44 protein-coding genes are annotated in these 51,951 nt (G+C 49.6%); 29 read left to right on the plus strand and 15 right to left on the minus strand.

The window, feature by feature from the left end:
* The first annotated feature begins 55 nt into the window (after positions 1–55).
* Positions 56–322, plus strand: coding sequence for a hypothetical protein (locus tag Q366_RS22400; protein ID WP_035241700.1), 267 nt, complete (start codon positions 56–58; stop codon positions 320–322).
* On the opposite strand, the gene Q366_RS14770 is transcribed toward Q366_RS22400, so the two are convergent.
* A complete protein-coding gene (locus Q366_RS14770) occupies positions 308–691 on the minus strand; it encodes a GFA family protein (RefSeq protein ID WP_035240369.1) in 384 nt (127 codons plus the stop codon). The genes Q366_RS22400 and Q366_RS14770 overlap by 15 nt on opposite strands.
* A gap of 298 nt (positions 692–989) precedes the next feature.
* Here Q366_RS14770 and Q366_RS14775 point away from each other — a divergent pair, with 298 nt between their 5' ends.
* Both Q366_RS14775 and Q366_RS14780 read left to right on the plus strand, forming a co-directional pair.
* Positions 990–1,286 (plus strand): type II toxin-antitoxin system RelE/ParE family toxin, encoded by a 297-nt coding sequence (locus Q366_RS14775; protein WP_035240451.1) that lies wholly within the window; start codon positions 990–992, stop codon positions 1,284–1,286.
* 3 nt (positions 1,287–1,289) lie between these two features.
* Positions 1,290–1,592, plus strand: a complete 303-nt coding sequence (locus Q366_RS14780) for an addiction module antidote protein (protein ID WP_035240370.1) — start codon at positions 1,290–1,292, stop codon at positions 1,590–1,592.
* 235 nt (positions 1,593–1,827) lie between these two features.
* Here Q366_RS14780 and Q366_RS22405 read toward each other — a convergent pair whose 3' ends face one another.
* Positions 1,828–2,031 carry a helix-turn-helix domain-containing protein gene (locus tag Q366_RS22405; protein WP_084691844.1) on the minus strand — a complete coding sequence of 68 codons (204 nt, stop codon included), beginning with the start codon at positions 2,029–2,031 and terminating at the stop codon, positions 1,828–1,830.
* A gap of 441 nt (positions 2,032–2,472) precedes the next feature.
* Here Q366_RS22405 and Q366_RS14785 point away from each other — a divergent pair, with 441 nt between their 5' ends.
* The 7 genes from Q366_RS14785 (at position 2,473) to Q366_RS14815 (ending at position 16,032) form a co-directional block, all read left to right on the plus strand.
* Positions 2,473–4,698, plus strand: a complete 2,226-nt coding sequence (locus Q366_RS14785; RefSeq protein WP_035240453.1) for a cache domain-containing protein — start codon at positions 2,473–2,475, stop codon at positions 4,696–4,698.
* A complete protein-coding gene (locus Q366_RS14790; RefSeq protein ID WP_035240371.1) occupies positions 4,695–5,366 on the plus strand; it encodes a response regulator in 672 nt (223 codons plus the stop codon). The genes Q366_RS14785 and Q366_RS14790 overlap by 4 nt, the downstream gene beginning before the upstream one ends.
* Before the next feature lie 190 nt (positions 5,367–5,556).
* The gene (locus Q366_RS14795) at positions 5,557–7,215 is read left to right on the plus strand and encodes a fatty acid--CoA ligase (RefSeq protein WP_051958079.1); all 1,659 of its coding nucleotides are present in this window, start codon (positions 5,557–5,559) and stop codon (positions 7,213–7,215) included.
* Positions 7,216–7,263: 48 nt separating this feature from the next.
* On the plus strand, positions 7,264–8,121 hold the full coding sequence (locus Q366_RS14800; RefSeq protein ID WP_035240372.1) for a 3-hydroxybutyryl-CoA dehydrogenase: 858 nt from the start codon (positions 7,264–7,266) through the stop codon (positions 8,119–8,121).
* Between the two features lie 16 nt (positions 8,122–8,137).
* Positions 8,138–9,949 carry an acyl-CoA dehydrogenase gene (locus tag Q366_RS14805; RefSeq protein ID WP_035240373.1) on the plus strand — a complete coding sequence of 604 codons (1,812 nt, stop codon included), beginning with the start codon at positions 8,138–8,140 and terminating at the stop codon, positions 9,947–9,949.
* Positions 9,950–9,991: 42 nt separating this feature from the next.
* Positions 9,992–11,242, plus strand: a complete 1,251-nt coding sequence (locus Q366_RS14810) for a thiolase family protein (protein WP_035240374.1) — start codon at positions 9,992–9,994, stop codon at positions 11,240–11,242.
* 572 nt (positions 11,243–11,814) lie between these two features.
* Positions 11,815–16,032, plus strand: coding sequence for a DEAD/DEAH box helicase (locus tag Q366_RS14815; RefSeq protein ID WP_035240375.1), 4,218 nt, complete (start codon positions 11,815–11,817; stop codon positions 16,030–16,032).
* A gap of 223 nt (positions 16,033–16,255) precedes the next feature.
* Here the strand turns inward: Q366_RS14815 and Q366_RS14820 are convergent, their stop codons facing one another.
* From Q366_RS14820 to Q366_RS14830, 3 genes are all read right to left on the minus strand, one after another.
* On the minus strand, positions 16,256–17,929 hold the full coding sequence (locus Q366_RS14820) for an alpha-isopropylmalate synthase regulatory domain-containing protein (protein WP_035240377.1): 1,674 nt from the start codon (positions 17,927–17,929) through the stop codon (positions 16,256–16,258).
* 304 nt (positions 17,930–18,233) lie between these two features.
* Positions 18,234–18,467: a hypothetical protein gene (locus Q366_RS14825; protein WP_035240379.1), complete on the minus strand. Its 234-nt coding sequence runs from the start codon at positions 18,465–18,467 to the stop codon at positions 18,234–18,236.
* A 62-nt stretch (positions 18,468–18,529) separates the two neighbouring features.
* Positions 18,530–19,639 (minus strand): TOBE domain-containing protein, encoded by a 1,110-nt coding sequence (locus tag Q366_RS14830; protein WP_035240381.1) that lies wholly within the window; start codon positions 19,637–19,639, stop codon positions 18,530–18,532.
* A 173-nt stretch (positions 19,640–19,812) separates the two neighbouring features.
* Here Q366_RS14830 and Q366_RS14835 point away from each other — a divergent pair, with 173 nt between their 5' ends.
* On the plus strand, positions 19,813–20,778 hold the full coding sequence (locus Q366_RS14835; protein ID WP_035240382.1) for a sulfite exporter TauE/SafE family protein: 966 nt from the start codon (positions 19,813–19,815) through the stop codon (positions 20,776–20,778).
* A 41-nt stretch (positions 20,779–20,819) separates the two neighbouring features.
* On the opposite strand, the gene Q366_RS14840 is transcribed toward Q366_RS14835, so the two are convergent.
* Positions 20,820–21,596 carry a DUF169 domain-containing protein gene (locus Q366_RS14840; protein ID WP_035240387.1) on the minus strand — a complete coding sequence of 259 codons (777 nt, stop codon included), beginning with the start codon at positions 21,594–21,596 and terminating at the stop codon, positions 20,820–20,822.
* 48 nt (positions 21,597–21,644) lie between these two features.
* A complete protein-coding gene (locus Q366_RS14845) occupies positions 21,645–22,055 on the minus strand; it encodes an EamA family transporter (protein WP_035240389.1) in 411 nt (136 codons plus the stop codon).
* A gap of 139 nt (positions 22,056–22,194) precedes the next feature.
* On the opposite strand from Q366_RS14845, the gene Q366_RS14850 reads away from it, so the two are divergent.
* The 4 genes from Q366_RS14850 to Q366_RS14865 all read left to right on the plus strand — a co-directional run bounded on the left by Q366_RS14850 (position 22,195) and on the right by Q366_RS14865 (position 29,280).
* Positions 22,195–25,305, plus strand: coding sequence for an AfsR/SARP family transcriptional regulator (locus tag Q366_RS14850; RefSeq protein ID WP_035240391.1), 3,111 nt, complete (start codon positions 22,195–22,197; stop codon positions 25,303–25,305).
* A 321-nt stretch (positions 25,306–25,626) separates the two neighbouring features.
* The gene (locus Q366_RS14855) at positions 25,627–27,117 is read left to right on the plus strand and encodes a DUF294 nucleotidyltransferase-like domain-containing protein (protein WP_245619979.1); all 1,491 of its coding nucleotides are present in this window, start codon (positions 25,627–25,629) and stop codon (positions 27,115–27,117) included.
* Between the two features lies 1 nt (position 27,118).
* The gene (locus tag Q366_RS14860; protein WP_035240395.1) at positions 27,119–27,976 is read left to right on the plus strand and encodes a glycosyltransferase family 2 protein; all 858 of its coding nucleotides are present in this window, start codon (positions 27,119–27,121) and stop codon (positions 27,974–27,976) included.
* A 77-nt stretch (positions 27,977–28,053) separates the two neighbouring features.
* Positions 28,054–29,280, plus strand: coding sequence for an FprA family A-type flavoprotein (locus Q366_RS14865; protein WP_035240396.1), 1,227 nt, complete (start codon positions 28,054–28,056; stop codon positions 29,278–29,280).
* Positions 29,281–29,435: 155 nt separating this feature from the next.
* Here Q366_RS14865 and ppsA read toward each other — a convergent pair whose 3' ends face one another.
* The 3 genes from ppsA to Q366_RS14880 all read right to left on the minus strand — a co-directional run bounded on the left by ppsA (position 29,436) and on the right by Q366_RS14880 (position 32,819).
* A complete protein-coding gene (gene ppsA / locus Q366_RS14870; protein ID WP_035240398.1) occupies positions 29,436–31,859 on the minus strand; it encodes a phosphoenolpyruvate synthase in 2,424 nt (807 codons plus the stop codon).
* Between the two features lie 200 nt (positions 31,860–32,059).
* The gene (locus tag Q366_RS14875; RefSeq protein WP_035240405.1) at positions 32,060–32,371 is read right to left on the minus strand and encodes a hypothetical protein; all 312 of its coding nucleotides are present in this window, start codon (positions 32,369–32,371) and stop codon (positions 32,060–32,062) included.
* A 4-nt stretch (positions 32,372–32,375) separates the two neighbouring features.
* Positions 32,376–32,819 (minus strand): iron-sulfur cluster assembly scaffold protein, encoded by a 444-nt coding sequence (locus Q366_RS14880; RefSeq protein WP_035240408.1) that lies wholly within the window; start codon positions 32,817–32,819, stop codon positions 32,376–32,378.
* Between the two features lie 283 nt (positions 32,820–33,102).
* Here Q366_RS14880 and Q366_RS14890 point away from each other — a divergent pair, with 283 nt between their 5' ends.
* Positions 33,103–33,942, plus strand: a complete 840-nt coding sequence (locus tag Q366_RS14890) for a motility protein A (RefSeq protein WP_035240414.1) — start codon at positions 33,103–33,105, stop codon at positions 33,940–33,942.
* Positions 33,943–33,947: 5 nt separating this feature from the next.
* Positions 33,948–34,709, plus strand: a complete 762-nt coding sequence (locus tag Q366_RS14895) for an OmpA/MotB family protein (RefSeq protein ID WP_035240417.1) — start codon at positions 33,948–33,950, stop codon at positions 34,707–34,709.
* A 45-nt stretch (positions 34,710–34,754) separates the two neighbouring features.
* Here Q366_RS14895 and Q366_RS14900 read toward each other — a convergent pair whose 3' ends face one another.
* A complete protein-coding gene (locus Q366_RS14900) occupies positions 34,755–34,967 on the minus strand; it encodes a hypothetical protein (protein WP_035240419.1) in 213 nt (70 codons plus the stop codon).
* 210 nt (positions 34,968–35,177) lie between these two features.
* Here Q366_RS14900 and Q366_RS14905 point away from each other — a divergent pair, with 210 nt between their 5' ends.
* Positions 35,178–36,593: an MFS transporter gene (locus Q366_RS14905; RefSeq protein WP_035240422.1), complete on the plus strand. Its 1,416-nt coding sequence runs from the start codon at positions 35,178–35,180 to the stop codon at positions 36,591–36,593.
* Between the two features lie 17 nt (positions 36,594–36,610).
* On the plus strand, positions 36,611–38,425 hold the full coding sequence (locus tag Q366_RS14910) for a YgiQ family radical SAM protein (RefSeq protein WP_035240425.1): 1,815 nt from the start codon (positions 36,611–36,613) through the stop codon (positions 38,423–38,425).
* Between the two features lie 40 nt (positions 38,426–38,465).
* Here Q366_RS14910 and Q366_RS14915 read toward each other — a convergent pair whose 3' ends face one another.
* Positions 38,466–39,776 carry a CDP-alcohol phosphatidyltransferase family protein gene (locus Q366_RS14915; RefSeq protein WP_035240428.1) on the minus strand — a complete coding sequence of 437 codons (1,311 nt, stop codon included), beginning with the start codon at positions 39,774–39,776 and terminating at the stop codon, positions 38,466–38,468.
* Between the two features lie 165 nt (positions 39,777–39,941).
* Here Q366_RS14915 and Q366_RS14920 point away from each other — a divergent pair, with 165 nt between their 5' ends.
* Entirely contained in the window at positions 39,942–40,472 is a 531-nt protein-coding gene (locus tag Q366_RS14920; protein WP_035240431.1) for a peptidylprolyl isomerase, read from the plus strand.
* 261 nt (positions 40,473–40,733) lie between these two features.
* On the opposite strand, the gene Q366_RS14925 is transcribed toward Q366_RS14920, so the two are convergent.
* Entirely contained in the window at positions 40,734–41,117 is a 384-nt protein-coding gene (locus Q366_RS14925) for a hypothetical protein (RefSeq protein ID WP_035240433.1), read from the minus strand.
* 327 nt (positions 41,118–41,444) lie between these two features.
* Between Q366_RS14925 and Q366_RS14930 the strand changes: the two genes are divergently transcribed.
* The 9 genes from Q366_RS14930 to pyrE all read left to right on the plus strand — a co-directional run bounded on the left by Q366_RS14930 (position 41,445) and on the right by pyrE (position 49,772).
* Complete coding sequence (locus tag Q366_RS14930) at positions 41,445–42,785, plus strand: 4Fe-4S dicluster domain-containing protein (protein ID WP_035240435.1); 1,341 nt, start codon at positions 41,445–41,447, stop codon at positions 42,783–42,785.
* Positions 42,782–43,945, plus strand: a complete 1,164-nt coding sequence (locus Q366_RS14935) for an NADH:ubiquinone reductase (Na(+)-transporting) subunit B (protein ID WP_035240436.1) — start codon at positions 42,782–42,784, stop codon at positions 43,943–43,945. Before Q366_RS14930 ends, Q366_RS14935 begins: the two co-directional genes overlap by 4 nt.
* Positions 43,938–44,711 (plus strand): FMN-binding protein, encoded by a 774-nt coding sequence (locus Q366_RS14940; RefSeq protein ID WP_035240438.1) that lies wholly within the window; start codon positions 43,938–43,940, stop codon positions 44,709–44,711. Before Q366_RS14935 ends, Q366_RS14940 begins: the two co-directional genes overlap by 8 nt.
* An 18-nt stretch (positions 44,712–44,729) precedes the next feature.
* Entirely contained in the window at positions 44,730–45,365 is a 636-nt protein-coding gene (locus Q366_RS14945) for an NADH:ubiquinone reductase (Na(+)-transporting) subunit D (RefSeq protein ID WP_051958080.1), read from the plus strand.
* 9 nt (positions 45,366–45,374) lie between these two features.
* Positions 45,375–45,983: an NADH:ubiquinone reductase (Na(+)-transporting) subunit E gene (gene nqrE, locus Q366_RS14950; protein ID WP_035240440.1), complete on the plus strand. Its 609-nt coding sequence runs from the start codon at positions 45,375–45,377 to the stop codon at positions 45,981–45,983.
* 12 nt (positions 45,984–45,995) lie between these two features.
* The gene (nqrF, locus tag Q366_RS14955; RefSeq protein ID WP_035240442.1) at positions 45,996–47,207 is read left to right on the plus strand and encodes an NADH:ubiquinone reductase (Na(+)-transporting) subunit F; all 1,212 of its coding nucleotides are present in this window, start codon (positions 45,996–45,998) and stop codon (positions 47,205–47,207) included.
* Positions 47,208–47,216: 9 nt separating this feature from the next.
* Positions 47,217–48,125, plus strand: coding sequence for a dihydroorotate dehydrogenase (locus Q366_RS14960; protein WP_035240445.1), 909 nt, complete (start codon positions 47,217–47,219; stop codon positions 48,123–48,125).
* Entirely contained in the window at positions 48,122–48,958 is an 837-nt protein-coding gene (locus tag Q366_RS14965; protein WP_051958081.1) for a dihydroorotate dehydrogenase electron transfer subunit, read from the plus strand. Before Q366_RS14960 ends, Q366_RS14965 begins: the two co-directional genes overlap by 4 nt.
* Before the next feature lie 142 nt (positions 48,959–49,100).
* Complete coding sequence (gene pyrE, locus Q366_RS14970; protein ID WP_035240447.1) at positions 49,101–49,772, plus strand: orotate phosphoribosyltransferase; 672 nt, start codon at positions 49,101–49,103, stop codon at positions 49,770–49,772.
* Between the two features lie 14 nt (positions 49,773–49,786).
* On the opposite strand, the gene Q366_RS14975 is transcribed toward pyrE, so the two are convergent.
* Together Q366_RS14975 and Q366_RS21605 are read right to left on the minus strand one after the other, a co-directional pair.
* Complete coding sequence (locus Q366_RS14975) at positions 49,787–51,409, minus strand: response regulator (RefSeq protein WP_035240449.1); 1,623 nt, start codon at positions 51,407–51,409, stop codon at positions 49,787–49,789.
* 276 nt (positions 51,410–51,685) lie between these two features.
* Positions 51,686–51,951: ADP-ribose pyrophosphatase (locus Q366_RS21605; protein ID WP_035240463.1), on the minus strand; the 266-nt coding region annotated here is incomplete at its 5' end.

Here is a 51,951-nt window from a genome sequence, read left to right on the forward strand (position 1 = left end):
GCTGTTTTCAGGAAGGTAAAATGCATCTTGGAATGGATCACTATGAACATCGATCATGGCCGGCATGGCATCGGCACATGCTTTATGTAATGCTGGCACAGCACTTTCTTTTCCGTGTCAGACGGCAGTTAAAAAAAACTGCTTAAGTTTAGCAATGGCCAAGAAATTGCTTCAAGCTGTTTTGCCGATTCATTCCATTACACGGAAAGGGGTTTTAGATATTGTAAAGTACCATTTGAAACGTAACTACATTGCGTATCAAAGCCATAGAAAAAAGCAGATTGCTGTCGCTAAAAAATTAGGTGTTTTAGTGTCGCTGTAGTGCTAAAGCATCGTCCCAATTGGCTTTGTTTCCCCAATAAATATGGCCTTGAGGCTTTATTTGTACATCGCTGTCGAGACTCCCAGCAGGGACAACCAATAATCCTCCATCCATCTGCATATTTGGAAGAGCTGAGCCACAATTCGAGCAAAAACTTTTTATGTGCCCCTCTGATTTAAAATCAAAGACTTTAGCCTTATCTTTTCCCGACAGCCATATTAACCTTGCCGAGGAGGAAAATAGATTAGCGGCATGGGCGGAACCAGTGTCTTTGCGACAACGTTCGCAATGGCAAAGAAAAAAGCTTTCAAACTCTCCGATTATTTCAAACGTAATTTCGCCACAAAGGCAAGATCCTTCATATTTCATGCGCATTTTCCTAAATTATATTTAATTATAGTGCGTTGCTATAGAATCAGTTTTGAAGACTTCTTAATTTATCCTCTAAACAGCAGGAGAATATCTTGACTGCCACCAGAATGGCAATGGAGAATTTGAATTCCGGAAATCAGATTTTACAAATCGTCACTTTGAGTTGTGGCGAGGACTATTCGTCTGAGAACCTCAGTCTTTCAGACAAATTAAAACTGTAGACTTTCCCTGTTATTCATATCGGGGCTTGTATATTTTATTTGACTTTCTGTATTCGAACGATTACATATTCAATATGTACATAGTTAAAACATTACCCGAATTTGATAAATGGCTTGACAGCTTGAAAGACCGTATTACGCGGCTTCGCCTAAGCCGCCGTCTTGATAAAGCACAGCGTGGCAATCTTGGTGATGTAAAACCTGTTGGCGAATGTGTCTTTGAAATGAGGGAACATTTTGGCCCAGGCTGGAGGATGTACTACACCAAACGGGGAGATACTTTGATCGTCATGCTTGGTGGGGGGGATAAGAACAGCCAGGAAAGCGACATTGCCAAGGCTAAACAACGGGAAACCACTTTGGAGGATTGAACCATGAAAAAACGAATTGCAGACCTGCCGGACTTTGATATGGCACAGCAGCTTAAAAGTGAAGAAGATATTGCTGCTTACATCACTATGGTGATTGAAGACGGAGATGCCGCAGAACTGGCCCACGCTCTGGGGGTTGCTGCCAAAGCTCGCGGTATGAGTGAAGTTGCCAAAGCGACAGGGATAACCCGTGAAGCCTTGTATAAAGCGCTTAAACCAAACGCCAAACCTCGATTTGATACAATTAATAAGGTGTGTGCAGCCCTTGGGGTTCGTCTGATAGCTCAACCTGCCAACACTCATTGAACACAGATCAATTTTTCTAAAATTCCAGCAGATATTTTTGTTATTTGAAACTGATATATACAATTGGGCAGATCAAATACTTGGTGTTAAGGCGAGGACTACTCGTCTGACAGATCCAATTTTTCAAGCAAATGGATACCGCAGACTATCCCTGTGATTCCGATATTTTTAACACTCAGTCAAACTATTTTCTCCCAATTTTGTAAACGCCGGTAAGTTTGCGAATATTTCCCACTTAAATCCTGAATTTGAAGTGTTTTGCTATCGTTGTTCCAAAAGCTATTTTGAAAGCAAGTATAAAAGCGGAAACATCACAGTAGCCAAATTCAAATGCTGCGTCAGTAACATTTTCTCCTGTATCAAAGAGCTCTATCGCACAAAGTAAACGTAGCTGTCGTCGCCAATGTCCAAAGGTCAAACCGGTTTTCTTTACAAACAGACGGACTGCAGTTCACCCTGAAAGTCCGGCCTTAAGAGCTAATTTATCAAGTGGTGTGTTGTCTGCAGACTGTTTTTCCCGATATTGGTAAAGTCAGGCCAAACGAGGGTCAAGGAGGCGGGGCAAGTGCCGATACCGTGGTTAATGTTTTTAACTGGAATTTTTATAACCCCCATGTCCTAGCGGACACAACGAAGCATGAAACTAAGGCGGCAGAGCCGCAGAAACTAGAGACTGGAAACAAGAAGAAAGGAGTCTAACAATTTCTTGTTTTTTGTGACAGAAGCTCAGGAGTAAGGCACTAAAGACACCAACACTGCGGGCTAAAATGGGCGCCCCAGGCGCTTCGCCCTCTTGTTTCCTGTATCTTGTCTCTAGTTTCTTATAAAAAACCATCAATGTTTATTTATTTTCGGTTTATTATATGATTTCATGCCGGGCATGAGCAAAATTATTAAATTTGCCAATAATCTTCGAATCCGGTCAAAATTGCTGGGGGCATATACCATTGCCTTTTTATCGGCACTTCTCATTGGCGGCGTCATCATCATTCTCCAGGTTCAGCACACCATTCAGAACCACATTGAAAGCGAACTGACCAATGCCACCCTTGCCATCGGAAACATGGTGGAAACGGCCGCTCATACCTCCATTAAAAATCATTTGCGTGCAGTGGCTGAAAAAAACAGGGAGATTGTGGCAACCATATATAAACAGGTCATAAACGGGGAATTGACGGAATCAAAGGCCAAGGCCTTATGCAGGAAATTGCTGTTTTCCCAAACCATTGGCCGTACCGGGTATATCTTTTGTGTCAATTCCGACGGCATCGCTGCCGAGCATCCCCAATCCGGTGTTACCGGAAAAAATTTTATGGACAGGGAATTTGTCCGGTTAATGATTCAAAAAAAAAGAGGCTACCTGGTGTATGAGTGGAAAAATCCCGGAGAACAGGAAAAACGGTCCAAAGCCATGTATATGTCTTATTTTGAGCCATGGGACTGGATCATTGCCGTTTCCTCCTACCGGGAGGAATTCAGGGAGCTGATCAATGTGGATGATTTTCGTGACAGTATTCTCAAGCTTAAATTCGGGAAAAGCGGATATGCCTATATTATGGACAGTAAAGGAGATGTGATTGTCCATCCCCACATCAGTGGTAACTACTATGATGCCAAAGACAGGGATGGAAATTTATGGGTGCGTGAGATATGCCGGATGAAGACAGGGCGCATTATTTATTCCTGGAAAAATCCAGGAGATCCGTTTTCCCGGAAAAAATTAGCTATTTTTAACTATATTCCTGAATATGACTGGATCATCGTTTCGGCCAGTAACCTGGATGAAATCTACGCCCCGTTGAACACCGTAAAAACCATTATTATCGCCATTGTGATCCTGATCTCTTTACTGGTTTTTGTCTTTTCTTTATGGATTAATGCCTCGGTGGTCAGGCCCCTGCGTGCGCTTATGAATCAGTTTGACCAGGGTGCATCCGGGGATTTCAGCGTACGAATGCCGGTAACAACCACAGATGAGATCGGCCAGCTTGCCGGTTATTTTAACCGTTTCATGGGCACCCTTGAACGTTCCTCAAGGGAGCTTCAGGAAGAAATCATCCAGAGAAAAAAAAATGAGCAGGCTTTAAAATTGTCCGAGGAGATCTTTTCCAAGGCCTTTCGTTCAAGCCCCTCGGGTATGTTTATTGCCACACTTGATGGCAGCAGGATTATTAATGTCAACGACAGTTTTTTAAAAATTACCGGCCATAACCTGTTGGATCTGGTGGGAAAGTCGCTTTTAACGCTATCTTTTTTCCAGAAACGGGAGGAAGGCAGGGCCTTGTTCAGTGATATCAAAACGAGGCGGCCTGTGGTAAACCGGGAGACAGGATTTTTAACTGCATCAGGGCAATTGCGCCAGGGACTGATTTCAGGGGAAGGTGTCACCTTGTGGGGGGAGGCTTGCATTCTGGGCGCCATGGCGGATATTACGGAATCCCGGCGGCTTGAGCGCGAAATTTTAGATATTTCCCAGAATGAACGGCAAAAAATAGCCATGTCCCTGCACGATGATTTATGCCCCCAGCTTATCGGTATTGAATTTATGATTAAAATGCTGGAAAAACGCCTGTTACAGAGCGAAAAATCGCCCAAACAAGATGCCGAACGAACCCATCAGATCAGAGCGCTGATTCTTGATGCCATCGAAAAAACCAGAAACCTGTCCCGGGGGTTGTCCCCGGTGAACCTTGAAGATAGAAGGTTTGACGACTCCCTTGCGGACCTGGGCCGGTATGTAAAGGATGTTTTCCGGATTGAATGCTGCCTTGACAGCCTGCCGGATCAGGGTATAATTCCACCTTTCCGGGATAATAATATTGCTACCCATGTATACTATATCGCCCATGAGGCAGTTCATAATGCGGCAAAGCATGCCGGTTGCACCCGGATCAGGATCTGTCTCGATAAAAATCAAGACCAAATCCGGTTGACGATAACCGATAACGGGTCAGGATTTGATCCGGTGGGAAGCCATGCCGGGCTTGGTATCAGAATTATGTCCTACAGAGCCGCCCGTATCGGGGGGCGATTAACCATAACCCGGGCCGGGGAAAAGGGGACCCGGGTATACCTGGAACTGCCTGCCTTTGGAGACCAGTTATGAAAACAAAAGCGTCCGGCAAGATTTTGATTGTTGAAGACCATCCCATTTTTAGAATGGGGCTCAAGGATATGATCGACAGCGAATCGGATCTTTGTGTTTGTGCTGAAGCTGAAGATGTGGATACTGCCATAGGGTTTGTTACTTCGTGCTGCCCGGACCTGGCTATTGTGGATCTGTCACTGAAAAACAGTTCCGGCTTTGATCTGGTGTGCCAAATCCATCAAAATTACAATTTTTGCCGTACATTGGTTCTTTCCATGTCTGACGAGGCACTTTATGCCGAGCGGTGTCTGCTGGCCGGAGCCCAAGGGTATCTGATGAAGCAGGAAGCATCGGAATCCGTTGTCACAGCTATTCGCAATATTCTCAATGGCCAAGTCCATGTCAGTTCCAGGATCATGAGCCGTCTGCTCAATGTATTCACCAGGCAGTCGGAACAGGAACAGGCCTCTCCTTTAGCCGCCATTTCAGACCGGGAGCTCGAAATTTTCAAGATGATCGGATGCGGCCTGACATCAAAGGAGATTGCCGTGCGGTTGAATATCAGCATTAAGACAGTGGGGACATACCGGGAGCGGATCAAGGAAAAACTGAATTTAGACAATGCCAGCGAATTGATCCGCCATGCTGTAATCTGGGTGGAGACCGGTGTGTTTAAGGGTCGTTGATTAAAAGCTATGTGCCGAACCTACGCATATTTAAGTCCATAACCTACATGCATTTAGGGAGCTGTCCTATTTTTTGCTTTTTACGCTTTGATTATGAATGAACCAGACATTTCGTAATCAATAACAGCCATGGGGTGATCCGGCCTGTCAACATCCAGGCCCATTCCACAGCGAATAAAAAGGAAACACCATGACCCATATCAATACGACCAGACTCATTGCACCCTGCAAGGATGCCTACAGCTATCCCCTGCTGATTAAAAACCTTCTTGAAACCCCTTTGATCTACTCTCCGGACCAGGAAATCATTTATCGTGATTTGATACGGTATACCTACAGGGATTTTGGTCAGCGAGTGAAAAAACTTGCCAACATGCTGACAACACTTGGGGTAAAACCCGGCGACACCGTGGCGATGATGGACTGGGATTCACATCGGTATCTTGAATGTTTCTTTGCTGTTCCCATGATGGGGGCGGTACTGCATACCATCAACATCCGGCTGACTGCCGAACAGCTGATTTACACCATCAACCATGCCGAAGATGACGTAATTCTGGTGAATGAGGATTTTCTGCCTTTGCTGTCCGCTGTCAAAGACCGGTTTGAAACCGTTAAACATGTGGTTTTGATCACAGACAAGGACCGGGCACCGGAATCGGACATGAATTTTGCCGGTGAATATGAAGCGCTGATGTCCGATGCACAACCTGCGTATGATTTCCCTGACTTTGATGAAAATACCATGGCCACCACCTTCTACACCACCGGCACCACAGGTCTTCCCAAGGGTGTATTCTTCAGCCACCGCCAGCTGGTGCTTCACACCTACGGCGTGATGTCCGGATTGACTGCATACGAATCCCAAGCCGGTTTAAATTCCGGGGATGTGTACATGCCGCTGACCCCCATGTTTCATGTCCATGCCTGGGGCATGCCTTATCTGATGACCATGCTGGGCGCCAAACAAGTGTATCCCGGCCGCTATGAACCCGAGACGCTGCTCAAGCTTATTATTACCGAAAAGGTTACCTTTTCCCATTGTGTCCCCACAATTATCAACATGCTGTTGAGCAGTCCAGGAATCTCAAAAGTAAATCTGGACGGCTGGAAGGTTCTTATCGGCGGATCTGCGCTGTCTCAAGGGTTATGTAAACAAGGCCTGAAGAATAATATCAATCTTTATACCGCTTACGGCATGTCCGAAACCTGTCCGGTGCTCACGATGGCCAATATCAAACCCCATCTCATGGATAAAAGTGAGGATGACCTGGTGGAGATCCGCTGTAAGACCGGGTTGCCTATTACCAATGTCCGGTTGGAAGTGGTGGATACAAACGGCAATCCGGTTGCCCATGACGGACAGACTGCCGGTGAAGTGGTTGTCCGCTCCCCCTGGCTTACCCAGGGGTATATCAAGGATGAGGTAAAATCAGAACAATTGTGGGAAAACGGCTGGCTTCATACCGGCGATATCGGGGTGATTGATCCCGAAGGCTACCTCAAGATTACAGACCGTCTCAAAGATGTCATTAAAACCGGCGGTGAATGGGTCTCCTCCCTGGAAATTGAGGATATTATATCCCGGCATGAAGCGGTATCCGAAGTGGCTGTGGTCGGTATCAGTGATGAGAAATGGGGGGAACGTCCCATGGCCATGGTGGTGCTGCATGACAGTTTCCAAGGCAAAGTCAAGGACAATGATATTCAGGATTTCTGCATGAAGTATGTTGAAAATGGCCATATTCCCAAATATGGGATTCCTTCTAAAATCATCATAGATGAACAGATTCCCAAAACATCGGTGGGCAAAATTTCCAAAAAAGATATCCGAACAAAATATAAATAAAGTCTGTTCAGAACGCCTGCCAATTTTAATTCGAAAAGGAGACACGCTATGGAAATAAAAAAAATTACCGTACTCGGCGCAGGAATCATGGGTGCAGGCATTGCCCAGTGCGCAGCCCAGGCCGGATTTGAGGTCAGTATCAGGGACATGGAAGATCGGTTTGTGGAAAACGGTCTGACCACCATAAAAGCCAATTTAGAAAGGGCCGTATCCAAAGGTAAAATGACGGCTGATGATGCCGACACAATCATGGACAGGGTTACCGGCACCACGGATCTGACCATGGCGGTCCGGGACGCAGACCTGGTGATCGAAGCCGTCATAGAGGTATTGGAGATCAAAAAACAGGTGTTTCAGGAACTGGCCGCCATCTGTAAAAAAGAGACGGTATTTGCCTCAAACACGTCAGGCCTCTCCATCACGGAAATGGCCGTTGCCGCAGGCCGGCCGGACAAATTCATAGGCATGCACTTTTTTAACCCTGTGCCGGTGATGCGCCTTGTGGAGCTGATCAAAGGATTTTCCACATCGGATGAGACCTTGGGATTAGCAAAAGCGTTTGTGGACAAAATCAACAAAACCGCCATTGTGGTCAAGGAAGCCCCGGGGTTTGCCGTAAACCGTATATTATGCCCCATGATCAACGAGGCCATCTTTGCTCTGGCCGAAGACATTGCCAGCCCCGGGGACATTGACAATGCCATGACCCTGGGTGCCAACATGCCCATAGGTCCTTTGGCCCTGGCCGACATGGTGGGACTGGACACCCTGCTGCTGGTCCTTGAAAGTTTCCATGAAGAGTTCGGAGAAGATAAATACCGTCCCGCCCCCCTGCTGCGCAAGATGGTTCGTGCCGGCTACCTGGGCCGCAAATCCGGCAAGGGATTCTACGATTACACTAAATAAAAAGGGAGATAGAGGGATGGCACAACAGGTTGCAGACCGCAGGGATATTGATTTTGTTCTTCATGAACAATTTAATATTCAGGCATTGAGTCAGAATGAATTATTTGCCGACTTTAACAAAAAAACCATTGATATGGTGGTATCCGAAGCCCGAAATCTGGGGCTCAAAGAGCTTTTGCCTACTCTGAAGGAAGCCGACGAACAAGGCTGCATTTTTGACAACGGCAAGGTCACGGTGCCCGAAGTGTTCCACCGGGCGTATAAACTGTTCGTTCAAGGCGAATGGATCGCCATGTGTGATGATCCCCAGTGGGGTGGACAGGGCATGCCTGCCACCGTGGCCCTGGCTGCCAACAACTATTTCAACGGTGCTAACTATCCGTTCATGCTCCACAATATCCTGGCCCACGGCGCAGGCAAGCTGGTGGAAAAATTCGGTACGGCTGAACAGAAAAATCTGTTTTTAAAAAAGATGTACACGGGTGTCTGGGGCGGCTCCATGCTGCTCACCGAGCCCGAAGCAGGGTCTGACGTGGGCGCCTTGACCACCAAGGCGATGCCCAATGGCGACGGCACCTACAGCATCACCGGCAACAAGATTTTTATATCTTCGGGTGAAAATGATCTGGTGGAAAATATCATCCACCCGGTCCTGGCCCGTATTGAAGGTGCGCCTGACGGCACCGCAGGTATCTCGTTATTCCTGGTGCCCAAATTCCGGGTAAACCCGGACGGTTCCATGGGAGAACCCAACGACATTGTGTGCACCGGTATTGAAGAAAAAATGGGCATTCACGCCAGCCCCACCTGCGCCATGGCCCTTGGGTCCAAAGGCCAATGCATCGGTACCCTTTTAGGCCAGGCCAACAAGGGCATGGGCCACATGTTTGTCATGATGAACGAAGCACGGCTCCATGTGGGCATGCAGGGATTTGCCTGTGCATCCGCCTCCTATCTCAATGCCCTGAACTATGCCAGGGAACGGGTCCAGGGCCCGGCGCTCACCGCGCCCAAGGGCTCCCCCGGGGTTCCTATTATTAGGCATCCTGATGTCAGACGGATGCTTTTAAACATGAAAGCCCACACCGAAGGCATGCGCTCCATCCTCTTTTATGTGGGATATCTGGAGGATCAGATCCGCATCGCCGAAACCGACGAGGACAAGGCCGCTTACCAGGGCATGATTGATGTGCTCATCCCCGTGGCAAAAGGGTATATTACGGACCGGGCCTTTGAACTGTGCTCCGACGGCGTTCAGATCTTTGGCGGGTACGGATTCACCCGGGAATATCCCCAGGAACAACTGCTGCGGGACTGCAAAATCACCCAGATCTACGAAGGCACCAACGGAATCCAGGCCATGGATCTTCTGGGCAGAAAACTTATGCTGAGCAAGGGAAAAGCCTTTACCGATCTTCTGAACCTTGTGTCCAAGACCATCAACCAGGCCAAAGAAATTGAGACCCTGGCTACCCAGGCCCGGACCCTTGAAACTGCACTGAACAAGCTTGCGGAAACCGCCAAGGCCCTGGGCGGCATTCTGGGCCAGGGGGGTGTTGAAAGAGCCTTTGCCCAGGCCCATCCATTCCTGGGTGTCACCGGAGACGTGCTCATGGCCTGGATGCTTCTGTGGCGGGGCGCCATTGCCGTTGAAAAACTGGCCGGCAAGCCCAGGAAAAAAGATGTGGCCTTTTACAACGGCATCCTGGCCTCTGTCCGGTTCTTTTGCGCAAGCGTTCTACCGGCTACCCTGGGTAAAATGGATGCCATCACAGCGGCGGACACCACAGCCATAGATATTGCCGAAGATTCTTTTGCAACAAAATAATAATTTTTCAACTTGCGTTTGAACGAAACAAAGGATTTTTTTATGAAAGACGTTGTCATTGTATCAGCCTGCCGCACTGCCATAGGCGCTTTTGGCGGCACATTAAAAGACCTGAACGGTGCCCATCTTGCCAGCATTACCATGAGAGAGGCCGTTAAACGGGCCAATATTGATCCTGCCGTTATTGATGACGTGCGCTACGGCACCTGTGTGGAGCACCATGACACCCTGAACACCACCCGGGTAGCTGCACTGATGGCAGGCATTCCGGATACAGTCCCTGCCGCCACTATCAACCGGGTGTGCATATCCGGCATGGAAGCAGTCCTTTCCGGTATGGCCATGATCCAGGCCGGCATGGCCGATGTAATTCTGGCAGGCGGCACCGAACATATGTCCGGAGTTCCCTATGCCGTACCCAACGCCCGCTGGGGATGTCGTCTCCAGGACACCGGTTTCGTGGACGCCATGATTCATGCCCTGCACTGCGGCTCCTTTCTTCTGCCCTTGGATGAAACCTCTCCTGTGGATACTTCCCAGGCGCCTGCCGCCGATTTTCTGGGTCAACCCTATATCATGGGCCACACGGCAGAGTTCGTTGCCCAGCTTTTGGACATCAGCAGGGCGGAGATGGATGAGGTAGCCCTTCGCTCCCATAACAATGCGGAACGGGCCACCAATGACGGCAGTTTTGCCGAAGAAATTGTGCCGGTTGAAGTGCCCCAGCGCAAAAAAGATCCTATTATATTTGATAAAGATGAACATTTCAGGCCCGGCATGACCCTGGAAAAACTTGCCGCATTGCCCCCGGCATTTGTCCCCAAAACCGGCAAGGTTACTGCAGGCAACGCCTCGGGCATCAATGACGGATCCACCGGCATGGTGATCATGTCCGCAGAAAAGGCCAAAGAACTGGGGCTTACCCCCATTGCAAAAATAAAAGCCACAGGCATGGGAGCCTGCCATCCTTCGGTCATGGGACTCTCTCCGGTCCCGGCGGTCAAGGATCTTATGGCAAAATCCGGTATTACGATTAATGATTTTCACCTGATTGAGGTGAATGAAGCCTTTGCCGCCCAGTACCTGGGATGCGAAAGAGAGCTGGGCCTGAACAGGGAGATCACCAATGTCAACGGGTCCGGCATAGGCTTGGGACATCCTGTGGGTTCCACCGGTGCCCGGGTGATGACCACGTTAATGTATGCCATGAAAAATAAAGGCAAGAGCTTAGGCCTTGCCACGCTTTGCGGCGGCGGGGGCGTATCAATGGCTTGCGCCATTGAAATGCTGTAATATTGTTTAGACGCAAACTCATCCACCTGCACGTTGCTTCAAAAACTTACATCCGGGCAAGTTTGCGTCCAACCCTCCGTCTTTGAACAAAGATTTCTTAATTGATTATCTTATTACACCGGTTTCAAAACAGTAGATGGAATTTAATTATCGCTTACGAATTGGGCAGATCAAACTGAGGGGTTTGGGTGAAGACTACCTCCCCGACAGACACCATTTTTATGGCGAATGGATACCGCAGATTATCCCTGTTAGTCCATACCTCTTCATAAGTTTCCAAAGTTAAGGCAGGCCCGGTGGCCTGCCCCCACAGCGGCCGACGTTAGAACCAATCCGAATAATTCTTATGTTTCGTCTTGACTGGCCCAGGTGAGTACTCATGGTATTGTCAGTCGTCCGGGCCTATTTCAAAACAGTATTCAATAGCAGAAGTATGTGGATAATGACCGATAAATTAAAGATAAGATGAGAAGGCAGGAGCCCTCCATGATATAATTATCACGATAAGGAAAATTGAATCATAAGAAATGTACACACTCGATGTTTAAAAAATTAGAAGGAAAAAAGAGCCTATGTCGTTAGAAAACCATACTTTTATGGAAAAATATCATAACTTGCCTTTTCTCGAAAAAAAGATTCTGCAGATTCTTTCCATCTCCTACGCCAAGTTGAGTCAGACCCAGTTACTTGCCTGTCTTGTCGCCCTGGACATAAAGACGGAAGACGATAAATCCTTTGATTCCGGAACAAGGAACGCCATGTTAAAGCTACTCCGCAGTCCGCTGGATGCCCTTCTCAGCACAGATATATTGCATGGAAAAAGCCGCAGTGTCCTATTTATCAATCGAGATTATATCGAAGTTTTGACCAGACACCTTGTTGCTGAGAAGACGTTCACAACTCTAACCGATGCCCTTCAACATACACTTAATCTTACAGAAGAGGGGTTGGCACAGGAACAGTCTCTGTCCATGATGAAATTGATGGCTGGAATGCGGATTCTTTTTTATCAGGAAAAGACGGCCCAGGCCGCTGAGCTTTATGAAAAATTCAAACACCATGTTGTTTTAGACAAAGAGCCGCTTTTCATGGTGTGGGAACATATCTGCTGTCGTCCCTTTGATCCGGACTGGTTCCGCCGTTTGCCGCCGGATGTCCACACACGCTTTTTGAAAGAGCCTTATCTCAGGAGAGTAGAATGCTGGGACCAGAACGATTCCTATGCCGATTACCTGGAATCTCTTGTAATGCAGGGGTCTGAAAAATGTGAATCAGAACTTGAGGCCGCAGTATTGGAAAAATGGATGCTCACCGGTCAACAGGATTGTCTGGACGCCTGGCTTAAAAACCATGGAAAGAAAAGCGAACACCTTGAGAACAGTTTGTGTCTTCAGGGATGGATAGCTTTTTGTAAAGGCAAGCCGGAAAAATCCATCTCATTGTATGAAAACGCACTGGAGCTTCTGAATAAAAGGATAAAGGGGAAAAAGAAAGTCTTTTTCAACCGGTTTATGGGGCTCTTTTATATCCTGGCCCTGATCAAAGAGGGCAGTGATGAGAGCTTTTCCCGGGCCGGAGCGTGCCTGGTCGCGGGAATAGACTTTGAAAAAATATGCGGCTTGTTGGGTGGGCTTCTGGGTTATCTGCAAGGCAATTCCAGAGGGGCGGATCGTATTCTCCGTCACTACGTCTGGGTTAGCTCATGGGGTCATCCCTCACATCCGGCCATTGATTGTTTCACCTTGTTTGCTTACTACTGGGTGGACAAGGCAAAGGCAAGAAACAGACTTGAAGATATAAAACAACTTCATACGTTTGCAGCAGATAGGCAATATACCTGGTTTGCCGGAGAGCTTGAAGGCCTTATCCAAAGTCTATCCGGGCCGGAGCCCCAAACCGGTAAAAAGCAGAATCCTTCTGTCCTGGTCGGACTGATCAATGAAAGCAAAATCTGGGAGCACACCTTAAATGCCCTGCTCGCCTTGAACCCAGAAACACCCCCTGCAAAACCACGGGGGGAAAAGCAGGAACAAGAGAGCGATCAACGCATGGCCTGGTTCCTTGACTACGTCAATAACGGTGAGTGCACTATCAGCCCCAGGGAGCAAAAGAGAAACGCCAAAGGCCTCTGGACAAAAGGGCGCCCCATTGCCTTGAAACGGCTGTGCAGTGAGAAAAGAGCATTTTCCTATCTGACGGAACAGGATAAAAAGATTTGTGGCCATATCTATGCCAATAGTTACAAAGATGGGTGGTACACCAAGGTGGAATATATTTTTGATGACACTTATATGCCTGATGTCGTTGGCCATCCCTTGCTCTTTTCAAGCGATGGAATCACCCGGATGGAGTTGGTCCATGGAAAGCCTGAACTCACAATTTTAAAAAAGGAAAAAGGCCAAATTACCTTTGTTCTGTCTCCCAGGCCCCGGCGTCATTTTAAGGCAGAACATGTGGTGGTAGAGGAGACCCCGACTCGCATCAAATTAGTATCGCTGGATGCAAAATATCATGCCATTGCCGATATTCTTGGCAAAGAGGCTTCATTTCCGATATCTGCGAAAGATAAAATTGTCCAGGTCATGGATGCACTGGCAGGGGATATCACCATCCATTCGGATATAGAAGGAGGGAGTGACACTGTTTCCGAGGCAAAAGCGGATTCAACCCTCCATGTTCAACTCTCTCCCCTGGGACAGGGCCTGAAACTCTCCATGGTTGTCCGTCCTCTGGGTGAAGAGGGACCTGCTTATTCCCCCGGCAGCAAAGGAAAAAATGTCATTGCCCGGGTGAATGGCATCCAGATGAAAACCACGAGGGATCTGAACATTGAAAAAGAATTGGCAGCCCGGTTGATTGATGGATGTCCAACCCTCGCGACCGCAGAGGAGAATCAAGGGGAGTGGCTTTTTCCAGGTGTGGAAGAGTCCCTGGAGCTTTTGCAGGAATTGGAAAGACAGGAAGAGGCAGACGGAATTGTGCTGGAGTGGCCCGAGGGCAAACCATTTGAGCTGCTGGGAAACGTCTCGTTCACCAATTGCCGGCTCAACATCAAAGGGGGAGAAGATTGGTTTGCCATGACCGGTCAGGTGGTGGTGGATGAACACCTTACCCTGGAGATGGGGATGCTTTTGGAATATCTTGAAAAAAGCAGCACCCGATTCCTGGAGATTAAGCCGGGTCAATTCGTTAAATTAACACGCGCTTTTCAAAAAAGGCTCCAGGCGCTTGACAGATACTCCGTCAGAGATGGGAAAGGCGTAAAGTTTCACCCCTTGGCCGCCCTGGCCCTGGAGGATTTTTTTCAGGAAGTCGGCACCTTACGTTCCAACAAAGCATGGAAAGCTCACATTGCAAAGCTTCAAACCCAGACAGATCCACTCCTGGCGGCGCCTTCCACGCTGGATGCCGAGTTGCGTGATTATCAGCTGGAAGGGATCAATTGGCTGAATTGTCTGTCAGACTGGGGGGTGGGAGCGTGTCTGGCCGATGATATGGGAATTGGTAAAACCATGCAGACTCTGGCCATGCTCATCAAACATGCCCCGCAAGGCCCTTCACTGGTGATTGCCCCCACTTCGGTCTGTGCCAACTGGGTTGCCGAAGCTGGCCGCTTTGCACCTTGTCTGAATCTGATTTTATTTGGCGGGAGCAACCGGGAAAAAAGTCTGGAAGATGCTGGCAACTTTGATGTGTTGATATGCAGTTACGGCCTGATGCAGCAAAAAAAGATGGCCGACTTATTGTCTGCTGTCTCCTGGCAGATGGTAGTTCTGGATGAAGCCCAGGCAATCAAAAATTTCTCCACCCAGAGATCCCGGTCCGTCATGGAGCTGACGGCCGTATTCAAGGTGATTCTCACCGGAACGCCTATTGAAAACCATTTGGGTGAGCTGTGGAATCTTTTTCAGTTTATCAATCCCGGACTTTTAGGAACCCTGGAGCAATTTAACAAAACCTTTGCCGTTCCCATTGAAAAACAAGGAGATGCCCAGGCACGTAAAGATCTCAAGCGACTGCTCCAGCCGTTTATCCTGCGCCGTACCAAAGCCCAGGTCCTGGAAGAACTGCCCTCCCGCACAGAGATTGTGCTGGATATCGATTTGAGCAAAGAAGAGATGGCATTTTACGAAGCACTGCGTCAACAGGCCCTGGAACGACTCGCAAGCGATGATGAGCGCCATGGCGGCCAAAAGCATATCAAAATACTGGCGGAAATCACAAAACTGCGCCAGGCATGCTGCCACAGTGAACTTGTCAACAAGGAAATTTCCATTGACAGCAGTAAACTGTCGGTTTTTTCTGAGATTCTGGATGAACTCATCACCAATGGACATAAAGCTCTTGTCTTCAGTCAGTTTGTGGGACATCTCACCATTGTCCGGAAATATCTGGATGAAACTGGAATCAAATACCAGTACCTGGACGGCAGTACACCGGCCGCCCAGCGGCAGAAGGCCATCCATGGCTTTCAATCCGGGGAGGGAGATGTGTTTTTGATCAGTCTCAAAGCTGGGGGCGTGGGGTTGAACCTTACAGCAGCGGATTATGTGATCCACCTGGACCCATGGTGGAACCCGGCGGTGGAGGATCAGGCATCGGACCGTGCCCATCGTATTGGTCAACGCAGGCCTGTGACCATTTATCGCCTGATTACCAGGGGAACGGTGGAAGAAAAAATTGTGCAGATGCATCGCCGGAAACGAAAACTATCGGACAGTCTGCTCACGGGGAGCGACTTAAGCGGGAAAATGTCTGCCGAACAACTTCTGGCTTTAATCCAAGAGTAGTCGAAACAGATCGTTTGTCCTGTTTAGATTTGCGTTCTATTTTGTCCGCCAGTCATTATACTCTTTACCCTTTAGCTATGAACTAAACACCCACCGGCTTCAAGCCGGTGGGTGATCAAGGCCCACATTCCTGATTCAATAAAAAAAGGCTGCGAAGATATCCTCTTTCTTTCAGATGGATGGATCTTCGCAGCCTTGATTTTTTTTGTGTCCCCCCCAACATCTATGCCTTTTTCATGTCCGTCATAAACCGGCTTAACGCCTGGACATAGGCTTTGGCAGACGCCGTGATGGTGTCGTCATGCGTGGCCCTACCCACCCAGACCGGGGCAGTCAGGTGATAGTTAAGTTCATGGCCGTTGCCGCTGAGTACAACCAATGCTTCTGCCGCTGACGAGTGGGTCCGTCCCCGGTTGCTGGGCTCGTAAACCACGAGTTTGGGTTTTTTATCACCCAGTTCCAGGACATGGTCAATGGCGCTGAATACCGCATTGATGGGACCGTTTTTACCCGTGAAGGGCTCGCTGGTCTTTTTTTTACCGTCAATGATCAAGACCACCTGGGCATGGCGGTCACCGGACTTGGCAAACTTGTTGAACGCGTAATCCTCAAACTCGACATGGTCTTTCCCTGTGTACCTGAAATCATCCCCGATCATACGCAGTTCCTTGTCCCCGTATGTGATGTCCCGGGACTTGATTTCGGGCATGATATGCTCCCGGACAAAGGCCTTTTCAAATTCAAATCCCAGCTCTTCAAGTCTGGCCGTGACGCCGGCGACGCCGGTCAGCTTGGTGATCTGGTGGGTGTTGCCTGTCCAGCCGATATCTTCGGGGGAGCAGGGCAGGTAAATATTCTCCCCAATGGCCTTGCCCTTTTTGTCTCCGTCTGAATGGACTCCTGATCCGTGGCGCAGGGCATTGGGCCCGATTCCCGGCGCGTTGTAGGGAATGGGTATGGAGCTTTCCCTTTCGATGAACCTTGCCACGGCATTGGTTCTTTCAAGCTTAAAGGCGGTAAAGAATTTCCGGTTATAGGAAGGTTTCAATGAAAGGTTCATGATCACCTGCTCCAACGGCGTATTGCCCGCCCTTTCCCCCAGGGAGTACCAGGTGCCTTCCACCTGCCTGATTCCCTGTTCAACGGCTGCAAGGGTATCTGCCACACTGACGCCGAAATCATTGTGGGCGTGGAAACTTAAGATCACGTCATCCGTGCCCTCCACAAGCATCTTAAAATACTGGATGGCTTCCTGGATTTCAATTTCAATTCCCTTGGCCACGGTATGGGGAATGTTGATCACGTCTGCGCCGGCCTTGATCGCACAGCCATAGATGTTAGAAATATATTCCTGCAGAAAACTATATTCCGGGTTCAGGGACTGGGACAAAGCCAGGATGGTGTTCTGGGCCGAGAATTCCACCCGGCCTTTACCGCCTGTCAACTCCTTTGCATAGGCCACTGCCCGGGAGGCTTTTTCAATTTGCTCATTGGGATCTGCCTTGTATGCCCGGATGGATGCCTCGTCAATGTTGAGGGTGAACACGTGGATGGTGGGGTTGGGATTATTTTCCAGGGCCTGCCATGTCCGTTTGATATTTTCAAAATCCATGGTGGTCAGTCCGCAGATATGGGGGCCTTCCACGGTATCGGCAATCTGTTTCACGGTATCGAATTCCAGGGGGGTTGAGCTGGGAAACCCAACCTCTATGGTGCTGACCCCCGTGTCTGCGAGAAACCGGGCAATTCTAAGCTTTGAATCCCCTTTAAAGGTTACCCCGCCCTGCTCACCATCCCGCAGGGTGGTGTCAAAAATTTCGACTTCCTGCCTGGTCTCACCCGGAATCTGAGTCCGGTCCACTACCCATGTTCCGGTTTCATTTTTTTTGATCGCCATGTTCTTCCCCTTTTTTATGTTGGCTAAAATAAAAAAAGCCGTTATCTGCCCGGCAGGGGCTGATAACGGCTTTTGCTTTCACTTATGAATATTATGCCACTAAGAGCCCCGTCGCCCGGAGGTGTTAAGAACCACCTCCCCGATAAGAAGTAGGGTAAGAAGCAGGGATAATAGTAGACTGGTAAAATTCATAATCAATTTATTCACTTTAATTAAAGTTAATTAATTATATATAAATTTAATGAAGTCAAGAAAAAAATGACGGCCTTCCAAATGCATGACAGATTGAAGATCTGCTTTTTTTTTAAAAAGGAACATCTTCATCATCTAAATCTTCATCATCTAAATCATCATCATCATCAGGATCATAAGGCATCATTTCGTTCATAAGATCAAAAAAGACCCCCAGGGATTGGCATAAATTTTTTATAATCCGGCTATGGGCTTCCTTTGCATTAATCTCTTTTGTCTTGGACATTATTTTCAATTCAGCAGACAGTTCTCTTGTCAAACCAACGATAATTTCTTCAGGATCCATGAATTTTTCCTCCAATTTCGGTTATTAAATTTTTTTATCCCGTACGCCTGTTTCTATTTTATTCAATCCACATTCAGCACAACGGAAAAGCAGCTGAACGCGGCCCATACAGAATCGCCCACACCAAGACCCAGCCATTGGGATCCCTGGGTTGACACCAGGGCGCATAATGTTGTTCCGTCCTTGATACGCACGATATATTCCGTATTGATCTGTCCGGCATTGATCTGCTCGATCATACCATAAAACCGGTTCTCGGCAGTGCATTCCGGCTCTTTTTCCCCATTGTACAAAATCACCAGGGGGGCTTTGACCTCTGCCATAATCAGTCTTGATTCTTTTAATGAAAGCCGTTCCACGCTGCTGTTGGTGATCATTGCCTCAATGGTGTCACCCCCGGCGGTTGTCAATGTGACCCGGGTCTGGATGTCTCCTTTTTGAAGGGCCTGGATTTTGCCGAAAAATGAATTCCGGGCACTGGTTTTACGCGACGCTTCCCTTTCGATGAAAAGTTTTGTGACCTGGGCAATGTCATCTTTGGAAAAAGAGACATAGGCACTGGTCAGGTTCATGGTTGAATGGCCCAGCATGGTCTGTACGGCCGGCATGGGCATATTGCGCTGCATCAACTCCACAGCCCTTGCCTTCCGGATCATTTCCGGGCTGCCAAGCTTCTTGGGAAAGCCTAACGCCTGGGCCCGCTCGTAAAATTTGCGCCGGACAAACCCGGGGTCAATATTGAATTGCTTTTCCAGAAACTGCCTGAATGGCGGATCGTTAAGCATCTGTTCAAGTTCAGAAGCAAGGGTGGTGGAAATCCTGACTATTCTCGGTTCTGTCCGGGTATCCGGCTCCCCAATACCCAAATCCACCAACTGCCGGTTAAAATCAATCCGTTTAAGAGGATCAAGGGCCAGAATTTCATTTAACTTTGCACCCGTGTACCGGATCAGCAAAAAGATGACCAGAATACGGCGGCGGGACAATTGGACATCTGCCCGGTGAGATTGCCTTGCCCATGCCCTGAATGCCTGCTCCAGACGGTCAAGCTGGACCGAATCCAGGCAATGGCCTGTCTCCGGGATCGAAACCATGCGTCCCTGGTCCATACTGCCCTGGGAGGATGACCGGGGGGCCGGTAACGGGGCATCAGCGGTTGTTTTATAATCCATTTACGCTCTCTTTTATTCGCAAGTAACCCTTCTGTCCCATTTTTATAGCACAGGTGCGCATAAAGACAGGTGACTTTTCTTGACAAGTGATTATAATTTTCATAAACTAACACGAAAATAGTATTTATCGTGTTACTGATTTGTCAAACCCAAGATCATCAAAAGGAGGCAACATGGTTTTTCATACAGCCGGCATTGAAGTCCAGCCCTGGATTCCGCCATTGGTGGCGTTCGGGATTTCATTTTTTACCTCCATGGGCGGCATATCCGGAGCCTTTCTCTTGCTGCCGTTTCAAATGTCATTTCTGGGATATGTCAATCCGTCGGTCAGTGCAACCAATCAATTGTTCAATATTGTCGCTATTCCCAGCGGTGTATTCCGGTATTGGCGGGAGGGTCGAATGGTATGGCCCCTGACCTGGGTGGTGGTCCTGGGTACCCTTCCGGGTGTATTCCTAGGGGCATTTCTGCGGGTGGTATACCTGCCGGATCCGGCCCGGTTTAAATTGTTTGCATCTGCGGTTCTGTTTTATATCGGGGTTAAAATGATAAAGGACTTACTGAAAAAAAGCCATGCAGATATTCGTCCCCCCGCCACCAATGCACTGCAATTTCAAAACATGGATGGCCGTGGTTTTTCCCGGCCGGTTGATCCGGAGGAACGTTTTTCAACCGGTGTAACACATCCGGAAGTCTCCCGGTTTAATCTGAAACGAATCTGCTACACCGTTGACGGCCAGGCCTTTGACATATCGTTCTGGGGCATCTTCAGCCTCAGTTTCATCGTGGGCATTGTGGGCGGGGTGTATGGTATCGGCGGGGGATCCATCATTGCCCCGTTTTTTGTAACATTTTTCAGGCTCCCGGTTCACACCGTGGCAGGTGCCACACTCATGGGAACCTTTATTACCTCAGTCGCCGGGGTTGTCTTTTACCAGCTGATCGCACCTTTTTTCCCGGGCATGTCCGTGGCCCCGGACTGGGGCCTGGGCCTCTTGTTCGGGCTTGGCGGAATGGTCGGGATGTACCTGGGCGCGTACTGCCAGAAATATGTTTCAGCCACCCTGATCAAATTGATGCTCACAGGTATTATTCTCCTTACTGCAATCCGGTATGCGGCTGCATTTTTAGGTCTTTAAGCCCCGCCGAAATGGGTCAGAGCCTGATTTTATTGTTCAAATCAGGCTTTTTTTCTGAGGCGCTGCCAGGCACGGGTGCCTAACATTGAATCCGGCCAGGCATCCACCATCTGTAAAAAAAGATCATAGGGTACGGCAAAGGTGAATTCTTCTGCTTTTAAATATTTAATACAGTTGATGTCAAAACCGCCGATAACCGCAACCTTGTCGTTGCCTGCCCGGAACCGTCTCGGCCATGAAACAAGGGCGGCACAGCCCACGCCAAAGGGTATTCTGACCGCATCGGGATTTTGGGTGGCAAAAACCGTGAGGGCATTTAAACCGATCAGGCTGTTCCGGCCTGGAAACAAGAAGACAATTTCCGGTGTCTGTCCCGGGCTGAACAAGTCAAGGGGCTGAATGACAAGGACCTTGCCGCCGGCCCTGGGTGGCTTGAACGAATCATAAAAGCGTTTTCCTGTTTGTGTTGAGTCCACATACCGCTCCCCTTCCATCTGGCCCGGGATACCCGTGGAGATCAGGGCCGGTTCAAAGGGTTCGTAATAGGATTTGAATCCCATGAAAAAAGCACCGCCCAGGCATCCGTAATGTTCCTGGTCAAAAAAAGCCGGGCAGTGTTTTCTGCGGGCAAACCGGACCTTTGAAAGCACACAGGAACTCCAGCCCACATCATGGTCTTTGCCAGGGCTTAATTGATTTAAAGGAGTCATGGGTTTTGGCGATATCCCTGACCCGGGCTGCTGATCCGTATAAAAAAGCCCCATCACAGGGCCATCAAGTCCAAGAATATCTGACAATTTTTTTACTTGGCTGTTCATGTGTATTTCTCCTTGTCTTTAAACCGTGTTCATTAAAAAATAAAATCATCAGGCTGAAAAAAGAACAATGGCGATAAAGGCGCTTAAAATACCAAAGCCCTCCTTTAGGGTAATGGCTTCGTTGAGCACAACGTATCCCAAAGCAATGGTGATCAATGGGGATAACGAGGTGAACATCGCAACCACAGACACTTTGCCGGACCGGACTGCAAACAGAAATCCAAGGCCTCCTGCCATGCCAAGCATGCCGGTGACCACGGCCAGAAAAATTCCCCTGGCATTCACATCCGGCCTGAAATGAATCATGGCAAGAACGATGACACCCATGGTCAGTGCACCAACGCTTTCATAAACAACGGCACTCATGGGGCTGATATGCCGGGTGGTTATTTTGGGAATAAAGGCCCATAATCCCCAGCATATCAATGTCATGGATGCCGGCACTATCCAGGTTTTCATAAATTTGCCTCCTTTTTTGAAAATAACAGATTCAGGCGCAGTCTATCATGCTATCGTCCCGAAACCGTCCCAGGCCGTTAGGGCAAATTAAATTTGTAAAATTCCAGCCGTTGATATACTCAAAAAAAGGGGAGAAGAAATGTCAAAACTGGTATGTCAATTTTTTGGAAGCCCCCATTTTTTTGTCAATGGGTGCATGGTGAGACCTGATCGCAGAAAGGCTGTTGCGCTGGCAGCGTTTCTTGCCGTTCACGGGCAACCTGTTTCCAGGGAAAGGCTGGCAGATCTGTTCTGGCCGGACTACGGCAGGCACAGTGGCCTGGCATCCCTGCGCAGGACCCTTTCGGCCATGGGCAAAATTTTGGGGAAATTCTGGTTTAAGGCAGACCGGCAGACAATATGCTTTGTTCCAGGCAAGGAGATCCGCGTTGATGTGCTGACGTTTCAAAGCCTGGTCTCCCGGGGTGGATCTGATGGAAGCCGCGTTAAAAAAAATGGATTCAATCCACAAAACCTGGAGCAGGCCGCCCTGGTTTATAACGGCCCCTTTTTATCCGGTTTCAGCCTGGATGACGCGCCTGGATTTGATGACTGGCAGTTCAGCCGGAAAGAAGAACTCGAGCGCGACTATATACGTGTGCTTAAAACCCTTGCTGAAACATATGAAAAACAAGGCCATGATACCGGGGCCATGAAATACGCATCTGCCTGGGCGGAATATGATGCGTTAAACGAAGCCGCCCACAGATGCCTGATCCGGCTCTACGGCCGGTCCGGACAAAAAAGCCGGGTACAACAGCAATATGAAAAATGCAGATCCCTGCTTGACACTGAATTGGGCATTGAGCCTGATCCCGGAACCTCTGACCTGGCAGATCAGTACCTTGCACCGGATCAGTTTCCCGTTAAAAAAATATCCCCGCCGCCAGGCGCGTTGCCTGCCCAATCCATTGCCTTTATCGGCAGGCACCAGGAACTGGAACGGATTTCAACATGGCTGATCCGGGGAGACGCACGGCTGATGACCCTGACAGGTCCCGGGGGCATGGGAAAGACCCGGCTGGCATTGCAGGCAATGACCAGGCTTTCGCACCCTTTGTCCATGGCGGCTTTTTTTGTTCCCCTGGCCAATGTGTCAACCTTGGATGAGATGCGGACCCTCCTGTTAAAGACTCTGGGCATCGGACTTGATAAGGGTATGGACCCCAAGAAACAAGTGCTGGACTTTTTGCGCACCCGCGAAATACTGCTTGTCATGGACAACCTGGAGCATCTGCCCGGCATTGAAAAGGAAATATCCCATATGCTGGATAAAACCCGGCATGTAAAAATCCTTGCCACCAGCCGATCCCGTCTGGGGCTCACCAGGGAACAGGTCCTTGTTTTATCCGGTCTGGCCTGCCCCAACGCAGATCCCGAAGTGGACACGCAGATGCTGCTGACCCTTTTGCACTCGGATGCGGCCCGGCTGTTTCTTTTTTCCATCCGCAGGGTGCAGCCGGATTTCAAGCCCAATGCCGGGAATGCCCATGACATCATCCGCATTTGCCGGTCAACATCTGCCATGCCCCTGGCATTAATTCTTGCCGGGGGATGGGGTGATGTTTACTGCCTCCGGGATATTGCAGATAAAATAGAGGAAAGCATTGATTTTCTACAGGCCGATGACGCGGATCTTTTACCTGCCCATGGAAATATGCGCGCGGTATTTGATACGTCCTGGAACAGTTTAAGGCAGGAGGAAAAAGACCTTTTCATGCAATTGTCCGTTTTTAGAGGCCTGTTTTCCCGAAAGGCTGCCCAGGTTGTTGCAGGTCCATTTAAAAACCATCCCAGACATTGCGCGTTTTCAGATATTGTCAGAAAATCACTCGTTAAAATTGACCCCGGCACCGGGTTGTTTGAACTGCATGCCCTTGTTCGCCAGTTTGCCAAAGAAAAGCTTTTTGCTTCCGGGCTGCTGGAAAAGACCCTGGATAAACATGAACGCTACTATCTTCACTTGGTTTCCAGAGGTGAACAAGAGCTGATAGGGCCGGATATGCAGGCATACCGCACGGAGATGGACAGGGCTTTCACCAATATTGAGCAGGCCTGGAAAAGGGCTGTGAACCGAGGTGATCTCATTGGGGTGTCACGATGTGCCGTGGGATTATACATCTATTTTGACATGCATACCCAATATCGGACCGCAGAACGGTTCTTCCGGGATGCAAAAAGGCTGCTGGCCGATCCTGACCGGCCTTTTTGTCCCGAAGCAGGCGTGCTGCTGCTGTGCTGGTTTGACATGCAGAACCAAAGTGTCAACAGATTAAAATCCGTTGAAACCATCCGGGCCTTTGCCTGCAAATGGCTGCGGTGGTCGGTTAAATCAGGCAACACCCCGGGCCGGGCCCACGCCCTTGTTTTTCTGGGTGCCATTGCCCAGAAAAACAAGGCGTATGCCCGGGCCGTGCGGCTATACCAATTGAGCCTGGCCCAGGACCCCGGGGTGGAACGCGCCTTCTGGGTCACCATGCGCATGGGGCTTTGTCAACGCGCCCGGGGCATGATGGATCAGGCATTGAACTGCTTTGAAAAAAGCATTGGCATTGGCCGGGATTTCGGGGACGCCACCAAAATCGCCTGGGCCCTTGGCAATGCAGGCACTGCCCACCTGTGCCTTGGCAATTATGAACCTGCACGTCACAAACTTCTGGCGGCAAAGGATATTTTTACACAGATAAAGGCCCTGCGGGGAAAGATCTTCTGCCTGGAAGAGCTGGGCCTTATTGCGCTGTTCCTGGGCCGGTTTGACCAGGCCCTGGAACTGGCAGACCAGGCCGTGGATCTGTCTTATAATGCTGGCGTGGATATTTATTTCCACCAGGGCCCAACAGCCCTTAAAGGCATGGCCCTGCTTATGAAAGAAGATATGGACCAGGCCCTGATCTGCTTCCAGGAGATTGAGAATGCCGGTGTTTTGGAATTTTTCGCCTGTGTGGGCATGGGATTTATTGCGATTTGCCGCGACAATCCTTTGGGTGCGACTTTTTACGAAAAAAAAGCAAGATCCTTAGCAACATCGGTACATAAACCGCAATTCATCCCATTGCTGTATCTGCTGAAGGCCGCAGTCTTCTCTTTGCACAGAGACAATGCCCCAGCCGCTGAAACATTAAACCAGGCCCTTGCACATCCCTTTTGCCCGAAAAACCTTTTTAATGCCTGGCCATTTGCCGGTAAACTGATGCGTCACAGCAGGAGATGATCGTGCATATGCAGCCCTCCTCAGCGTCGTTGAAACATGCGGGTTGCGCAATCAAGATTCGTGGATGTATATTGTTCAGATCATAGCTCTTGTTATAAAAGACGTCGCTCCTTCTTCTATTCCGGCATAAAAATGCCGGGGGAGTGAATGGTTACAACGGTTACGTATTTTAAAGTACAGGAATTTCCATTTCCTAACACCTAAAACTTAACAACCGGCCCAAAGGGCGGTAAGTTAATGCTGAAATAAAATACTTGTTCTACATACAGTTTAAAAAACAGGGGGTTAAGATATTTAAACAAATTTTCTAAAGGATAAAATATGAATCAGAATTATTTTTTATTTTTATCAAATATTGAGCCTTTTTCTTTTTTAAGTGACAAAGAATCGTCTATACAATTTTTTAGTAATTCTATATCAAGCGTGATAAGACAGGACGTACTTTTCTGCAGTGCAAACAATTCTATAAAAGATGCTGCAGTTCTGATGAAACAACACAGATGCGGCTCTATTCTGATAAAACAGGAAGGCAGATTTATCGGTATCACTACGGATCAGGATTTTAGAAATAAAGTTGTGGCTGCTGATTTAAAAACTTCAAATCCTATTTCTGATATAATGTCTTATCCTTTAATAAGCATATCAGAGCATTCAAGTGTATTTGAAGCGTTCATAAAAATAATGAGAACAGGCGTAAAACATTTAGCCGTAATCAACAATGAAAATGATGCAATAGGCGTGATTTCAAACAGCGATCTGATAAATGCCCAAGGCAAACTTCCTTTTTTATTTATCGAAGAAATAAATAAGGCTGTCTCCTATGAAGAGATATCAAAAAAACAAAAACAGCTTCCCCAAAGCATCGCTACGTTAATAAATGAGGGGGCAAAAGCTCAAAATATAAATAATTTTGTTACTGCAATAACAGATGCGATTTTAGAGAAGCTGATAAAGTTCGCCATACAGGAAATAGGACAGCCTCCTGTTAAATTTGCGTTTATGGTTATGGGAAGCGAAGGCAGAAAAGAACAGACCCTGAAAACAGACCAGGATAATGCTATTATTTTTGAGGATGTCCATGAGGGAGAATTGAAATCTGTAAATGCATATTTTTTAAAGTTAGGCGAACACGTATGTAATATGCTCGATAAAACAGGATATGATTTTTGTAAAGGTGACATAATGGCAAAAAATCCAAAATGGTGTCAGCCTGTTTCTGTATGGAAAAAATATTTTAAAGAATGGATTTATAACGCCAGTCCCAAGGCTCTTCTCCAAACAAGCATTTTTTTTGATTTTCGTTTTGGATATGGAGATATCAGTTTAGTCAATGCGCTTAGAGAATCTTTGTTTGATTTTTTGGACAACCGGACAATTTTTTTTAAGAATATGGCTGAAAACACATCTCACTTTAGATTGCCCATAGGCTTTTTTGGTAATTTTATTGTTGAAACTAAAGGTAAATTTAAAAATACTTTTGATATTAAAGGCGCTATGATGCTTGTGGTAGATTTTGCACGAATATATGCGCTTCAAAATAAAATATCTGCTACAAATACGATGGAACGATTAGAGTTGCTATACAAAAAAAACGTCATAAGCGAATCCGATTATAATGATATAAGCCATTCTTATAACTATATGATGAATTTAAGATTTATCAATCAAATACATGGAATCATTAATGAAGGTGGAGAACCTGATAATAATATCAATCCTAAAAAGCTATCAAGAATAGAGCAGAAGACATTAAAAGAAATATTTAAGAAAATAGAAACAAGGGTAAAACTTCAACAGGATTTTTTTGCGTAATATGATTGGGCCAATTCTTCAGGACGATACGGTCAGTGTAATTATTCCCACATACAACCGGGCGTGGACCCTGAAAAGAGCAGTGGATTCAGCCCTTGCCCAGGACTACCGGAGCCGGGAAGTTATTGTGGTGGATGACGGGTCAACCGACCAAACCCGGGACCTGCTGGCAGGGTATGGAGATAAAATCCGGGTCCTGGTTCAGGAAAACAAAGGGGTGAGTGCGGCCCGCAACCGTGGGATTCAAGAAAGCCAAGGCAGCTTCATTGCCCTGCTGGATTCCGATGATGCCTGGGAAAAGAACAAACTTTCATGTCAAATGGCCTTTTTTCAATCCAATCCCGGGGCAATGATCTGTCAGACCGAAGAAATCTGGATCAGAAAGGGCAAACGGGTCAATCCAAGGAAAAAACATAAAAAACCATCGGGCATGATTTTTGAGCCTTCTTTAAATCTCTGCCTGGTCAGCCCTTCGGCTGTGATGATGAGAAAACAACTCTTTGAGCAAAAGGGAACGTTTAATGAGACGTTTCCGGTGTGCGAGGATTATGATCTGTGGCTGCGTATTTCCCATGACACGCCCGTGTATCTGATTGACACCCCCTTAACGGTTAAAACCGGGGGGCATGGAGATCAACTGTCCGCCTCCCACTCCCAGGATAAATACCGGATTCAGTCCATCCTGAATTTGATCAAGTCCAATGTCCTGTCTTCGGATCAGGAACAGGCCGCGTTAACCGTATTTAAAGAAAAGTGCCGGATTTTTGCCAACGGGTGCATGAAACGGGGCAGGGAAAAAGAAGGCGCCCATTACCTGATGCTTGCCGGCGACAAGGATAGCTGTGAACTTCGTGTTTGAAGATTGATTTTAAAAATTGAACATGGCATCTTTAAATACATTTTTTACAACCAAATTGGTGCAAGGAGAATTGCAGGATGAAATTTCAAAAAATAGTAGACGATATTTACCGCCTTGCGGTTAACATCGAAGATGAGAATTACCTTTTTGAGGGGATCTGGCCTATTCCCCACGGCATCTCCATAAACGCGTATCTGATCAAGGGTGAAAAGAACGTACTCATTGATCTGACCCAGGACATCATGGGCTTTCCCAGGGCCATTACCGAACAGATGGAAGGGGTCAGCCTGGCTGTTGAGGACATTGATATCATCGTGGTGAACCACATGGAGCCGGATCACGCCAGCTGGCTGCGGGATTTTTGCAAAAAAAATACCAAGGGCGTGATTTACTGTACCCAAAAGGCGATTCCCCTGCTCGAAGCCTTTGCCGGGGTCCCGGCGGACCGGGCCGTGGCCATCACGGACGGCATGACCCTGGAAGTCGGGGACTATGAACTCCAGTTTTTTGAAACGCCCAACATCCATTGGCCCGAAACCATGATGACCTATGAGACAAAAAGAAAAATTCTGTTTGCTTGCGATGCCTTTGGTTCCTACGGCAAAGTGCCGGACGACACCATTTTTGACGACCAGCTCTCCGAGGAAAAACATGCTTTTTTTGAAAACGAAGCATTGAGATATTACGCCAATATTGTCTCCTCGTTTTCCGGTTTTGTACTCAAGGGGCTTGCCAAACTGTCCGGACTGGATATCAAGATCATCTGTCCCTCCCACGGGATTATCTGGCGGGAGAACCCCGGCGTGATCATCGACCATTACAAACGTTATGCAGCGTACAGCAAAGGTCCGGGCGAAAGGGAGATTACCCTGGTCTGGTCCAGCATGTACGGCAGTACAAAATCCATGCTCAACCTTGTGGTTGAAACCATACGAAAACACAAGATTCCGGTGCATGTTTACCAGGCCCCGGGCGATGACATCGGCTATATACTGGCCAGTGCCTGGAAGTCTGCCGGACTTATTTTCGGCATGCCCACTTACGAATACAAAGTCTTTCCACCCATGTCCCATGTGATTGACGAACTGCTCGTAAAAAAAGTGACCAACAAAAAGGTTTTCAGGTACGGCTCCTATGGATGGGTCGGGGGGGCCCAGCGGGATTTTGAATCCAAAATTGAAAAATCAGGCTGGGATCTGCTCGGTTTTTATGAATGGCAGGGGGCGCCCACCAGCACGGATGAACAGGCCATGATCCGGAAGATAGACGACTTTTGCGGGGAACTGATTAAATTTACCGGGTAAAAACAGTTCGGGAAAGGCTCTTTCCCGGACCCAAAAATTGGAATGACCGTGAACAGAAAGAATCCGATTCCAGCCAGGTTGCCGGAAATCGGATTCTTTACATTCGCTAATGCGAGCCAACACGCATACGCCCTGCCTGCCGGGAGGGATGCCTCCTATATGCCCAATTGCTTTTCAAGTTCAGCCACGGCCAGGGTGGTCTTGATCACCGTGTCCGGATTAAGGGACATGGTCTCAATGCCGCATTCCACCACAAATTGTGCGAACTCCAGGTAATCGCTGGGAGCCTGGCCGCAGATGCCGATGTACTTGCCCTTTTTTACGGCGGTTTCAATCACCTGGCGGACCATTTTTTTCACCGCTGGATTGCGCTCGTCATATACATGGGAGACAAGGGCAGAATCCCGGTCCACGCCGAGCAGCAATTGTGTCAGGTCATTGGTGCCTATGGAAAACCCATCGAAAATCTCCAGATATTCTTCGGCCAGGATGACGTTGGACGGTATCTCGCACATGCAGATCACCTTGAACCCGTTTTCCCCCTGGCGCAGGCCGAATTCGGCCATGGTCTCTATCACCTGCCTGGCCTCGTCCAGAGTACGGCAGAAGGGAATCATGACCTGGACGTTATGAAGCCCCATCTCATTCCTGATTTTGAGCATGGCCTTGCATTCCAGGCCGAAAGCGGCCTTGTATTCCCTGGCGTAATAGCGCGAGGCACCGCGCCAGCCGATCATGGGATTTTCCTCGTCCGGCTCAAACTGGGCCCCGCCGATGAGGTTGGCGTACTCGTTGGTCTTGAAATCCGAAAGCCGGACAATGACCGGTTTGGGATAAAAGGCTGCAGCCAGCATGCCCACGCCCTCGGCCAGCTTGTCCACGAAATAATCGCTCTTGTCGCTGTAGCCGATGGTCATGTCGGCTATGGCCCGTTTCAAAATCTCGTCGCCCAGTTCCTCGTACCTCAACAGGGCCAGGGGATGAATCTTGATATAAGAATTGATGATGAATTCCTCACGGGCCAGGCCCACCCCATGGTTGGGGATGAAGCTCTTTTCAAAGGCCTGCTCCGGGCTGGCCAGATTCAGCATGATCTTGGTTCTGGTCTTGGGCAGGGTTTCCAGGTTCGTCTCCTTGATCTCGTAAGGCAGAAGTCCCTCAAACACGTAACCGGTGCTGCCCTGGGAGCAGTCCACGGTCACTTCCTGGCCGGTTTCCATCCGGGTGGTGGCATTACCGGCGCCCACGATACAGGGGATGCCCAGTTCACGGCTGACAATGGCTGCGTGGCAGGTGCGCCCGCCCCTGTTGGTGACGATGGCACCGGCGATCTTCATCACCGGTTCCCAGTCCGGGTCGGTCATGTCCGTGACCAGCACCTGACCCTTCTGGAACTGGGAAATCATCTGGGCGGACTTGATCACGTTGACCTTGCCCTGGCCTATGAGTTCGCCCACGGACTGGCCGGTGCACACCACCTCGCCCTTCTCCTTGAGGTGAAATTCCCTGAGAACGGCCATGTCCTTCAAGGTATGCACTGTCTCGGGCCTGGCCTGGACGATGAACAGCTTGCCGGTCTCGCCGTCCTTGGCCCATTCGATGTCCATGGGTTTAAGGTATCCGGCCTTTGCCGAATAGTGATCCTCAATGACGCAGGCCATGCGGCCCAGTTCCACCACCTCCTCGTCCCTGAGTACCAGACGGCGGCGGTCCTCGTCCGGCACAGCCACGTTCTTGGTGGGCTGTTTGGCATCCGTGGTATAGATCATCTTTATGGCCTTGCCACCGGTTTTTTTCATGATAATGGGCTTGAAGCCCTGCTTGAGCGTGGGCTTGAACACGTACCATTCATCCGGATTGACCGCGCCCTGGACCACGTTTTCCCCCAGCCCGTAGGCACCGGTGATGAACACCGCGTCCCGGAAGCCGGATTCCGTGTCGATGCTGAACATAACCCCGCTTGAGGCCAGATCGCTTCTGACCATCTTTTGCACGGCAATGGACAGGGCTATGGAAAAATGGTCAAAGCCCTTGTCTTCGCGGTAGGATATGGCCCGGTTGGTGAACAGGGAAGCAAAACAGCGGTGACAGGCGTCCACCAGGTCTTCCACGCCGCGGATGTTCAGATAGGTGTCCTGCTGCCCGGCAAAACTGGCGTCGGGCAGGTCTTCGGCCGTTGCCGAGGAACGCACGGCCACATCCACATTTTTGCCGTATTCCTCTTCCAATCTGGCATAGGCCTTGGCTATTTCCTTATACAACGCACCTGGAAATTCAAGGCTGCGGATCAGATTCCTGACCCTGGCCCCGCGTTCCTGAAGGTTATCCATGTCATGGGTGTCCAGGTCGGACAATATTTCCCGAATCTTGTCCATGGCCTTGGATTTTTCCAAAAGATAGGTATAGGCATGGGCGGTGACCGCGAATCCGTTGGGAATGCTTACCCCCTTGGGGCTCAAATTGCGGTACATCTCGCCCAGGCTGGCGTTCTTGCCGCCCACCAGGGGCACGTCGTCAATGGTCAAGTCCTTGAACCACGCCACTAACGGCTTCTGATCTTTATGCGTATCTTTGCCCATTTTACCTCCGATTTTGTTCAGATTAATGAGATTCCCCAATCTGCCAGGCTGTTAGAAAAGTGCCGGATGTTTTTCACGGCAACGAGGCTGTTAGCGCTTTACCGGCAGCCTGAGTAAGAACTGCTTTATTGTATTCCCCCGGGACTTTTATGGCAAGGAAATGTGTAAATTGAGCGGCGTGTACGCCTTGTTGTTGCCGTTCAGGCACGATATCGGCTGGACAAAAGGCAGAAACCGGGGCCAATCGCCAGACGGGAGAAGGGGGTTGCCATGTTATGGGGCAGGTCAAGGAGTACAAGGGGGCCGGGGCTGCCTTCAAAGGAGTTTCGGGCCTGATCAATATGCCTGCGCAATTCACCGAAATCATTTAAAGACAGGAACTCGGTCAAGGCCTCAATCATCTCTTCTGTTTCCTGATCCGGCGCTTTCAGGCACTGCCGGATCAGATGTTCGAGCTTCAAGCGTGCCGCCGTCTGGATGCAGTGGCGGCTCAAATCAAGGCGGATTTCCATAAAATCACTTTTTTTTCACGATGGTGCCCATATAGTTGTCCAAGGCGGCCTGGATGGTGCGGGCTGCCAGGGTGGTGCAATGAAGGTCGGCTTCCGGCAGCCGGCCAATGGCGGCAAGGACATGGTCTGCGGTGATATCAGTCAATTCTTCCGGGGTTTTGCCCAGGGTCAGTTCTGCGGCAAAGGACCCGCTGACCATGGAAGAGGCGCACCCGTCGGTAAAATAGGACGCATCCGCCACCTGGCTGTCCTTAAACTTAAGATATATTTCCATGGTATCCCCGCACTCTCCGGTTACCCGGCCCCATCCATCGGGATTTTCCATCCGGCCGCTGTATTTGGGGTTTCGCCAGCGGTGAAAGCCCCTTTCTCCCAAGGCCTGTTTTGCTTCATCAAATATCTCCTCCTGGAGCTTGTCCAGAAATGCATCAAGATTACTCACTGTCATCTCCTTTCTGCTTAAGTTCCGGTATGCACCGGGCATCCTGTTTTTTTACCGGGCACAGTTTGTCATAAACCGGCCCGCTTGTCATCTTTTTGGGGTAAAAATAGATGAAAACCTGTCGGCAAAAACCACCTGCATGAGCGGGAAAATCCTTCCGATCTCTTTGCACCAAAAAAGTTAACGCATTGTAAATAAAAAATACTTTTTAAAGGCATGGTTTGTGCTTATATCTTATAAAAGTGTAGCTGTACAGTCTGTTTTTTTACTACTTCACAGGGAGAAGCCCATGCTCCAGAAAATCCTTCCGGCCGCAGGTATTGCAGTGTTTATCCTGCTGTCAGGAACCGTATCCGAACTATCGTCCATTGTTTTGAACATCAAAAGCAACTTGATTGTCCTTACCGGGGCATCTGTCTGCGCTCTGGTGTCGTATCCTTTGGTTCTGTTTTCAGATCTTTTCGTCAACATCCGCCAGGCATTTTCCGGAGAGAAGACCGATCTGAACGCGCTCATAAAACAGATCGAAGTGCTGGCCGCAATCCGGCGGCGGGACGGGAATCTTGTGCTGGATGAAAAATCCGCGGCCATTGACAATTCATTTCTGAAAATGGGCATTGAAATGGTTGCGGACGGGTTTGACAGATATACGATTTTCAAAACCCTTGAACGCAGACACGACAACTTCCTGCAGGCCCGGCGCTCCCAGGCCGACCTGATTAATACCTTTATTAAATTAATGCCGGTATTTGGTTTTGTGGGCACCATCATCGGCCTGATCAATGTATTGAGCAACATGGGGTCTGCGGAACTGATCGGGAAAGGGGTGGCCACAGCCCTTTTGACCACGTTTTACGGACTGCTGTATGCCAATGTCATTTTTCTTCCCATTGCCAAAAAACTGGCGGAAAAAACCAAACATGACGCCATGGAATTGGCATTGATCATTGAAGGGGTTTTGGATATCGCGGACAAAGCCAATGCCAAGGCCATCGGGTACCGCTTAAGATACTGCATCGGCGATTATTTCCAGGATGACCGGACCGTGGACAGAAAATCCCAGGCACGGCCCATGAACCCGCCCCTGCTTCAATCCAACCCTGAAAAACACGAACCCATGGCAGGCTGATATCCATGATACCCCCGGAGAACCTGATATCTGAGCTTGAAATCTCGGAATTAAAGCGGCTTCACCAGAAACGCCAAAGCCTTCTGGAGGGATGTGAACCCGAAGATCCTGGTTTGTGGGCCATGCTGGATATCATGACCCTGATCCTGGCTTTTTTTATCATGCTTTACAGCAACCAGGCCCATATGCCCCAGGCGTTAAAAATCAAGCAGGGTTCCACCGAGGTCCGCCAGGCCGTTGAAACGGTTAAAACACCGGCCAAACCAGTGAAAAAAATTCACGAATCCGAGCTGGATCTGCTCACCATTGAAGACCGGCTCCACCAGGTCATGGAAAATTCAAATATTTCAAATTACTCGGTTAAAGTGGCAAAAAACAGACTCGTCCTGACCCTGGGCGAAGACATCAGTTTTTCTTCCGGCCAGGCCAGCCTGCTGGACTATATCAAACCTGCATTAAAGGATCTGGCCTCATTTTTCATAACAGAACCCGGATACAGGATCATTGTTGCCGGCCATACGGACAATACCCCCATTCATACGGCCCAGTTCCCCTCCAACTGGGAGCTGTCCGCGGCAAGGGCCATGAGTGTTGCCAGATTCTTAATTGATTGCCGGGTGGCTCCGGAACGGATCAATATCGAGGGATTTGGCGAATACCGGCCCATTGGGGACAACACGCATTTTCTGGGCAGGGAAGCCAACCGGCGTGTGGAAATCTCCCTGGTCAGGGAAACGGGGCAATCGGAACCTTATGAGGGGATATAAGCCGATCCCGCCGTTTCTTCCTATCCATTATTCAACGTCTGTGTATTAAACGTCTGTGGTGAAATCAATCTGGCACTGGTCATTAAGCCGGGTGCGGATCAGGACAATGGCCATCGCGGCTACCGGCAGGGCCATGATCAATCCGACCACAGGAAGAATGGTAACGCCCAGGACAACGAATCCAAGGGAAAATACGCCAAATACAGCGCCCAGTAAATATTTTGAGACTCTTTGTGACAGGCAGTTTGTGTTTTCCATGGTGACCTCCTGATATCATTTTAAAACCATGCAATTAGTCTTAACTAACTAATGCTTTAACAGAATATAATCCCCAATAAAAAATATGCAAGTATTTTTTTTAGGATTTATATGTCCTTGACTTCCCGAACCCGTTTCCTATACTGACGGATCAATAATTGATAAATCAATAATGGATCGGATGATTGAAAATCTCAGGCAGGGGGGAATATGAACAGCAGCACTAGCAAGCCCCAGTCCCGAATTTCCACCGGCCACACCATATTTATTGTCAGTGCAGTCCAGTTTCTGGCACCGTTCATGATGTCTGCGGTCGGTGTGGCCCTTCCCACCATTGGCCGGTTTTATGGCGCCAGTGCCGTCTCCCTGGCCCTGGTGGAAATGGTTTATATGCTGGCCGTTACCCTGTTCCTTCTTCCCATGGGCCGGTTGGCCGACATCACCGGAAGAAAAAAAATATTTGTGTCAGGTGTGGCCTTATTTGCCCTTGCCACGATCCTGTTGCCCTTTTCCCCGTCCATCGGCATTTTCATTGCCATCCGGTTTCTGCAGGGTATTGGCGTGTCATGTACGGTCTCTACTTCCGTGGCCATTCTCTCTTCTGTGGTGCCAAAGGAAAAACGCGGCAAAGCCATGGGCATCATTGTGGCCTGTGTCTACCTGGGACTGTCCGCCGGCCCTACCCTGGCCGGACTTATGATCGCCTGGCTGGGCTGGCAGTGGATCTTTTTTGCGACTGTCCCCCTTGCCTTGGCAGCCCTGATTCTCACCCTGACCCAGCTTAAGGGGGAGTGGAAAGGCGCTGAAGGGGAACCCTTTGACCGCATGGGCAGCATCATTTATATGGCAGCGCTCTCCTGTCTGATCGTCGGGGTGTCCCACCTTGAAAGCCATGCCTGGGCACCGGGACTGATGGCGGCAGGCATGATTTTCATGGCTGTTTTTACCGTTTTTGAATACAGGCACCCCTTTCCCATCCTCGATATCCGCCTGCTGTTGGGAAACCGGGTCCTGGCCTTCAGCAACATTGCCACATGGATCAACTATGCCGCCTCATTCGGGCTTACATTTTTTTTCTCTTTATACCTGCAGGTGGTCAAAGGCATGTCTGCCCAGGCCACAGGTTTTGTGCTCATTGTCCAGCCGGTAATTCAGGCGGTGCTTTCTCCTTTGTCTGGTGCGCTTTCAGATAAAATCTCCGCGGCCAAATTATCCACGGCCGGCATGGCCATCTGCGCGGCAGGACTTGGGTTCGCAGCCGTTCTCGGCCAGGATGCCGGAATCTGGCAGGTGCTGGTGGTTCTGGTTATCATGGGCGTTGGATTTGCTGTCTTTTCCACACCTAACATGACCACGGTCATGGGATCTGTGGGGCCAAGACATTACGGCATTGCCTCCAGCCTTGTGGCCACCATGCGCAGCATCGGCATGCTCACGGCCATGACCATCACCACCCTGCTGCTGAGTATGTTCATGGGGGATGCTGGCGTCAGCACTGCCACAGCCCCGGGATTTCTTAAAACCATGCACACGGCCTTCATGATTTTCGCCCTGCTCAGTCTGGTGGGGATTGTCTTTTCCATGGCCCGGGTAGCGCAGAAACCAGGCCCGGCCCCAAAACGCTGATCAGGAAAACGCGGGCCATGTTTTTACCCACCACCCGAAAAGAACTTGACGACCGGGGTATTGACCGGCTTGATGTAATTCTTGTCACCGGCGATACATACATTGACTCCCCGTTCATGGGGGTCAGCCTGATCGGCAGGGTTCTGGAAGACAACGGATTTACCGTGGGCATCATTGCCCAGCCGGACACGGACAGCGACCGGGACATCTCCCGTCTGGGCGAACCCCGGCTCTTCTGGGGCATCACCGGCGGGGCCGTGGATTCCATGGTGGCCAATTACACAGCCACAAAAAAACGGCGCAAACAGGATGATTACACGCCTGGCGGAGAAAACACCCGGCGGCCTGACCGGGCCGTCATTGTATACACCAACCTTGTGCGGCGCTTTTTTAAATCAACCGTACCCATTGTGCTGGGCGGCATTGAAGCAAGTCTTCGGCGCATTGCCCACTATGATTTCTGGTCCAATAAAGTTCGACGATCCATCCTGTTTGATGCCAAGGCTGACTACCTTTTGTTCGGCATGGCCCATGCCGGTATCGTGGAACTGGCCCGGGCCCTGAATAACCCGCTGAAAACGGATAACCGGCTGGAAACAATGCCGGAAGACACACAAGATCCTGTCACACAGATTGCCGGCCTGGGATATATCGCTAAAACCCCCAAGGGCATAGAGCTGCCTGCCTATGAAGCGGTCACCAGGGACAAGGCCCTTTATATCCAAAGTTTTAAAACCTTTTACGACAATACAGATCCCATGCATGCCCGCCCTTTAAGCCAGGCCCATGGGGACCGGTTTCTTGTCCTGAATCCGCCGGCACCTTTCAGCACCACCCAAGAGATGGACCAAATCCACGATCTGGATTTTCAGCGGGATGTCCACCCTTATTATAGGGCCCAGGGCCATGTCCGGGCCATGGACACCATCCGGTTTTCCATTCCCACCCATTACGGCTGCTACGGGGAGTGTAATTTCTGCGCCATCACCGTTCACCAGGGCCGGACAGTCAGATGGCGGAGCATTGATTCCATTATTGCCGAAGCAAAAAAAATGACCCGGGACAAGGATTTTAAAGGATATATATTTGACCTGGGCGGTCCCACCGCCAACATGTACGGGTTTGAGTGTGAAAAAAAACTGAAAAAAGGGGCCTGTTCCCACCGGCGCTGCCTGTTCCCAACCCCCTGCCCCGCCCTTTCTCCGGATCACGGCCCCCAGATGGCTCTGCTCGATGAAATCAGCCGTCTTGCCGGTGTTAAAAAGATATTTCTCAACTCAGGCATCCGCCATGACCTGATCCTCATGGACAAACAAAAGGGCCAGGCGTACTTAAAACAGGTAATATCCGACCATGTCTCCGGCCAGATGAAACTGGCACCGGAACATTGTGCGCCCGGTGTGCTGGCGCTCATGGGCAAGCCGGACACGGACAGTCTTGTTGCGTTCAAGCACCGGTTTGACCGCATCTGCAACACGCTGAATAAAAAACAATACCTGACCTATTACCTGATCGCGGCCCACCCCGGCTGTACCATGCGGGAGATGAATGAACTGAAGGCATTTACCAGAAACGAACTTCACATCACCCCGGAACAGGTCCAGATATTTACGCCCACACCATCCACCTTTTCCACCCTGATGTATTATACCGGTATTGACCCCTTTGCCATGGTGCCCGTGTTTGTGGAAAAAGATCCCCGGGCAAAGGAAAAGCAAAAACAGATCGTCACCCGGAACGCCGAAGGCCGGACCCGGGAAACACCCCGGCAGAGGCAAAATCAGAGCAAATTTTCCGGACCGGGAAAAAAGGGACGTTACCGGAAAAAATAACGCACCACTTAATGATTTAACACAACAAAGCCAAGGCAAGTTACCCGGGCGTACCCGGAACACTGATCTTTTGCACCCAGAGCCTGCCGGCAGCCAGATAAAACCCCACGGACGCCAGGATAAGATACCCGAACATCTGGATATTTTTGGTTTTCAGGATATAAGCAAAAACCACAATGGTGGCCGCGGAGATCAGGAAAAAAATGGGTTTGGGGATCTGTTTGAGAATCACCCGGCCAAAATGGGCAAACCGGATATGGCTGACCATCAGGGCTGTGGAAATAGCGGTGAAAGCCCAGAGCAGCATGGGACCGGACACAAGGGACGCCCCGAGGACAATCAGGGCACCGGCAGGACTTGGAAATCCGTTGAAAATACCGGCAGGCAGGTCTGTACGGCCCTTGTCCTTGGTGACAAACCGCACTAGACGGTAAGCCACACCCACCACATAAATCAGGGCAAAAACCAGGGCAAAGGTTCCGCCTCTAATGATCACCATATAGGCCGGTGCCAGGCCAAAGGAAACAAAATCAGCAATATCGTCCAGCCAGGGACCGTATTTGGTTCCCCCGTGTTTGAGCGCCATGCGCCCGTCAAACAGGTCAAACAACTGGCCCATGATGATCACGCAGATGGCCCAGGCATAACAGTGATGATAGGTCAGAATCAGGCTGGTGACACCGCACATGAAATTGAGCATGGACAGAATATCGGCATAAAGCCGGTTGGGGACAAATTTGAAAATCATGGATGCCGCAGAAAGGACGATACAGGCCCCAAGCACCCCGTCAGCAATATTCAGCATCCCGGGATTGGCATCCATCAGGGCGCACAGAATCACCAGGGCAAAGCAGATAATGGACTTGATTTTCCCGAAATTGTTCGCCGCCCCGGACACCTTGAGCCAGGCCAGTATCCTGCGGGCAAAAAACTGGCCCACAAGTTCTATGACCACAAGAATCCAGACAAGCCTGGGCGACAAAATACCGATATAGGCAAACCCGATCATGGTGGGCAGATAGGTCAGCTTGTCGCACAAGGGGTCCAGCCACTCCCCCCACCGGGAGACCAGATTGCAGCCCCGGGCCACCACCCCGTCCACCCCGTCAAGAATTGCAGCAAATGTAAAAATAAAAATGGACAAAGATTGATAGGACGAAAAGAAATAGAGAAAAAAACCCAGAAAGGCAAGGGCCGTACGCCAGTAGCAGATGGCGTTGGGGTGCATCAGCCACAGATGGGATTCAACAAACCGCCTGACAGAGGCCTTTTTCTTCACGCTGTGGGAAAACCAGAAAAAAAACAGGGTGCCCAGGGCACTGGATGCCATGATTACCAGAATTCGTTCCATAATTGGGCCTCAATATCAGTTAAACGTTTGTCGACAACTTTTTCGTGGTGATATATCATTGTGGTGCTATTTATCATCTTCACACTATCCTGGAAATAAAATTATGTTTGACATCCGGCGATTTTATATTATTTTCAAAGAAATTTTAACCTTCAGGAGAAAAGCATGGCAGATCTGACAGCAATTATGGAAACCTCAAAAGGCACCATTAATATTACGCTTTTTGCAGACAAGACCCCGTATACTGTGGGCAATTTTGTAAACCTTGCCAAACGGGAATACTATAACGGGTTAACCTTTCACCGTGTGATTTCAGATTTTATGATCCAGGGCGGATGCCCTCATGGCAATGGCATGGGCGGCCCGGGCTACGAATTTGAAGATGAATTCAAAAAAGAGCTCAAACATGACAAGCCCGGCATCCTGTCAATGGCCAATGCCGGCCCAGGGACAAACGGGAGCCAGTTTTTTATCACCCATGTGCCCACGCCCCATCTCGACGGTATGCACACGGTATTCGGAGCAGTTGTCAGCCAAGCAGATCAGGACGTGGTCAACAGCATTACCCAGGGAGATACCATTGAAAGCATCACCATCAAAGGCAATGTAGGTTCGGTATTCAAGAAGATTAAACCCAGACTGGATGGGTGGAACAAAACCCTGAACAAGTCCTTCCCAAAGCTTCCCAAAGCCTGATTATCTATTGTTTGGACGCAAAGTCACCCATCTGCGGCGTTGCAGAAAAATTTGCAATCCTCACAACCAAAAGGTTGCTCCGGTTACAAATTTTTCTGCGCCTTGCATCTGGGCAACTTTGCGTCCAAACACGGGGGTTGCGTCCAGATTCTCATAATTCCTGAACGAAAACCCCGTGTAAACAAAAAGACCTTTTGCCGCGTATCATGGGGCAAAAGGTCTTTTCTTTTTGGATTCAGCAGGGTTGTCCGGGGTGTCGGATCAATCCAGGTCAATGTACAAAGGAATAACATGAAGCGACGCAGAATTTTCCTCGGTATCCCCTAACCGCCAGTTTTTTACCGGAATTCCGGCTTCTTTGATTTTTTCAATCATCCCTTTGATATTAATCAGGGGGTGCCGGGTAAATACATTGGGCAGTCCGTAAGTCAGGCTGCACACCAGGCATTTGTCCGGCCGGCGCAGCAGGTTAAAGGCAAGGACAATCCGGCTGCCGGAAATACTGACAGGCTCCAGCCTGATGTCATAAGCACCTTCCGAGGCATCTCCGTACAGCGCATCAAAAAACTGATCACTTCTTTCAGGCGGCAACAGCTCATCTAAAAATTCCTGGGTGAGTATGCTGTCAAAATCTCTTTGAGCCATGTTTTATCATCCTTTTTTTATTACCTGTATCTTCATTTAAATTAGATTTCTCTTCTATTCTTTCTATGCCGGAAAATCAAGGGACAAACCAGGGTAATTGCGGTAATTTGTTTGCAGTTTGATGTTAATTTAAAATGGATCATACGAATTATAAACCACCATGTATTAAATTTAAAATAGTGTAGCTTTTGCCCGTTTGATCTTACTCAAATATCTGGTACAATTAAAATTTAAAAAAAGAGAGAAAGGAGGACCCATAACCGGTGTCCATCCGGAAATAACTTTCTATATTCTGTTCACTGCCAGTAATAAAAATGGAATAACTAAATGAAAACCTTGAAAATTACCCGGGGATTTGACCTGAATGTGGCCGAACAGCCCGATCTGAGCTGTGTTCACCTGGCCCTGCCGTCCAGTCTGGCCTGCTGTGCCGGGGACATCCCCCATATCCGGCCCAAATTGCTGGTTAAAGAGGGTCAGCGGGTTAAAACCGGCCAGGCCCTGTTCACAGATAAGCGGGATACGACCATACAGTATGTATCCCCGGGAACCGGTCAGGTGGAAAAGGTTATTTACGGGCCCCGGCGACGTCTTATGGAGGTGGTGATCGCAACAGAGTCCGAAGATGGGTATATTGAATGTAATCCGGTTGCTTTGGACGACATCACCGGCATGCCCGGGGATGAACTTGTGGCGCACCTGAAAAAAGGCGGTCTGTGGCAGGGCCTTCGCCAGTTTCCGGCCCTGGATTTCGCTGATCCCGATCATTCCCCTGCCATGATTATCGTGGCCATGGACGGCAATGACCTCTTTTCGCCGCATCCGGCCATCATCCTTAAAGACAGCATTGATGCCTTTGACGCGGGTATGGCGGTTTTACGCCGGTTTTCACACCGGCTTGTCGTGGTATGCCGGGAAAGCAGCCTGGCAGGCATCCGGGAGCTGGACTGTTCAGTGGCGGACCAGATAACCCACACAGCCCCGGACATATATCCTGCCTGGCACCCCGGTGCCGTACTCTATCAGATCAGGCAAGTGGCCACGGAGAACAGTTCCTGGTGCATCCGCCTGGATCACCTGGTCATGATGGGCCGGTTTTTACTTTCCGGCCGGTATCCGGTTGAAAAAATCGTAACCATTACCCGGCCCGGGGAACGGCTGCCCCATATGCGGGGCCGCCAGGGCATGCCCTTGTCTGCCCTGGCCGGGGAAATACCTGGAAACAGTATGGTCACCACAGGCCGGTTCAACGGCCGGCTCCTGGAAAAGGATGCCCATATCGGTTTTTTTGAAAACACGGTCAATATCATTGAAGCCGGGGCAGAGGAGCAGATGTTCGGTTTTGCCCGGCCCGGCCTTGACAAGCCATCGGTCTCCGCCACATTTCTGTCTTCCCTGTTCAGGGGTCCGGCAAAAATGGACTGCACCCTTCACGGGGAAGCGCGGGCCTGCATCAACTGCTCCTATTGCGAACGCATCTGCCCCAATGACCTTATGCCCGCCTTTATCATGAAGGCCCTTCACGGGGGCGAACTTGAAGAAGCATTGGCCCTTGGGCTCATGGACTGCTGCAAATGCGGACTTTGCTCATTTGCCTGCCCGTCCAAGATTGAACTGACCCGGATCCTTTCGGACGCCATGGACGCCTATTACAAGGACAAACAATGAAGAATCCCTTAAGAAAGTTTTTTGATGATACACGGCCCTTGTTTACCGGGGACGGGAAGTATAAAAAGTATGAGCCTGTCTGGGACGCCACAAAAACATTTTTCTTTCTGCCTTCGGCCAAAACCCGTGTCATGCCCTTTGTCCGGGATCACCTGGATCTGAAACGCTACATGAGCATCGTGATCCTGGCGCTTTTGCCGGTGACCTTTTTCGGGATATACAACACCGGATACCAGGCCGGCATCGGGGCCGGGGAATCCTGGTCCGTGACCCGATGCTTTCTTTTGGGCGCCTGGTATGTGCTGCCCATGATCATTGTTTCCTATGTGGTGGGGTTTGCCTGGGAGTTTCTTTTTGCGGTGATGCGGGGCCATAAGATCTCCGAAGGACTTCTTGTCACAGGGCTGCTTTTTCCCTTGACCCTGCCCCCCACCATCCCTTTGTGGCAGGTGGCGCTTGGCATCTCCTTCGGGGTGGTCATCGGCAAGGAGGTATTTGGTGGTACAGGCCGCAATATCCTTAACCCGGCACTGACCGGACGGGCCTTTCTGTTCTTCTCCTACCCGGTCACCATGTCCGGGGATGTCTGGGTGGCAGGCAAACATCTGGTGGACGGCGTGACCGGAGCCACGGCGCTTTCCGTGACAGGGGCCGGGGGGCAGTCGATCACCGCAGCCATCCGGGACGCCGGTTTTCCCCTGGGGCAGCTTTTCACAGGATTTGTGCCGGGCAGCGTGGGAGAGACCTCGGCGCTCTGCTGCCTGATCGGTGCGGCCATTCTCATGGTGACCCGCATTGCCAATTACAGGATCATTATCGGCGGTATTGCAGGGCTTGTCATCACCAGCATCATCGTATACCTGATCCCCGGGGGGCAGGACGCCTGGTCCAATGCCGGTCCCTTTTACCATTTGTGTGCCGGCGGATTTCTGTTCGGCATCACCTTTATGGCCACAGATCCGGTCTCCGCGCCCGGCACCAACCCGGGCCGCTGGATTTTCGGGGCTGCCATTGGTTTTTTAACCGTGATTATCCGGGTGGGCAACCCTGCGTTCATGGAAGGGGTGATGCTGGCCATCCTGTTCATGAACGTGTTTGCGCCGTTGCTGGACCACCTGGTACTCAAGTACAAATCGTCAAAAAGGATTCCCAATGTTTGATAAAAACTCAAAACCCCATGTGATCTTTTTTGCCCTTGTCCTGTCCGTGGTGTGCAGCCTTTTGATTACGGCGGCGGCAACGGGTCTTAAGGACCGGCAGCAGGAGAACATGGCCCTGGACAAAAAAATGAACCTGCTCCAGGCCGCAGGCCTTGTGGATGCCGGGCAAAAACCCGGGAAAGACGCCATTAACGCCCTTTATGACGAACGTATTGAAGAGGTTGTGGTGGACCGCCAGGGCAAAGTGATGGAAACCGAAGACCCAGACGGCATGCATCTGTATTTTATCCATGCACCGGGCAGCCGGGACGACCATGATTTTAATGACATTGCAGGCTATATCGTGCCCATCAATACCCGGGGGCTGTGGGGAAAAATCCAGGGGTACCTGGCCTTTGAAAATGACGGGCAGACCGTATCCGGTTTTTCCGTGTTCAGCCACTCTGAAACCCCGGGACTTGGCGGCGAGATCGAAAGTGCCTGGTTCCGGAAGAATTTCAAGGGCAAAAAGATCCTCAATTCCCAGAATAAATTTGTCTCCATAGGGATTGCCAAGGGAAAGGCCGAAGATCTGCCCAAAGATGAACAACCCAATTATGTGGACGGTATCTCCGGGGCCACCCTGACAGGCAGATATCTGTCCGAAGGTATTAAAAACACCCTGATGAAGTACGAGGGCGTATCTGTTGCCTTCAGGCAGAAACAATTGAAGGCCGAAGATAAACATGCGGGCAGTATCCATAGCTCAAACCCATCGGGCGATTAAACTTTCAAAAGGTGAACCATGAAGCTTAAATCCAGAAGTGAATACTACGACATCCTGATCAAGGGCCTGTGGACCCAGAACCCGGTGGCCTACCAGGTGCTCGGGATCTGTTCGGCCCTGGCCGTGACCGTGAAGATGTCCACGGCCATTGTCATGGCCCTGGCCCTGACCGTGGTAACGGCCTGCTCGTCCATGATCATCTCTTCCATGAGGAAGATTATTCCCTCCAATATCCGGATCATTGTGGAACTGGCCATTATCTCCACGTTGGTCATTGTTACCGACCAGGTGCTTAAAGCCTATTTCTATGACATCTCCAAACAGCTCTCCATTTTTGTGGGGCTGATCATCACCAACTGCATTGTTTTAGGCCGTGCCGAAGCCTTTGCCCTGGCCAATGACCCCATTGACTCATTTGTGGACGGCATCGCCAACGGCCTGGGCTATGGTCTGATCCTTGTGCTGGTGGCCTTTATCCGGGAACTTCTGGGTTCCGGAACGTTTTTAGGATTCCAGGTGGTGCCCCAGTTTGCATATGACCTTGGTTTTCAAAATATGGGGCTCATGGTGCTGGCCCCGGGTGCCTTTTTTGTCATCGGCCTGCTGGTGTGGCTGAAAAATTCTTTGCCCGGCATATCAAGCCAAAAAAAATAAGGAGCATTCATGGGCGATCTGTTCAGTCTGTTTATTAATTCCGTTTTTATCGGCAACATCCTTCTGGCCTATTTCCTTGGGATGTGTTCCTTTATTGCCGTGTCCAAAAATGTGGATACTGCGGCAGGATTGGGGTTTGCCGTTATTTTTGTGCTGTCAGTCACAAGTCCGGTAAACTGGGTTATCTATCATGGGCTTCTGGCCCCGGGGGCTTTGTCCTGGCTGGGATATCCCGGTCTTGACTTGAGCTTTTTAAAATTCATTACCTTTATTGCCGTGATTGCCGCCATCACCCAGGCCGTGGAGATGGTCATTGACCGGTATTCGCCCGGGCTTTACGCCACGTTGGGCGTGTTTTTGCCCCTGATCGCCGTAAACTGCGCCATTCTGGGCACCAGTCTTTTCATGGTGGAGCGCAATTACACCTTTATAGAGTCCATTGTATTTGGCGCAGGTTCCGGCACCGGCTGGATGCTGGCCATTGTCACCATGGCCGCCATCCGGAAAAAGGCCCGGTATTCGGATGTCCCCGAGGGGCTGCAGGGATTCGGGTTCACCATGATCATTGCCGGCCTTATGGCCATGACCTTTATGATGTTCTCAGGCATCACACTATAAGGAGGCTTTGAATTGATTTACCTTATCAGCATTGTGGTGTTTACCGTTGTTATCGGTATTCTGGTTGCGGTGCTTCTGTTTGTGGAAGCCAGGGTGACCACCAGGGGTGAACATGTGGTGACCATCAACGGCAAGCCAGACCAGGCCTTGAAAATTTCGGGCAATCCCACGCTTTTATCTGCCCTGGCAGGCAACGAGATCTTTTTGCCTTCTGCCTGCGGCGGATCCGGGTCCTGCGGAATGTGCAGGTGCAAGGTCCTTGAGGGGGGCGGCAGCGTACTGCCCACGGAGATTTCCCACCTGAGCCGGAAGGAAAAGACAGAAGGGGTTCGTCTCTCCTGCCAGCTCAAAGTCAAGGAAGATCTTTCCATTGAGGTGCCTGAATCCATTTTCGGCATCAGAAAAGTGGACGCTGAAGTGATATCCAATAAAAATGTGGCCACCTTTATCAAAGAACTTGTGCTGCGTCCCTCTGACCCCTTTGACTTCAAGGCCGGGGCCTATATTCAGATTGACGTGCCCGAATATGAAATTGATTTTAAAGATTTTCATATTGCAAGCAAATATGTCAGCGAATGGAAAAAGTACAAGCTTCTGGAACTGACGGCCAAAGGGATAAAACCGGGATTCAGGGCCTATTCCCTGGCCAATCCCCCCCATGACAAAGAAATTCTCATGCTCAACGTGCGTATTGCAACGCCGCCGCCGGGCACCGAAGGCATTCCCCCGGGGTTTGGTTCATCCTATGTGTTCGGGCTTGAACCCGGTGACCGGGTCATGGTGTCAGGCCCTTACGGGGATTTCATGGCAAGGGATACAAACCGGGAGATGTGCTTTATCGGCGGCGGTGCCGGCATGGCCCCCTTGCGTTCCCATATCCTGCACCAGCTGGACGGTATCAATTCCGGGCGCAGGATTTCGTTCTGGTACGGGGCCAGATCCAAAAAAGAGATGTTTTACAACAACGATTTTAAGGAATTGGTGGAAAAATATCCTAATTTCTCCTACCATGTGGCCCTGTCCGCCCCGGAACCGGAGGACAACTGGACCGGACAGACCGGATTTATCAACACCTATCTTGTGGATACATACTTAAGCACCCACGAAGATCCGGCTGAAATTGAGTATTACCTGTGCGGACCGCCGCCCATGATTGATTCCGTTATTCACAGTCTTCACGGGATGGGTGTGGAGGATGATATGATATTTTATGACAAGTTTTAAAGGATATTGATGCAAACCACGTTTTTGGGAAAAACCCTTCACACGCCCCTGGTGCTGGCATCGGGCGTGCTCGGCAGCAATAAAGCCATTCTGGAGCGGGTCTGGGAAAACGGATGCGGGCTTCCCACCATGAAGTCCATTGGACCTGCCCCCCGGGAGGGCCATAAGAACCCAACGGTCATTGACCTTGGCAACGGCATGATCAATGCCGTGGGCCTGCCCTCCCCGGGCTATCTGAACATGGAAGAGGAGTGGCAGGAATTGTCGGACCGGGCCTTTCCCATAAACGCCAGCATCTACGGCGGGTCTGTGGACGAGTTTGTCCGGGTGGCGGAATTTGTATCTGCCAAAGGGCCGGACTTTATTGAACTGAATATCTCCTGCCCCAATTCAGACCAGCACGGCATGATTTTCGGGGTCAATGCCCAGTCTTCCCATGATGTTGTGGCAGCGGTTAAAAAAGTGATTCATGTGCCCCTGATTGCCAAGCTGACCCCGGCGGCCCCGGATATCGCAGGCATTGCAAAGGCGTGTGAGGATGCAGGCGCCGATGCCATCTGCGCCATTAATACGGCAGGCCCGGGCATGGTCATCGACATTGAGTCCCGTTCTCCTGTGCTCGCCTTTAAAAAGGGCGGACTTTCCGGCCCCATGATCAAACCCATTGCCGTGCGCTGCGTGTACGATATTTTTCGCTCTGTATCCATCCCCATCATTGGCCTGGGCGGCATCAGCACGGGAACAGACGCCATCGAGATCATCATGGCAGGGGCCAGTCTTGTGGGAATCGGTACAGCCGTGCGGTACCGGGGTATTACCGTGTTTGATAAAGTCAATAAGGAGATCAACGACTGGCTGGCAGCCCACGGCACCACCCTGGAAGAGATCCGGGGCGCAGCCCACAGGGAGGCCCTGTGATTACGCAACTGATGCCCGCCATGGTCAAGGTGGCGGAAAGGAAAATTCACAGTCCTGAGTTCGCCACCCTTTATATTGATGAACCCATTGACTTTAAACCGGGCCAGTTTGTCATGGTGTGGATTCCCGGCGTGGATGAAAAACCCTATACCATTTCCCATCACAGCCCGGACCGCTTCGGCATCACCGTGGAGGCCAAGGGTATTTTTTCCAGAAAGGCCGTATCCCTTGGGCCTGGTGATAAAATCGGCATCCGGGGGCCCTTTGGCAACGGATTTAATATGGGAAACGGCCATAAACGGGTGGCGGTTGTGGCCGGCGGCTGCGGCATGGCACCGCTTGCTCCCCTTGTGGAGGCTTTTCAGACCGATAACGGGCCTGAAACTTTATTAATCCAGGGGGCCAGATCCAAATCTTTTCTGCTCTACCCGGACCGGTTTACGGCAAAGGCCGAAATCTGCACAGATGACGGATCAAAAGGATATAAAGGGTTTGTGACAGACATTCTGGTGCAGAAAATCAAGGCATTGCCGGCGAACTTAGCCCCTGGTTTTGATATGGTCTATACCTGCGGCCCGGAAATCATGATGGCAAAGGTATTTGAAATCTGTGAAGCCCACGGCATTCCCTGCCAGGTCAGTCTGGAACGGTACATGAGATGCGGATTCGGGGTATGCGGGGCCTGTGTCTGCGGCCATGCCGTGGTATGCAAGGACGGGCCGGTGTTTGGCTCAAAGGCCTTGAGAACCATGGCGGATTTTAATACCCGGGCCCTGTTGAAAACCGGCAGATCGGTTCCCTTAAATGAATATGCAGCCTGGCGCTGCCAATAGTTGGTGTTTAATTAGAACCATGAAGCGCATGAAGGACATGAAGATTGATTTTCCGGTATATTCTTCATGCTCTTCATGTCCTTCATGGTAAAATACTCAATGTTTAAATTTGTGTAGGAAAATAAGGGTTGAAAGAAGAAAGATGACTTATAAAGAAGAATTTATTGAGTTTCTGGTGCAGTGCAATGCCTTGAAGTTTGGCGAGTTTGAACTGAAAAGCGGCCGGATTGCCCCCTATTTTATCAACACCGGCATGTTTGACACCGGCTCAAAGATTAAAAAACTGGGCACCTATTATGCCAGGGCCATTGAGGCCCATTTCAAAGACGAGTTTCACGGGATTTACGGACCTGCGTACAAGGGGATTCCTTTGTGCATCACGGCCGCCTGTGCCCTGGCCGACATGGGCATTGACAAAGGGTATGTGTTCAACCGCAAGGAAGCCAAAACCTATGCAGACAAAAGCGCTGTGGTGGGCATGCCCCTGACCCCGGACACCCGGCTGGTCCTGGTAGATGACGTCATCACCTCGGGCAAGGCCATCCGGGAATCCCTGGAAGTTCTAAAAGGATGCAGCAATCCAGAGGTGTGCGGCATTATCATCAGCGTGAACCGCCAGGAAAAGGGAAAAACAGACAAAAATGCCCTGGCAGAGGTGGCAGACACCCTGGGTATTCCCATTTTTGCCATTGTTACCATACGGGAGATCATTAATTTTCTGCACAACCGGGAAATAGCGGGCAACATTGTTCTGGATGACGAAATGAAAGCAAAGATCGAAACCTATCTGGAAACCTATGGTGCAGACCATTAACATCAGGCCGCGGTTCAAATAATCGTTTTGATTTTATCCTGGAGCTGGTCAGCCGTGAACGGCTTTTTTATAAAATCGTCGGCACCGGTTTTTATAGCCAATTGCTCTTGTGACCGCTCGGATTCCGTTGAGACAATTACGATGGGAATTTTATCCACAGAAAAATTTTCCCTGACTTTCCGGGTTAACTCTATTCCCGTCATGACCGGCATGTTAAGATCGGTCAAGATCAGATCAAAGGATTGGTCATGTTCCAGTATATCCAATGCCTGCTGTCCGTTTTCTGCCGTTATGACCGAGATCCCCATGGCTGAAGCAACGCTGCCGTAAAATGCCAGCATGGATCTTGAATCATCAACGGCAAGTATTTTTTTTTTCAATCGGCCCGAAGAAATTGATTTGATTTGATCCGCATCAGATGCCGCTCTTTTGCCTTTCATGGATTTCAGCTTTTTAGAAAATGCGCCGCAAAGACCCTGGTCGTTTGATTTAATAATCGCTTCAATCATTTTGTTGCCAATTGTCTCATCTTCATAAAGAGATTCAAACAAGGACAGGGCCCTTGATGCAACAACGGCATTGATTAACCGGAAAGCATGGTCGTCACCTTTTCCGAGAATTTCCTTTAACTTTTTTGCCACACCCGGATTGATTTGATTATTGAGTGAGGTGATCACAGCGATGAGTATTGCAGGATCCTGCTCAGAAAGTCCGTCGATAAGGAGGACAAGGCCCTTCATTGAAAATATTTGACCCAAAGCATCATACACGGCAAACCTGACATTGGGATGGTCGGCGATTCCCTTATCAAACGCATCAACAATCAAGTCTGCCCCTTTTTTATCGCCAATAGCCCCAAGAAGGTTTACCGCCATGATGTTTAAATCCGTATTGCCCGCTAGCAGAAAAGGGGCGATAAAACGGATGGTTTCCGGTCCCAGCCGTGTCAACGCATCATGAATGATTCTTCTGGCGATAGGATTGCGGTGATGAATTTTTGATGCCAGAAAGGATATGGCCTTGTCGGTGTTTATGATTGCCAGGGCATCAATTGCGCTGGCAACAGCCAGACCGCACGTTTCATAACGGTCGTCAACTTCTGCGTCCGCCACTATTTTGCATAGTGCATCAACCGAATCAACATCCTTGTAATGCCCAATGGTTTCAATGGACAAGGATGCGATTAAAGAATCACTATGGTGCAGATATTGCCGAAATATGTCAAGTGCTTCAGGCGGCTGAATTAATGAGAGTGCAGAAAGGATTGCAAACCCTTCATTATAATGCGGATGTCCGGATATCAATTCAGATGGCTGTTCTGATATAAGATCCGAAAAGAGTCTGAGCAGAGCAGATGTGGCAGACGGATACTTTTTCCGGCAACACACCTGTAAGCTGATTTTTTTAAAGTTCATATTGTCAGACATAAGGCCTTTTACGGTTTGGGCCTCGTTTTCCAGTAAAAGGGACCGGAGCGTATTTTCAGCCATGAGCGCTGCCTGATCAAAGGGATCACTCTGTCTGCATAACTCGACAAGCCCGGGAATCTCAGCATAGGCCTTCTTTTTTTCAACATCCTGTAGCAGGTTGACTTGTTCTATGAAACTTTTTGAGGCGAAATTTTTAAGCGCGTCCATTGGGCTCTCCTTTCCTGTTTTTTATTTCATTTCATCTGCGGTCCTTGCATGGGAGCGTCAGCCACAAAGGGCAATACATTGAAAATATGGCAAATGGTTACAATCAATTTACGAAATGGTTTTCCAGCCTATGAATCAAACGAATCGAAAATATTTCCCCTTGAATCCGGAGACCGGTTAAACCTTAAACCAGAACCAGTTTGAACAATACCCAAAAAAGAACTTCTGACAGAAAAATTCGCCCTGCAGTTTGTCAAAAAAGTTACAGACTGCCGGTTAAAACAGTTTATCGCCGATCACGCCCCCACTGACCGGTGAAAACTTAAGATCCTTGATCTTAAATCCGAAATATTCCGGTTTAAATCCATGATCGCCGGCATTTCCGCGGTCCTTGAAATAGTCTTCCAGGGTCAGTCGGATGACCTCAAAGGCAATGTCATCCCATGGGATTTCTGATTGGGAAAACAGGCGCACATCAGTGCTTTCCGAGGTGGGGCCAAAATCCTGGGATAATAGTTCAGCAATAAACATCAGGTAAATTT

Source organism: Desulfobacter vibrioformis DSM 8776 (genome assembly GCF_000745975.1).
Lineage (GTDB): Bacteria > Desulfobacterota > Desulfobacteria > Desulfobacterales > Desulfobacteraceae > Desulfobacter > Desulfobacter vibrioformis.

What these genes read in the sequence shown, in the direction of transcription:
- Q366_RS14920 (WP_035240431.1), top strand. Translation starts at nt 39,942, where the DNA reads ATGGCAGATCTGACAGCAATTATGGAAACCTCAAAAGGCACCATTAAT.
- Q366_RS14860 (WP_035240395.1), top strand. Translation starts at nt 27,119, where the DNA reads ATGATTGGGCCAATTCTTCAGGACGATACGGTCAGTGTAATTATTCCC.
- nqrE (WP_035240440.1), top strand. Translation starts at nt 45,375, where the DNA reads ATGGGCGATCTGTTCAGTCTGTTTATTAATTCCGTTTTTATCGGCAAC.
- Q366_RS14865 (WP_035240396.1), top strand. Translation starts at nt 28,054, where the DNA reads ATGAAATTTCAAAAAATAGTAGACGATATTTACCGCCTTGCGGTTAAC.
- Q366_RS14845 (WP_035240389.1), bottom strand. Translation starts at nt 22,055, where the DNA reads ATGAAAACCTGGATAGTGCCGGCATCCATGACATTGATATGCTGGGGA.
- ppsA (WP_035240398.1), bottom strand. Translation starts at nt 31,859, where the DNA reads ATGGGCAAAGATACGCATAAAGATCAGAAGCCGTTAGTGGCGTGGTTC.
- Q366_RS14795 (WP_051958079.1), top strand. Translation starts at nt 5,557, where the DNA reads ATGACCCATATCAATACGACCAGACTCATTGCACCCTGCAAGGATGCC.
- Q366_RS14895 (WP_035240417.1), top strand. Translation starts at nt 33,948, where the DNA reads ATGATACCCCCGGAGAACCTGATATCTGAGCTTGAAATCTCGGAATTA.
- Q366_RS14785 (WP_035240453.1), top strand. Translation starts at nt 2,473, where the DNA reads ATGAGCAAAATTATTAAATTTGCCAATAATCTTCGAATCCGGTCAAAA.
- Q366_RS14790 (WP_035240371.1), top strand. Translation starts at nt 4,695, where the DNA reads ATGAAAACAAAAGCGTCCGGCAAGATTTTGATTGTTGAAGACCATCCC.
- Q366_RS14890 (WP_035240414.1), top strand. Translation starts at nt 33,103, where the DNA reads ATGCTCCAGAAAATCCTTCCGGCCGCAGGTATTGCAGTGTTTATCCTG.
- Q366_RS14945 (WP_051958080.1), top strand. Translation starts at nt 44,730, where the DNA reads ATGAAGCTTAAATCCAGAAGTGAATACTACGACATCCTGATCAAGGGC.
- Q366_RS14775 (WP_035240451.1), top strand. Translation starts at nt 990, where the DNA reads ATGTACATAGTTAAAACATTACCCGAATTTGATAAATGGCTTGACAGC.
- Q366_RS14800 (WP_035240372.1), top strand. Translation starts at nt 7,264, where the DNA reads ATGGAAATAAAAAAAATTACCGTACTCGGCGCAGGAATCATGGGTGCA.
- Q366_RS14855 (WP_245619979.1), top strand. Translation starts at nt 25,627, where the DNA reads ATGAATCAGAATTATTTTTTATTTTTATCAAATATTGAGCCTTTTTCT.
- pyrE (WP_035240447.1), top strand. Translation starts at nt 49,101, where the DNA reads ATGACTTATAAAGAAGAATTTATTGAGTTTCTGGTGCAGTGCAATGCC.
- Q366_RS14960 (WP_035240445.1), top strand. Translation starts at nt 47,217, where the DNA reads ATGCAAACCACGTTTTTGGGAAAAACCCTTCACACGCCCCTGGTGCTG.
- Q366_RS14940 (WP_035240438.1), top strand. Translation starts at nt 43,938, where the DNA reads ATGTTTGATAAAAACTCAAAACCCCATGTGATCTTTTTTGCCCTTGTC.
- Q366_RS14975 (WP_035240449.1), bottom strand. Translation starts at nt 51,409, where the DNA reads ATGGACGCGCTTAAAAATTTCGCCTCAAAAAGTTTCATAGAACAAGTC.
- Q366_RS14820 (WP_035240377.1), bottom strand. Translation starts at nt 17,929, where the DNA reads ATGGCGATCAAAAAAAATGAAACCGGAACATGGGTAGTGGACCGGACT.
- Q366_RS14880 (WP_035240408.1), bottom strand. Translation starts at nt 32,819, where the DNA reads ATGACAGTGAGTAATCTTGATGCATTTCTGGACAAGCTCCAGGAGGAG.
- Q366_RS14805 (WP_035240373.1), top strand. Translation starts at nt 8,138, where the DNA reads ATGGCACAACAGGTTGCAGACCGCAGGGATATTGATTTTGTTCTTCAT.
- Q366_RS14875 (WP_035240405.1), bottom strand. Translation starts at nt 32,371, where the DNA reads ATGGAAATCCGCCTTGATTTGAGCCGCCACTGCATCCAGACGGCGGCA.
- Q366_RS14905 (WP_035240422.1), top strand. Translation starts at nt 35,178, where the DNA reads ATGAACAGCAGCACTAGCAAGCCCCAGTCCCGAATTTCCACCGGCCAC.
- Q366_RS14840 (WP_035240387.1), bottom strand. Translation starts at nt 21,596, where the DNA reads ATGAACAGCCAAGTAAAAAAATTGTCAGATATTCTTGGACTTGATGGC.
- Q366_RS14925 (WP_035240433.1), bottom strand. Translation starts at nt 41,117, where the DNA reads ATGGCTCAAAGAGATTTTGACAGCATACTCACCCAGGAATTTTTAGAT.
- Q366_RS14835 (WP_035240382.1), top strand. Translation starts at nt 19,813, where the DNA reads ATGGTTTTTCATACAGCCGGCATTGAAGTCCAGCCCTGGATTCCGCCA.
- Q366_RS14830 (WP_035240381.1), bottom strand. Translation starts at nt 19,639, where the DNA reads ATGGATTATAAAACAACCGCTGATGCCCCGTTACCGGCCCCCCGGTCA.
- Q366_RS14915 (WP_035240428.1), bottom strand. Translation starts at nt 39,776, where the DNA reads ATGGAACGAATTCTGGTAATCATGGCATCCAGTGCCCTGGGCACCCTG.
- Q366_RS14815 (WP_035240375.1), top strand. Translation starts at nt 11,815, where the DNA reads ATGTCGTTAGAAAACCATACTTTTATGGAAAAATATCATAACTTGCCT.
- Q366_RS14910 (WP_035240425.1), top strand. Translation starts at nt 36,611, where the DNA reads ATGTTTTTACCCACCACCCGAAAAGAACTTGACGACCGGGGTATTGAC.
- Q366_RS14825 (WP_035240379.1), bottom strand. Translation starts at nt 18,467, where the DNA reads ATGGATCCTGAAGAAATTATCGTTGGTTTGACAAGAGAACTGTCTGCT.
- Q366_RS14935 (WP_035240436.1), top strand. Translation starts at nt 42,782, where the DNA reads ATGAAGAATCCCTTAAGAAAGTTTTTTGATGATACACGGCCCTTGTTT.
- Q366_RS22400 (WP_035241700.1), top strand. Translation starts at nt 56, where the DNA reads ATGGCCGGCATGGCATCGGCACATGCTTTATGTAATGCTGGCACAGCA.
- Q366_RS14930 (WP_035240435.1), top strand. Translation starts at nt 41,445, where the DNA reads ATGAAAACCTTGAAAATTACCCGGGGATTTGACCTGAATGTGGCCGAA.
- Q366_RS14900 (WP_035240419.1), bottom strand. Translation starts at nt 34,967, where the DNA reads ATGGAAAACACAAACTGCCTGTCACAAAGAGTCTCAAAATATTTACTG.
- Q366_RS14770 (WP_035240369.1), bottom strand. Translation starts at nt 691, where the DNA reads ATGAAATATGAAGGATCTTGCCTTTGTGGCGAAATTACGTTTGAAATA.
- Q366_RS14780 (WP_035240370.1), top strand. Translation starts at nt 1,290, where the DNA reads ATGAAAAAACGAATTGCAGACCTGCCGGACTTTGATATGGCACAGCAG.
- Q366_RS14810 (WP_035240374.1), top strand. Translation starts at nt 9,992, where the DNA reads ATGAAAGACGTTGTCATTGTATCAGCCTGCCGCACTGCCATAGGCGCT.
- Q366_RS14850 (WP_035240391.1), top strand. Translation starts at nt 22,195, where the DNA reads ATGTCAAAACTGGTATGTCAATTTTTTGGAAGCCCCCATTTTTTTGTC.